General features: G+C 47.2%; 44 protein-coding genes (1 of these 44 running past the window's edge). 22 read left to right on the top strand and 22 right to left on the bottom strand.

All coding sequences use genetic code 11. The features are described from left to right. The 6 genes in view from DWW90_RS07180 to DWW90_RS07155 are tightly spaced (at most 11 nt apart) and all read left to right on the top strand, a layout consistent with a single transcriptional unit that may run on beyond the window. A protein-coding gene (locus DWW90_RS07180; RefSeq protein ID WP_122344487.1) for a glycosyltransferase family 4 protein crosses the window boundary here: on the top strand, positions 1-551 show its 3' portion. 505 nt of this gene lie to the left of the window's left edge; only the last 551 of its 1,056 coding nucleotides appear in the window; its start codon lies off the left edge, out of view; it ends in the stop codon at positions 549-551. A gap of 5 nt (positions 552-556) precedes the next feature. Beyond that, complete coding sequence (locus tag DWW90_RS07175) at positions 557-1,744, top strand: glycoside hydrolase family 88 protein (RefSeq protein ID WP_122344486.1); 1,188 nt, start codon at positions 557-559, stop codon at positions 1,742-1,744. Beyond that, positions 1,741-2,448, top strand: a complete 708-nt coding sequence (locus DWW90_RS07170) for a WecB/TagA/CpsF family glycosyltransferase (protein ID WP_115499052.1) — start codon at positions 1,741-1,743, stop codon at positions 2,446-2,448. Before DWW90_RS07175 ends, DWW90_RS07170 begins: the two co-directional genes overlap by 4 nt. 11 nt (positions 2,449-2,459) lie before the next feature. Then, on the top strand, positions 2,460-3,620 hold the full coding sequence (wecB, locus tag DWW90_RS07165; RefSeq protein WP_122344485.1) for a non-hydrolyzing UDP-N-acetylglucosamine 2-epimerase: 1,161 nt from the start codon (positions 2,460-2,462) through the stop codon (positions 3,618-3,620). Beyond that, positions 3,617-5,992: an SLBB domain-containing protein gene (locus DWW90_RS07160; protein WP_122344484.1), complete on the top strand. Its 2,376-nt coding sequence runs from the start codon at positions 3,617-3,619 to the stop codon at positions 5,990-5,992. The genes wecB and DWW90_RS07160 overlap by 4 nt, the downstream gene beginning before the upstream one ends. A 4-nt stretch (positions 5,993-5,996) precedes the next feature. Continuing rightward, a complete protein-coding gene (locus tag DWW90_RS07155; protein ID WP_122344483.1) occupies positions 5,997-7,082 on the top strand; it encodes a Wzz/FepE/Etk N-terminal domain-containing protein in 1,086 nt (361 codons plus the stop codon). 564 nt (positions 7,083-7,646) lie between these two features. Here DWW90_RS07155 and DWW90_RS07145 read toward each other — a convergent pair. Both DWW90_RS07145 and DWW90_RS07140 read right to left on the bottom strand, forming a co-directional pair. Next, positions 7,647-8,936 (bottom strand): ATP-binding protein, encoded by a 1,290-nt coding sequence (locus tag DWW90_RS07145; RefSeq protein WP_122332233.1) that lies wholly within the window; start codon positions 8,934-8,936, stop codon positions 7,647-7,649. A 131-nt stretch (positions 8,937-9,067) separates the two neighbouring features. After that, positions 9,068-11,914: a bifunctional fucokinase/fucose-1-phosphate guanylyltransferase gene (locus DWW90_RS07140; protein WP_122344481.1), complete on the bottom strand. Its 2,847-nt coding sequence runs from the start codon at positions 11,912-11,914 to the stop codon at positions 9,068-9,070. Positions 11,915-12,142: 228 nt separating this feature from the next. Between DWW90_RS07140 and DWW90_RS07135 the strand changes: the two genes are divergently transcribed. The 7 genes from DWW90_RS07135 (at position 12,143) to DWW90_RS07105 (ending at position 19,128) form a co-directional block, all read left to right on the top strand. Continuing rightward, positions 12,143-12,766: a master DNA invertase Mpi family serine-type recombinase gene (locus DWW90_RS07135; protein ID WP_115499059.1), complete on the top strand. Its 624-nt coding sequence runs from the start codon at positions 12,143-12,145 to the stop codon at positions 12,764-12,766. A 314-nt stretch (positions 12,767-13,080) separates the two neighbouring features. Further along, a complete protein-coding gene (gene ndk, locus DWW90_RS07130; protein ID WP_122332235.1) occupies positions 13,081-13,542 on the top strand; it encodes a nucleoside-diphosphate kinase in 462 nt (153 codons plus the stop codon). Positions 13,543-13,833: 291 nt separating this feature from the next. After that, entirely contained in the window at positions 13,834-14,340 is a 507-nt protein-coding gene (locus DWW90_RS07125) for a DUF4494 domain-containing protein (protein WP_122344480.1), read from the top strand. Further along, positions 14,337-15,005 carry a YggS family pyridoxal phosphate-dependent enzyme gene (locus tag DWW90_RS07120; RefSeq protein WP_122344479.1) on the top strand — a complete coding sequence of 223 codons (669 nt, stop codon included), beginning with the start codon at positions 14,337-14,339 and terminating at the stop codon, positions 15,003-15,005. The genes DWW90_RS07125 and DWW90_RS07120 overlap by 4 nt, the downstream gene beginning before the upstream one ends. Before the next feature lie 86 nt (positions 15,006-15,091). After that, positions 15,092-16,069 carry a dihydroorotate dehydrogenase-like protein gene (locus DWW90_RS07115; RefSeq protein ID WP_122344478.1) on the top strand — a complete coding sequence of 326 codons (978 nt, stop codon included), beginning with the start codon at positions 15,092-15,094 and terminating at the stop codon, positions 16,067-16,069. Between the two features lie 181 nt (positions 16,070-16,250). Next, on the top strand, positions 16,251-16,616 hold the full coding sequence (locus DWW90_RS07110) for a MarR family winged helix-turn-helix transcriptional regulator (RefSeq protein ID WP_115499064.1): 366 nt from the start codon (positions 16,251-16,253) through the stop codon (positions 16,614-16,616). A 67-nt stretch (positions 16,617-16,683) separates the two neighbouring features. Beyond that, a complete protein-coding gene (locus tag DWW90_RS07105) occupies positions 16,684-19,128 on the top strand; it encodes an FAD-dependent oxidoreductase (RefSeq protein WP_122344477.1) in 2,445 nt (814 codons plus the stop codon). On the opposite strand, the gene DWW90_RS07100 is transcribed toward DWW90_RS07105, so the two are convergent. The 11 genes from DWW90_RS07100 to DWW90_RS07050 form a co-directional block, all read right to left on the bottom strand. Further along, entirely contained in the window at positions 19,121-25,441 is a 6,321-nt protein-coding gene (locus DWW90_RS07100; protein WP_122344476.1) for a glycoside hydrolase family 2 TIM barrel-domain containing protein, read from the bottom strand. The genes DWW90_RS07105 and DWW90_RS07100 overlap by 8 nt on opposite strands. Positions 25,442-25,468: 27 nt before the next feature. Next, positions 25,469-26,269, bottom strand: a complete 801-nt coding sequence (locus DWW90_RS07095; RefSeq protein WP_122344475.1) for a polysaccharide deacetylase family protein — start codon at positions 26,267-26,269, stop codon at positions 25,469-25,471. 161 nt (positions 26,270-26,430) lie between these two features. Next, positions 26,431-27,924: a RagB/SusD family nutrient uptake outer membrane protein gene (locus DWW90_RS07090; protein WP_122344474.1), complete on the bottom strand. Its 1,494-nt coding sequence runs from the start codon at positions 27,922-27,924 to the stop codon at positions 26,431-26,433. 25 nt (positions 27,925-27,949) lie between these two features. Beyond that, complete coding sequence (locus DWW90_RS07085; protein WP_158582824.1) at positions 27,950-31,243, bottom strand: TonB-dependent receptor; 3,294 nt, start codon at positions 31,241-31,243, stop codon at positions 27,950-27,952. 163 nt (positions 31,244-31,406) lie between these two features. Beyond that, on the bottom strand, positions 31,407-32,402 hold the full coding sequence (locus DWW90_RS07080; RefSeq protein ID WP_122344472.1) for a FecR family protein: 996 nt from the start codon (positions 32,400-32,402) through the stop codon (positions 31,407-31,409). A gap of 73 nt (positions 32,403-32,475) precedes the next feature. Continuing rightward, a complete protein-coding gene (locus tag DWW90_RS07075; protein ID WP_233547667.1) occupies positions 32,476-32,997 on the bottom strand; it encodes an RNA polymerase sigma-70 factor in 522 nt (173 codons plus the stop codon). A gap of 194 nt (positions 32,998-33,191) precedes the next feature. Beyond that, a complete protein-coding gene (gene serS / locus DWW90_RS07070; RefSeq protein ID WP_122344471.1) occupies positions 33,192-34,466 on the bottom strand; it encodes a serine--tRNA ligase in 1,275 nt (424 codons plus the stop codon). A gap of 104 nt (positions 34,467-34,570) precedes the next feature. Then, a complete protein-coding gene (locus DWW90_RS07065) occupies positions 34,571-35,107 on the bottom strand; it encodes a C40 family peptidase (RefSeq protein WP_122344512.1) in 537 nt (178 codons plus the stop codon). A 43-nt stretch (positions 35,108-35,150) separates the two neighbouring features. Beyond that, complete coding sequence (locus DWW90_RS07060) at positions 35,151-36,272, bottom strand: YhcG family protein (protein ID WP_199662180.1); 1,122 nt, start codon at positions 36,270-36,272, stop codon at positions 35,151-35,153. Between the two features lie 64 nt (positions 36,273-36,336). Next, positions 36,337-37,521 carry a 6-bladed beta-propeller gene (locus DWW90_RS07055; RefSeq protein WP_122344469.1) on the bottom strand — a complete coding sequence of 395 codons (1,185 nt, stop codon included), beginning with the start codon at positions 37,519-37,521 and terminating at the stop codon, positions 36,337-36,339. Between the two features lie 468 nt (positions 37,522-37,989). After that, the gene (locus DWW90_RS07050) at positions 37,990-38,814 is read right to left on the bottom strand and encodes a hypothetical protein (RefSeq protein WP_122344468.1); all 825 of its coding nucleotides are present in this window, start codon (positions 38,812-38,814) and stop codon (positions 37,990-37,992) included. 218 nt (positions 38,815-39,032) lie between these two features. On the opposite strand from DWW90_RS07050, the gene DWW90_RS07045 reads away from it, so the two are divergent. Then, complete coding sequence (locus tag DWW90_RS07045; RefSeq protein ID WP_122344467.1) at positions 39,033-39,629, top strand: HU family DNA-binding protein; 597 nt, start codon at positions 39,033-39,035, stop codon at positions 39,627-39,629. Positions 39,630-39,712: 83 nt separating this feature from the next. On the opposite strand, the gene rpmA is transcribed toward DWW90_RS07045, so the two are convergent. The 3 genes from rpmA to DWW90_RS07030 form a co-directional block, all read right to left on the bottom strand. Next, a complete protein-coding gene (gene rpmA / locus DWW90_RS07040) occupies positions 39,713-39,979 on the bottom strand; it encodes a 50S ribosomal protein L27 (RefSeq protein ID WP_115499074.1) in 267 nt (88 codons plus the stop codon). 22 nt (positions 39,980-40,001) lie between these two features. Continuing rightward, positions 40,002-40,319 (bottom strand): 50S ribosomal protein L21, encoded by a 318-nt coding sequence (gene rplU, locus DWW90_RS07035; RefSeq protein WP_115499075.1) that lies wholly within the window; start codon positions 40,317-40,319, stop codon positions 40,002-40,004. A 131-nt stretch (positions 40,320-40,450) separates the two neighbouring features. Then, a complete protein-coding gene (locus DWW90_RS07030; protein ID WP_122344466.1) occupies positions 40,451-43,186 on the bottom strand; it encodes an alpha-L-rhamnosidase in 2,736 nt (911 codons plus the stop codon). A gap of 150 nt (positions 43,187-43,336) precedes the next feature. Here DWW90_RS07030 and prmA point away from each other — a divergent pair, with 150 nt between their 5' ends. From prmA to kdsA, 7 genes are all read left to right on the top strand, one after another. Beyond that, the gene (gene prmA / locus DWW90_RS07025; protein WP_122344511.1) at positions 43,337-44,188 is read left to right on the top strand and encodes a 50S ribosomal protein L11 methyltransferase; all 852 of its coding nucleotides are present in this window, start codon (positions 43,337-43,339) and stop codon (positions 44,186-44,188) included. Between the two features lie 90 nt (positions 44,189-44,278). Beyond that, on the top strand, positions 44,279-44,500 hold the full coding sequence (locus DWW90_RS07020; RefSeq protein WP_115499077.1) for a YtxH domain-containing protein: 222 nt from the start codon (positions 44,279-44,281) through the stop codon (positions 44,498-44,500). 6 nt (positions 44,501-44,506) lie between these two features. Further along, complete coding sequence (locus DWW90_RS07015; protein WP_115499078.1) at positions 44,507-44,917, top strand: phage holin family protein; 411 nt, start codon at positions 44,507-44,509, stop codon at positions 44,915-44,917. After that, positions 44,874-45,254 carry a hypothetical protein gene (locus tag DWW90_RS07010; RefSeq protein ID WP_115499079.1) on the top strand — a complete coding sequence of 127 codons (381 nt, stop codon included), beginning with the start codon at positions 44,874-44,876 and terminating at the stop codon, positions 45,252-45,254. Before DWW90_RS07015 ends, DWW90_RS07010 begins: the two co-directional genes overlap by 44 nt. A 200-nt stretch (positions 45,255-45,454) precedes the next feature. Beyond that, the gene (gene gap / locus DWW90_RS07005; protein ID WP_115499080.1) at positions 45,455-46,465 is read left to right on the top strand and encodes a type I glyceraldehyde-3-phosphate dehydrogenase; all 1,011 of its coding nucleotides are present in this window, start codon (positions 45,455-45,457) and stop codon (positions 46,463-46,465) included. 70 nt (positions 46,466-46,535) lie between these two features. Continuing rightward, positions 46,536-47,462, top strand: coding sequence for a tRNA (adenosine(37)-N6)-dimethylallyltransferase MiaA (gene miaA, locus DWW90_RS07000; protein ID WP_122344465.1), 927 nt, complete (start codon positions 46,536-46,538; stop codon positions 47,460-47,462). Between the two features lie 5 nt (positions 47,463-47,467). Further along, complete coding sequence (gene kdsA / locus DWW90_RS06995) at positions 47,468-48,268, top strand: 3-deoxy-8-phosphooctulonate synthase (protein WP_122344464.1); 801 nt, start codon at positions 47,468-47,470, stop codon at positions 48,266-48,268. Between the two features lie 93 nt (positions 48,269-48,361). Here the strand turns inward: kdsA and DWW90_RS06990 are convergent, their stop codons facing one another. After that, a complete protein-coding gene (locus DWW90_RS06990) occupies positions 48,362-49,063 on the bottom strand; it encodes a Crp/Fnr family transcriptional regulator (protein WP_115499112.1) in 702 nt (233 codons plus the stop codon). A gap of 163 nt (positions 49,064-49,226) precedes the next feature. Between DWW90_RS06990 and DWW90_RS06985 the strand changes: the two genes are divergently transcribed. After that, entirely contained in the window at positions 49,227-51,404 is a 2,178-nt protein-coding gene (locus tag DWW90_RS06985; RefSeq protein ID WP_233547666.1) for a DUF5686 family protein, read from the top strand. A gap of 3 nt (positions 51,405-51,407) precedes the next feature. Here DWW90_RS06985 and DWW90_RS06980 read toward each other — a convergent pair whose 3' ends face one another. Genes DWW90_RS06980 through DWW90_RS06960 form a run of 5 tightly spaced genes read right to left on the bottom strand, consistent with a single transcriptional unit; the run spans position 51,408 to position 57,385 of the window. After that, positions 51,408-52,247, bottom strand: a complete 840-nt coding sequence (locus DWW90_RS06980; RefSeq protein ID WP_122344462.1) for an N-acetylmuramoyl-L-alanine amidase-like domain-containing protein — start codon at positions 52,245-52,247, stop codon at positions 51,408-51,410. Positions 52,248-52,257: 10 nt separating this feature from the next. After that, entirely contained in the window at positions 52,258-54,285 is a 2,028-nt protein-coding gene (gene uvrB, locus DWW90_RS06975) for an excinuclease ABC subunit UvrB (protein WP_122344461.1), read from the bottom strand. A 6-nt stretch (positions 54,286-54,291) separates the two neighbouring features. Further along, a complete protein-coding gene (locus DWW90_RS06970) occupies positions 54,292-54,489 on the bottom strand; it encodes a PspC domain-containing protein (protein WP_115499086.1) in 198 nt (65 codons plus the stop codon). Positions 54,490-54,534: 45 nt separating this feature from the next. Then, on the bottom strand, positions 54,535-56,616 hold the full coding sequence (locus DWW90_RS06965) for an alpha-galactosidase (RefSeq protein ID WP_122344460.1): 2,082 nt from the start codon (positions 56,614-56,616) through the stop codon (positions 54,535-54,537). A 31-nt stretch (positions 56,617-56,647) separates the two neighbouring features. Continuing rightward, positions 56,648-57,385: a copper homeostasis protein CutC gene (locus DWW90_RS06960; RefSeq protein WP_115499088.1), complete on the bottom strand. Its 738-nt coding sequence runs from the start codon at positions 57,383-57,385 to the stop codon at positions 56,648-56,650. Positions 57,386-57,671 lie beyond the last annotated feature (286 nt).

Here is a 57,671-nt window from a genome sequence, read left to right as displayed (position 1 = left end):
AATCGAAATGGGAAAAGTATTCTCTGCATCTCGGTTTTCCATCTGCCCTAACCAAAAACAAAGGAGTTGAATACCTTTATCAACTAATACAGAAGGTACCAGAGCTACAAAAAAAACTAAAAAAAGATATTTATATCCATTATATTGATTATGGAGATGAAGATAACCATTGGAAAAAAGCATTCTATAAATATCCGATACAACTAATCAGGCATGTACCCTATCCCCAATACCTAATGTACAAATTTTACCAGGAACTCGATATTTGCCTGATGTTCTCTAAAAGAGAATCTTTAGGACTCGTTGTACTCGAAGCAATGGCATGTAATATTCCGGTCATCGCCAGAAATACAACTTCCATGCCGGAATTGGTTCGACCAGGTATAAGTGGTGAATTAATATCTTTCTCTCCTGATATTGATGAGATATTGAATAAAATAGAAATAATATCCAAGAATAAAGACATATACACTCCGGCAGAATTTGTTCGTGAGAATTATAGTAAAAGTTCTGTTGTCTACTTCTACAAACAGTTGCTAACTAATACATAAACAGTATGGATATAGAACAACTAAAGGCATTCAATAAGCTCCGTCTTTACTGTGAAGTCGAACAATTCAAAGGCTGGGACCCATACGACGGGTTAAACTCCAAGGTTTTCCAAAGCATACCTTTTCTGAATAGGTCAGCCATATGCCGATTGATTATGATACAAGGATTCAAACGCATGCCTTTTAACATGCGCAGCTTGTTTCTCGTCCCGAAAGAATATAATTCAAAAGGAATCGGACTTTTCCTACAAGGATATTGTAACCTATATTCTATGATAGAAAAGACTGGTAAGGAAGATTTATTCGGGAAAAAAGAGGTTGTCCTATCCTATATTGACCAACTGGCAGAACTCCTAATAACACTCCGTACTGAAGGATATAGTGGTTCATGCTGGGGATATAATTTTGATTGGCAGGCACGTCGTTTGTTTCTTTTTCCAAAGAATACTCCGACAGTTGTGGCAACAAGCTTTTGCACAACTGCACTTATAAGTGCTTACAGAATCACACAAAAAGAGCGCTATCTTACAACAGCATTATCGGCTGCCGACTTTGTTATACAGGATTTACACAGAACCCCTCAGAAAAGAGGATTTCTTTTTTCATACAGCCCGATACCCGGTAACGACACAGTGTATAACGCCTCACTTTTAGGAAGTAAAATCCTTAGTTACTGCTATCAATATACCGGCAAGGATTTATACAAAGAATTAGCAGGAGAATCTGTTCAGGCTTGCTGCGATGCACAAAATAGAGATGGTTCATGGTCATATGGAATACTGCCTGTACAAGCTTGGAAAGACAGTTTCCATACCGGCTATAATCTTGATTGCATACAGGAATACCAGACTTTAACGGGAGATATGACTTTTTCTACCCATATAGAAACCGGCTTTAAATATTACATGCATAATTTTTTTAAAAGAGACGGGACTCCCAAGTATTATAATGATAAAACATACCCCATTGACATCCACTGTCCAGGGCAATTGCTCGTCACTTTATTCAAACTGAGGAAGTATCCGGAATACAAAGAATTAGCCAACAGAGTTGTAAACTGGACTATTACGAATATGCAAGACTCCAAAGGATATTTTTACTATCAGCTTAAACAGACCTTCAGCTCCTACATTTCTTATATGCGTTGGAGCAATGCATTCATGTTTAATGCTCTATCTTATTATTCGAGATGAGAAATAAAACGATCTTGATAAACGGAATAAAAGTCCACCCCTTCCCCTCTGAAGCCAACCTTCTGGAATATGTGGGGGAACATAAGGGGATATTGGTGGCGATCAATGCAGAGAAGATACTGCATGCGACTCAGCAAGTACGGGATATTATTAACAGGAATATCGGGTATTGCGACGGTATAGGTGCGGTTATGGCAATGCGCCGGCATGGCGTACGGAACGCAATAAAAATTCCGGGATGCGAATTATGGCTAAAACTCACAGCCGCTTTATATAAACAAGACAAAACGTTCTATCTTGTCGGGAGCAAACAAGAGGTTATTGAAAAGACTGTTTCCCGGTTGCAACAGGATTTTCCCGGTATCCGGATTGCAAACTACCGGAATGGATATATACGAACGGAGGAAGAGAAGGCGGCACTCATCGCTGACATCAAAGCGAAAAAACCAGATGTAGTCTTCATTGCAATGGGATCGCCCAAACAAGAGTTGCTAATGGATGAGATGTTCAAAGCATATCCCGCCATTTATCAAGGATTAGGGGGTAGTTTCGATGTCTATACCGGGAACGTGAAACGGGCTCCCGATTGGTGGGTGAAACATAACCTTGAATTTGCATACCGCCTGTTGAAACAACCATCCCGTATTAAACGGCAAATTCATTTAATCAAATTCCTGATCCTCGTTAAAGCAGGAAAGATATAATCTATAACAATATGCACAAAATAATGCTCGTCTTCGGAACACGCCCCGAAGCAATCAAAATGGCTCCGTTAGTGAAGGAGTTCCGGAAGTATCCGGAAAAGTTCGAGACTGTCGTATGTGTGACCGGGCAACACAGGGAGATGTTAGACCAGGTATTGAGGCTTTTCAATATCGAGCCGGACTATGACCTGAACATCATGAAGCAAGGGCAGGACCTCTACGATGTGACCGCCCGTATCCTGACAGGTATGCGTAATATCCTGCAGGAGGTACAACCCGACCTCGTTCTGGTGCATGGCGATACGACAACCTCCACAGCATCAGCGCTTGCCGCCTTCTACCGGCAAATACCGGTAGGACATGTGGAGGCCGGGCTGCGCACGCATAACATCTACAGCCCCTGGCCGGAAGAAATAAACAGACAGATCACGGGAAGGATCGCCACCTGGCACTTCTCTCCTACTGCGTTGAGTCGAAACAATTTACTGCAGGAAGGGGTTAATGAAAAGCAGATTCGGATTACCGGCAACACCGTGATCGACGCCCTCTATCACGTCGTTTCAACTATCCGGGAAGACCCGTCATTGCAAAAACGGCTGATAAACGAACTGAAAGAGGCTGGCTATAAAACAATCGGAACAATCAAACAAAGCCGGCGTAAATCGGTTTTAATAACAGGCCATCGCCGGGAGAACTTCGGCAAAGGGTTCATCCGGATATGCCGGGCGATCAAGACACTGTCGGAACGATATCCGGATGTGGACTTTGTTTATCCCATGCATCTGAATCCCAATGTGCGCGAACCGATTCACGAAGTCTTCGGGAAAGTTCACCAGCCGAACCTGTTCTTTATCGAGCCTTTGGAATATCTGCCTTTCGTCTATCTGATGGAACGGTCGGCACTTGTCCTGACCGACAGCGGAGGCATACAGGAAGAAGCTCCGGGCCTGGGGAAACCGGTGCTCGTCATGCGCGACACGACGGAGCGGCCGGAAGCACTGGAGGCAGGAACGGTCAAACTGGTGGGAACAGACTGCGACCGGATCGTGGACGAAGTATCCCGTTTGTTGGATGACAACGCCTACTATAACCGTATGAGCCAGGCAATCAATCCCTATGGTGACGGGACAGCAAGCCAACGAATCGTTCAAACAATAGAAAAAGTAATATGAGAAAAAACGCCAAATATGTTATGGGTATCCTGCTTCTGCTGGTATCGGTCACGATAAGTGCGCAAATTCCGCAGGAACTGCTCGAAAAAGCCCGCGCCGCCGGCATGACCGAGGAGCAGATACAGAAAGAAGTAGCCAAACATGGAAAAGAACAGTCCGGCATCAACCAAATGATAAAGCCGGCAACGGAAAACACGATGAGCGACCGGGCGGCCTTGTCGCACCAGGTACTTCCTCCACTGGAAGACCAGCGCGACGACAACCAACCGAAGCAACCGCTCGAGGAGATCGTTTTCGGACGGGAGATATTCTCCGACAAAAACCTGACCTTCGAGCCGGAACTCAACATTCCGACACCCAAGAACTATGTCCTTTCGGCCGGCGATGAAGTGCTGATCAATGTTTGGGGAGATTCGGAACTAAACCTGAAACTCACCCTTTCGCCCGACGGAACGATCCTCATCCCCAACGTCGGTCCCGTACCTTTGAGCGGGCTGACCATCGAAGCGGCGGAGCAACGCATCCGGCAGGAACTAAGGAAGATCATGGCGACACTCGACGGCAGCGAACCTAACACGTTCGTTTCCGTCGGATTAGGACAGATACGCAGCATAAAGGTCAACATTGTAGGCGAGGCCGTCGCACCGGGCACATACACCCTATCGTCACTCGCCACCCTCTTCAACGCCCTCTATGCGGCAGGCGGGGTGAACGATATCGGCTCACTGCGCAATATAAAGGTGTACAGGAACAGCAAGGAGATCGCCAACCTCGACGTGTACGACTACCTGCTTAACGGCAAGTACGACACCAACATCCGCCTCGAAGACAATGACATGATCATCATCGGTCCTTACGAGCAACTTGTCAACGCAGGCGGCAAGGTGAAACGTGAACGGACGTACGAGCTTCGCGGAGGCGAGACGCTGGCCGATTTGCTTGGCATGGCAGGCGGTTTCACAGGAGACGCCTACACGCAGAACATCCGGGTAAAACGGAAAGCCGGCGACCGTTACAAGATCGCAACCGTCAACGAAGAACAGTTCCCGACGTTTGTCCTGCAGGACGGCGACTCGCTGATGGTCGACTCCGTCATCCCCTACTACGACAACCGGATTATCATATCGGGAGCCGTCTGGCGACCCGGCGAGTATGAGCTGAGTCCGGATGTCCACACCGTCAAACAGCTGATCCGGCAAGCTTCGGGGCTTAAGGGGGATGAGTTTGCCGGACGGGCCCAGATCACGCGTCTGAACCCGGATTTCACCAATTCGGTGATCGCCATCAACATCGTGGACATACTGAACGGCCAGGCTCCCGATGTCGAACTGCAAAAGGAAGACCAACTGTACATTCCCTCCCTGTTCGACCTCCGCGAGCCCTACACCATCAAAGTGAGCGGGGCCGTCAACCAGCCCGACACCGTATTGCCTTACCGCAAGAACCTGACCGTAGAGGATGCCATCATCCTGGCTGGCGGATTACGTGAAGCAGCCGCGACCGTCAACGTGGAAGTCGCCCGCCGGATCAAAAATCCGTCGGCCACACAGAGCAGCAACCAGATGGCCGAAACATACAACTTCACCCTCGGCGACGGGTTAGCCGTCATCTCCGGCGACACGCTTTTCACGCTCGAACCGTTCGATGAAGTATTCGTCCGCTTCTCTCCCGGATACCAGGAACAACAGGTGGTAAAAGTCGGAGGCGAGATCACCTTTGCCGGCAACTACGCCCTGAAGAAAAAGAACACCCGTCTCAGCGAACTGATCGCACAATCCGGCGGTGTCACCTCCGACGCCTACATACGGGGAGCCAGCTTGAAGCGCAAGCTCACCACCGACGAACTGCGCCAGATAGAAACCCTCCTGCAGCTAAGCAACAACAACCAGCAGGGACGCGACTCGATCTCTGTCTCGCTCGCCAACCTGAAAGAATACCCAGTGGGCATCGACCTGCAAAAAGCGCTGGCGCATCCGGGCAGTGCCGACGACCTCGTCCTGCGCGACGGTGACGAGCTATACATCCCGCAACAACAAAGCACGGTGAAGGTCAGAGGCGCCGTCACCTACCCCAACAGCGTGACCTACACGAAGGGAATGGACGTACGCGACTGTCTTTCCCAAGCGGGAGGTTACAACGACATCGCCCGCAAGTATCCCATCGTCATTTACATGAACGGGAAGGTAGCGACGACACAACGCAAGATGATCTTTTTCAAACGTTACCCGAAAGTGGAACCGGGCTGCGAGATTGTTGTACCCGCCAAGACACAGCGCGACCGCCGGACAAGCCTGGCGGAGATTATGAGTGTCGGCAGCTCCGTCACCTCGATGGCAGCCATGATTACGTCAATGATCAACCTTTTAAAGTAAACAGATGGACAACAACAATCATATCCTGTCGTCTTCCCAGCAAGAGATCGACCTCATCGCCCTTGCCGCTTATCTGTGGAAGAGGAAACGCTTGCTCCTGAAATGTTGCGGGATCGCGGTAGTTACGGGGCTGATCGTCGCCTTCAGCCTGCCCAAAGAATACACCACGACAGTGAAATTAGCCCCCGAAACGACCGACGCAACAAGCAAGATGGGCAATCTCGGCGGACTGGCAGCGATGGCGGGGATAGATCTTGGATCGGCTGCGGGGCAGGATGCTTTGTCGCCCAACCTCTATCCCGACATCGTACACAGCACCCCTTTCCTGTTGGAGCTTTTCCCCGAAAAGGTAACGGACAAGGAAAAGAAGCAAACGATGTCTTTGTACGATTATATGGCTGACCACCAACGTGCCGCATGGTGGTCAGCCGTCGTGAAAGCACCTTTAAAGGGACTGGCGGCCCTCCGCGCACTATTCTCTCACACGGAGGAAAACGACAGTGTCCTCAACGCTTTCCTCCTCACCCGGAAGCAGGAAGCTGTACTCCGTGACCTGCGCCAACGCACCACTGTTTTCGTCGAGAAGAAAACGATGGTCGTCACCCTCGCAGTCGAGATGCAGGACCCGCTTATCTCTGCCGAAGTGGCACGCAGCATCGCGGGCAAACTACAGACCTACATCACGCGCTACCGGACACAGAAAGCAAAGAAAGACCTGGAATTCACAGAAAAGGTGCTGAAAGAATCCCGTGCCGCCTACTACAAGGCACAACAGGCCTACGCCGCTTTCGAGGACGGCAACAAAAACATCATCTCCGCCAGCTACCGCACCGAACAGGAGCGGCTGCGCAACGAAATGACTCTCACCTTCAACGTCTACAACACGCTGGCACAAAAGCTGGAGCAAGACAAGCTGCGGGTACAGGAACAAACACCCGTCTACACCATCATCGAACCAGCCTCCGTCCCCCTCAAAGCATCTTCCCCGAAGAAACTGCTGATCCTGGTCGCCTTCACCTTCCTAACTTTCCTTGGCGGAAGCGGATATCTGATGATAAAGAAGATTCACTGGTCCGGCGAACAGGCATGAAATTCCAGGGACTTATTGTATAAAACGCATTTTTCAGGCCAAAAAAACATCCGAAACAAAACAAATGTTAATTCGCTTTTTTGACCTCAAAAAGGGACTTTTTCCTCTTTTTTGAGCGTTTTCAACAATTACGACCGTCCTCTTTGCCACTGGGACCGTGCTAATGTGTAGTGCACTCGGCACCTCGCGAAGATTAGCACGGTCGTAATGGCGATTTGGACGGTCGTAATTGGAAAAAGGACCGTTATAAGGGCAAAAAAGCACCTGAATTTCCTTGGGATATTTGGAACGCCGTCCGTTTTATTTTGCTACAGGCGATTCTCCAAGAGTTAAGCTTTATCACTTTGACGGTGTTTCCGGTTTTCGGTAATCAAATTGTACGCTTTCCGGAATGGGCTGCGCACCTCATCTCCTCTGTTGTCAGTTGAGCAGGCTAAAACCATGAAAAAAGTCACTTCAAAATCGATCAACTTTTCGAACGAAATAGAAAAACACCCCGGGAAGGGGGTTATTGTAAGTTTTAACATATTTAAAATCAACTGTCATCACATTTTTCCGACCGAACTAAAAATAGGTAGAAACTGCATAGAGTGGTACATTTGTCATCCAATCTTGTTCACGATAGTCCGACATAGAAAAGCGTAATCCGTGCAACTCTGGATGATCAGCAACAAAAATAGAAAGTGACTTTGAACGAAGATTCTCTTCGGCCTTCGCTTCTATCGGAACTATCTTACTGCCATGCTGAATTAAAAAGTCGATTTCTAACTTCGCATCATTACTATAATAGAATACAGAAGTGTTGTGAGTAGATACCAACTGGCTCATCACATAATTTTCCGTAAAAGCACCTTTGGATTCCTCCATACCGTTATCCGCCACCAATAAATTCTCCGGAGGTGTTTCACTCATTGCTCCTAACAACCCACAGTCCAATAGAAACAACTTAAAACTGGAAATGTCAACATAAAATTTCAAAGGCATTTTAGGCTGTAATATTCTTTCTGCTTTATATACTAATCCGGCATCCATCAACCATTGTATAGCCACCTCAAAATCCTTAGCCCTTCCTCCAGGTTTGGCCACACCATAAATAAACTTCTTGTTTTCCTTTACTAACTGAGAAGGCATAGAACGCCACACCATATTAATGCGGTTGGATTCCGAGATTGGTACATGCTTCGATATGTCTTTTTGATAAGTATAGAGAATATTGTTTTGAATCTCTCTCACTTTCATTGCATCATTGGTCCCAATGAACTCATTTACAGATTCAGGCATGCCGCCCACAAAATAATATTCACGTAAAGCCTTGATAAACTCACCCCTAAGAAGTTTTATGGTGATCCAATCTTTTGAACGAAGAATATCTACCATTTGGCTTTTCCCCTTTGCCAATAAGAACTCATCGAATGTCATAGGATAAATATGCAAAATATCTACCTTGCCGACAGGAAATGACTCCCCTCTGTGCATAGAGATACCCAACAATGATCCTGCTACAGCCACATGATACTGAGGCGCATTTTCACAAAAATACTTCAGAACCGACAACCCACGGGGCGACTCTTGAATCTCATCAAGAATAATCAATGTTTTGCCGGCTTCTATGCTTTGCTGCGTGATAGCTCCAATCGCAAGGATAATACGCTGCATATCATAATCCTGCACAAACAAATCTTTTGCCAACTCATTATCATCACAATTGATGTAAGCCACGTTGGCAAACTCCTGCTCACCAAACTTCTTGAGTATATAAGTCTTGCCAACCTGACGTGCACCCGCCAATATAAGAGGCTTCCTACGCTCCTTATTTTTCCATTCCTTGAGTTGTTCTATAATGTTTCTGTACATAGCAATCTATTATTTAATAGCACTTTCCATGCAAATATACAATATTCCGACCGAATATTACGCAAAAAGTCACATTTTTCCGACCGAATATTCTGTGTAAAACCACAAAATATCGACCGAACTTAAGATTCCTATGACCGGCTCACTTGCAACCCCTTATCCGAAAGACTCATTTCGACGAAGCGGGCGTTCCCGTTTTGCGGTTCTGCGGTGAGCAGGCGGCGTATCTGTAAGGCGGCTTCGGGGTCTTTGGCTACGATGTAGAGGTAACCTCCGCCACCGGCGCCGGGAAGTTTGCATCCTAAAGTGTAATCCTGTATGCGCGATATCAAGCGTTCCACAGCGGGAGGATTGGTTCCGGCATCGAGCGCCTTGTTCTGTTCCCAAGTCTTGCCGACCAGCTTGCCGTACGCTGTAAAGTCGCCCCGCAGGATTGCTTCGTACATATCGAGAGCGTGCGCTTTCATCCCGGAAAGCAAGCCAAGATGTGTGCCGCTGTTGAGAAACATTCCACGTACGATTTCGGCCAGGATATCCTTTGCCGTCCGCGTGATTCCCGTGTAATACAGCAAATGGCAAGCGCGGTATTCCGGTTCGGTAAAAAGATACTCGGGTAGCCAACGCACCGATGGATTCTGATGGAAACCTTCACCTGTCTGCAACAGCTTCAACCCGTGCAGCACGCCCCCATACTGGTCTTGCCAGCCACCACCTGTCGTGAGCAACTGCTCGAGAATCAACGTACGGTTGCCGATCTCGTTCTTATCCCATGCCAGACCGCAGAAATCCGACAACGCACCCAACACCGTAGCCGCCAGGATCGAGCTTGTGCCCAATCCGGAACCGGCAGGGATCGCGGCGAGCAACGTCACTTCCAGCCCACAGCCGAATGCTTTCAACTGCTCTTCCAGGGAGTGGAAACGTCCGGCGGAAAATTCGGGGATGAAACCAGCCAGCGCCAATGCTGCTTTCGGGATGGAGAAGGGCGAACCTACTTTCTTAAAATCACGCAGTTCGTCCCAGGTGGAAATACACTCCCTCGCACCCATATCGATGGAACGGAGGATAATATGAGGTTCATTTGCCGGTTTCACATAAACTTGCAAAGGCGGTTGTCCGTTCAGCTCGATTGCGACGTTTACCACGTTTCCGCCGGCATACATGCAGTAAGGCGGCGTATCCGTCCATCCTCCCGCAAGATCAATGCGCACAGGGCTACGTCCCCAGACAATCTGGTCACGATAAACGTTAAGGTGCGGCGATTGCTTCTCATCGGCTATCGTGCCGGTCAGTCCCTCGCGCAGCAATGAAAAGGCCATCTGTTGCTCCTCATCGCAACGGCTGTCACCCGAAAGCCGCATGACACGGGCACGGAACATATGGTCGTGTATGCGCTTCATCAAGGGAGCATCTTCCGGTAATGCTTCAGGCAGTGCAAGGCCTCCGGCAACAAACTCGGAAGCGGCATCAGCCAAATCCAGCTGATAGAAAATACTTTTATCGTGGTTGGCTGCAAGCATGGGCCAGTTCTTTTGCCTGAATGCTTCGCGCTGTGCAAAAAGACGGCGGAGATCAGCCTCATCGGACAACCGGTTGGCCGACATCCTAACGGCTTCTTCCCAAATCTTCCGCCCTTCTTTCAACTCCGGTTCCGACACCATCCAGCGCATCACAAGACCCAAGTCGTCCACGTTACGGCAAACGGGAAACAGCGGCGCGTTCTGTATATCACCACATGCCGGCAAGCTGACTCCCCGTTCCGAAGCCCACTCCCCGACCGAGCGCCCCATAAAGAGCGTCTCCCCATCGGCCATATCTCCCTTGAAAGGATCGTTGAAGCCATACGGACGTGCCGCCCAGCCTTCACTATCCACCGGAACCACATCGATACAGACACCGGAGGGAACCCGGAACGTCCAGTCATTCTCAGGAACACCCGTGATGACATGGCGGTCGGAAAGTGTCCAGCCCTTACCGATGAAACTGTTTTCGATCCATAGCTCGGAATTATCGGCCGTTAGTGGCCGGCATACTTCGGCGTTCTGGACGAACATGGCGGGATGGGGTTTCACCTTACGCTGCATGATGGCGCGCTGGTCGCGCACGAGATTCTGCACCGCCAGCGTAGACGAGATCAGTTCGCGGCTCGTGCCATAATGATAAAATTCTCCGCCCGGCAGAGGCAGGATAGCGACGGAAAGTGCGTTCAGCTCTTCGTCCTCTATCCGCGGATGCGCACCGAGGGCAAGCCCGAACTCGGAATACAGGTCATATTCCTTCATCTGCTTCCCGTCCGGCGTATAGGAATGTTTCATCAACAGTTCCACCGCTCGGTCGCTGAGCAGCCATACGCCGATGTCCATCAGGAAGAGGTGTGTGCCGGCCAGATGTCCCAACTCATCGAGAGAAGGTTTCTGAAGCATAAAATCGAGCTGGTCGGGAGCTTTGCGATCCGATACGAATACACCGTGACGGGTAGCCAGGGCCGGATCGACCCATAGGCCATAACAAACGACATCCGCTTCGGGTATCGCCTGCAGCGGCTCGCTGTTACGCAGGTAGACATCGCCGCTGGCAACCAGTGTGTGCAGCGAATCCGGAGCCTTCCGCATGATCTCCTCGTACAACGGAAGCTGCAATGAAAGGAGCGTTTGCGATAATTTCTGCCCTCTTGCCCACCGGAATACGGGGACAGGCGTCAGTATCTTGCCCGACGGCGCATATCCCGGCAAACGGCGGCTCTGCCCCCCGGCATGCAGCAATATGCGTTTCTCCTTTGCCAGCCATTCCTGCACAGGAACAGCCGTTCCGCCATCCTCAGCGATGCGGCAGGCTTCCAACAGCCAAGTCGTACCTCCGCCCGAGCCGAGCCGGGCACCGACAGGATCGGATGTACAAAACCAGTCGGAAATACCTGTATGTGTTATCTCATGGAAACTGCCTACCAGATTAGGCGGCAGCGACAATAATTTCTTCATATTCTATAATTCTTTCCGGCAAATGTACTCCTTTCCACCTTTTCTACGTAAATTTTAATTTAATTTTTGGATTACGGGCGTCTTTCGTTTAAATTATTATATTCACCTTTGTACAAGGGATGCTCTCTTATAATCATACGACAATAAAAAAAGTTGGTAAATACTAATCCCACCCTTTCATTCCTTATTCTGATGTATCTTTAGTTATTCATTTAATATTCAGATAGTATGATATACGGTTATGTAAGAGTCAGTACAGATAAGCAGAGTACTGAAAATCAGCGTTTCGAGATTGAAAACTATTCAAAAGCGAAAGGTTTCCGTATCGATCGTTGGGTAGACGAAACAATCAGTGGGACAACAAGTGTATCTGATCGCCAACTCGGCAGATTATTAAAACAAGTTCGTAAAGGGGACACACTTGTAACGACAGAATTATCAAGGTTAGGACGTAATTTGATGCAGGTTATGAGTTTCCTTCATCAATGTATGGAACGGGATATCATCGTTCTTACCGTCAAAGAGCGCTATGAATTAGGCAATAACATCAATAGCAAAATTCTTGCTTTTGCATTTAGCCTGAGCGCGGAGATCGAACGTAATCTGATTTCGCAACGGACCCGTGAGGCGCTTGCACGTAAAAAAGTGGAGGGCACGAAACTCGGACGCCCCAAAGGGAAAAAACCAGTACAGGTGAAGCTGTCCGGGAAGGAAAATGTCATCCGGAAAATGATCAACGAAAAATGTTCGATGAACGAAATCGCTGAGAAATTCGGAGTCAATCGTCAAACACTCCGGGACTTCCTTCGGGATACATTCCCTGATTGGAGGAAATATAGATATATTAAGTAATCGGACCTTGATAGCTTTATTTGTCTGAATGTTAATCAATGTAACCTTAATGAACTGTTTTTGAGATAATCTATTGTCAGTCAATACGGTTGTTCCCAGCGGGGAAAAGGGTCCGCATACTAAATAATACAATCTCTCTGCGCACAAACGGCATCGTGTGCAGAAGATTTGTTATGTCCAAAAAAAATAACATTCGTATTCTTTTCCACCCTCTATACCAATATTCTTTATAGAAAATTATACTATAAATTAACCTATTATAAATAAATGTCTTATCTTTGACAATCACGACAAATCTTTAAACACAAATCAGAATGGAAAAGACACTTGTTATCCTGAAGCCATGTACCATTCAGCGAGGACTGATTGGGGAAATTATCTCCCGCTTCGAGAGAAAAGGCTTATGCCTGGCCGGTATGAAAATGACCTGGCTGACAGACGAGATCCTCAGTGAACACTATGCGCACCTGAAAGAAAAACCATTCTTCCAGCGCATCAAAGACGCCATGTCGGTATGTCCCGTAATCGTATGCTGTTGGGAAGGGGTAGACGCCATCCACGTCGTGCGCCAACTCGCGGGAGCCACCAACGGCAGGAATGCCCAGCCGGGAACGATACGCGGAGACTACAGCATGAGTGTCCAGGAAAACATCGTGCATGCCTCCGATTCGCCTGAAACGGCAGCTATCGAACTGAAACGTTTCTTCAACGACGATGAGATTTTCAATTACGAGATGAACAACCTCCTGGCCCTCTATGCCAACGACGAGTTCTGAAAAATAAAAGAGCCGGCATGCACCGGATAAATCCGAAACACACCGGCTCTGATATTTTAGAACCTTTACCCTATCCTTCACGAACCGGGCAAAACAACCTAATTACTAATCTAAAAATCTAATACCATGAAAAAACACACTACATATATATAACCAAAGCATACATCGAAAGGTTCACAAGGATTCCAATAATTGACAAAGAAACCGGTTCCGGTTGTTTAATTCCCGAATTGCCGCTATATTTGTACTGTATTTGTAATATAAGTATGGACATTATTAAACATATAAAATATGCACAACTGGTTTGAATGTAAAGTCTCCTTCGAAAAAGTGCTGGAGAATGGAATGCAAAAGAAAGTGACGGAACCTTATCTGGTTGACGCCCTGTCGTTCACGGAAGCGGAAGCCCGCATCATCGAAGAAATCCGTCCCTTCATATCCGGGGAATTTACAGTGACAGACATCAAACGCGCCCGCCTGTCGGAATTGTTTTTCAACGAAAACGGCGACCGTTTCTATAAAATCAAAGTCTACTTCATCACGCTCGACGAAAAGAGCGGAGCCGAAAAGAAAACCGCTGCACAAATGCTGGCGCAAGCCTCCAACCTGAAAGACGCCATTGCCGTATTGGAAGACGGCATGAAAGGCACATTGGCCGATTATACCATCGCATCCGTTACGGAAACCCAGCTGATGGACGTCTTCCCCTTTGACGCCAACAACGTCCCCGCAGAGAAGAAATCCGGAGAAGAACTGATAGCCGAACAGAAAAAACAGGCGGAAGCAAGAGAGGCATGAGCATCACCGAAAATATAACAAGACTGAGAGCATCGCTGCCGGCAGGTGTCACGCTGGTGGCGGTCTCCAAGTTTCATCCCGTCGAGGCCCTGCAGGAAGCCTACGATGCCGGACAACGTGTATTTGGTGAAAGCCGGGCCCAGGAACTGACAGCGAAACAAAAAGTATTGCCCGGTGACATAGAATGGCATTTTATCGGCCCGCTCCAAAGCAATAAGGTGAAAGACATCGCGCCGTTCATCCACACCATTCACAGCATCGACTCGCTGAAGTTGCTACAGGAGGTGAACAAACAGGCAGCCAAACACGAACGGACCGTCAACGTCCTGTTAGAGATACACGTTGCACAGGAGGAAGCCAAACACGGATTCAGTCCAGACGAATGCCGCGAATTATTGCGCGGACTGGCACCCGACGCCCTTCCGCATATCCGTATCTCCGGACTTATGGGAATGGCTACCAACACCGACGACACGACGCTGATACAACAGGAGTTCCATACGCTTCACACCCTTTTTACAGAGCTAAGAGACTCTGTTTTTAAAGGGAACAGCCATTTTCGTGAACTGTCCATGGGAATGAGCCACGACTACCCTATCGCCATCCGCGAAGGCAGCACAATGATACGTGTCGGCACAAGTATTTTCGGGGAAAGGGAGTATTGAGCTTTTAACCATTTTAAATAGCATGAATGAATATTCGACAAAATAAATATTTACTTTTGTAATCGTTGAACATAATTGAATCTGACATGATTGACATTAAAACCCAATATGCGGGCCTTACGCTCCGTAATCCACTGATCGTTGGAAGTTCTGGATTAACAAACAACCCTGAACGGAATAAAGAATTTGAAAAAGCAGGTGCAGGTGCCATCGTATTGAAATCACTCTTCGAAGAGCAGATTGAAATGCAGAGCGACGTACTGATGCAGGATTCGGATTATCCCGAAGCAGCCGATTACATACACGGTTATGTAAAAGCCAATCAGATTAACAGCTATCTGGAACTGATCCAGAAAACGAAAGAGCTATGTACCATCCCCGTCATTGCAAGTATCAACTGCTACAAATCGGACGCATGGATCGAGTTTGCACGCCAGATCCAGCTGGCAGGAGCCGATGCTCTCGAACTTAATGTGTTCTTCCTGGAGACGGATCTGACCTACAGCAATGAAAACATGCGCGACCTGTATGTCAGCATCATCCGTAAAGTCAAGGAAACCATTTCCATTCCGGTGATGATTAAAATAAGCAAAATGGTCGGAAATATTCCGGCACTTACCCATACGCTGACGATAAACGGTGCAGACGGTATCGTCCTCTTTAACCGTTTCTACCAACCGGACATCGATATCAACAATATGCAAATCGTATCCGGTAACGTATTCAGCAACCATTCCGACCTGAGCGATACGTTGCGCTGGACAGCCATTGTCTCCGGCAAGATACCCGGAATCAGCATCGCCTCCTCTACCGGAGTACACGACTGGGAAGATGTCGTCAAATGCCTGCTGGCAGGCGCATCTGCCGTACAAATGTGCAGCGCAATCTACACGCATGGGGCAGAAATCATCTCACAGATTCTTACCTGCATAGAAGAATGGATGCACCAGGCACACTACCAGTCGCTCGACCAGTTCAAAGGCAAGCTGAACTATGCCAACATCCCGAACCCGGCCATGTACGAGCGGTCTCAGTTTATGAAATACTTCTCTAACAGAGACTAAACGTATTCTTAACTTATCACACAAAAAAGAGAATGGAGCATATCTATTCTCTTTTTTGTTTTCCGACGGTTCCGGACGGTTTCAAAAAGAAACATTTATATCCGGATAAATATTTTCCACTAAACAATATTCATATTAAAAATAATATATATCTTTGCACACATCAACAATAAACAAAGACATGGAATCAATTTGTGCGATTAAAGATATATACAAAACATTATATCAATTCGAGAAAGCATTTGCCGAAGTACACGATATTACAATTAACGAGGCCATGCTGCTCTGCTGCCTGAAAGACGGCGAGACGAAATCGGCCGGGATGATCAGCGAATACATCGGCCTGTCGAACTCACGCGTCTCGAAAGTGATAACAGCAGTTGAGAACAAAGGCTATATCCGCCGCAATATCAATAAGAACGACAAACGGCAGATGTTCTTCTCCCTCACCCCTGACGGGAAAGAAAAAATACGGCAAATGATGAACGCGGAGTTACGCTTCGACGGACTGTTCGGGAAACTGAAAGCCTGTATGGAAAAAGGTTGAATCCTTTTTTTACCCAAATATTTTCTATTAGCAAATATGTATAATAAACATAAACAATCATAACAACATGAAGTACTTAATTATCGGAGGTGTAGCCGGAGGTGCTACCGTAGCAGCACGCCTGCGCAGAATGGACGAAAAGGCCAATATCATCCTGTTTGAACGAGGTAAATATGTATCGTATGCAAACTGTGGACTACCTTATTACATAGGTGGCACGATCAACAGCCGTGAGAAACTATTCGTGCAGACGGTAAAAGGCTTTACAAACCGTTTCCGCATCGACATCCGCACCGAACAGGAAGTGACTGCCATCCGTCCGGACAAAAAAGAGGTCGAAGTGAAGAACCTATCCACCGGCGAAACCTATACGGAAAGTTACGACAAGCTGGTTCTCTCGCCGGGTGCCGAACCGCTCCGCCCGGGCATCGAAGGAATCGGAAGCAAAAAGATATTCACCCTCCGCAACGTGCCTGACACAGACACGATCAAGGCATACGTCAATGAAGAAAAGCCCAAACGCGCCGTTGTAGTGGGCGGCGGATTCATAGGCTTAGAGATGGCAGAGAACCTGCATGAACAGGGAATCCACGTTGATGTAGTGGAAATGGCAAACCAGGTGATGGCTCCGTTAGACTTCTCGATGGCAGCAATCGTACACCAGCAACTGACAGACAAAGGAGTCGGCCTGCATCTTGAGGATGGCGTCAGCCGATTCGAGGAAAAGGATGGCGGTGTGACCGTACACCTGCGTAGCGGTAAACAAATTGCGACCGACATGGTATTGCTTAGCATCGGCGTACGCCCGGAAACCAGACTGGCAAAAGAGGCCGGCCTGTCTCTCGGATCGTTGGGAGGCATTGCCGTCAATGAATATATGCAGACTTCCGCCCCGGACATCTATGCCCTTGGCGATGCCGTAGAGGTACGCCACCTCGTGACCGGCAAGCCGGCTCTCATCCCATTGGCTGGACCGGCCAACAAACAAGGCCGGATCGTAGCCGATAATATCGTATATGGAAACAAAGAAATGTATCCGGGAACGATGGGCACATCTATCGCCAAAGTGTTCGACCTGACGGTTGCCACTGCCGGCGCCAATGCCAAGTTGCTGAAACGGGAGAAGATCGCTTATCTGTCTTCCTACACACATAGCGCGTCGCATGCGGGCTACTATCCCGGCGCCATTCCGCTGTCTGTCAAGATACTATTTGCTCCGGAAAGCGGGAAGTTGTTAGGGGCGCAAGTAGTCGGCTTCGCAGGAGTGGACAAACGGATCGAGATGCTGGCACAGGTGATCCAACGCGGTGGAACGGTCTACGACCTTATTGAATTGGAACACGCCTATGCTCCCCCCTACTCGTCTGCCAAAGACCCGGTGAATATGGCAGGGTTCGTTGCCGAGAATATACTGAAGGGAAAATCCCGGATCATCCACTGGCGCGAAATAGACGGACTATCCGCCGACACGATACGGCTCGATGTCCGTACACGCGAGGAATACAAATTAGGCACGATCCCCGGTTTTATCAATATCCCGGTAGACGAACTGCGCGAACATCTTGCCGAACTGCCAAAAGAGAAACCGATCGTCGTGACCTGTGCCGTCGGGTTGCGTGGTTACCTGGCCTATCGCATTCTGACGCAGAACGGGTTTACAAATGTGCGCAACCTGTCCGGAGGTTACAAGACATGGAGCATAGCGACCGCCCCTGTTAAAGAGATAGACGATTGCCCGGCTAACTCGTCGCAGGCTGCAAACTGCGGATGTTCGGCATCCCAAGCCACCACCCTGAAAGTAGACGCCTGCGGACTGATGTGCCCGGGGCCCGTGATGCAACTAAAGAAGAACTATGCGACACTCGGCGCAGGCGAACAGCTCCTGATTACAGCCACCGACCAGGCTTTTGGCAAAGATGTAGCCTCCTGGTGCAAAATGACCGGTGCCGAACTGGTATCGTTAGAAAATAAAAACGGAGTGGTTGCCGCCACAATCCGCAAACAGGAGAAGCAGGAGGTTTGCAACCTTCCGGACAAGGCGGCCGACAACAAGACGCTGATCGTCTTTAGTGACGACCTCGACAAAGCATTGGCCTCCTTCGTCATTGCCAACGGAGCGGCATCGACAGGGCGGAAAGTGACAATGTTCTTCACCTTCTGGGGACTGGACATCATCAAGAAACACCGGAAACCAGCCGTCTCAAAAGATCTTTTCGGCAAAATGTTCGGCTGGATGCTCCCGGCCCACAGCGGAAAGCTCAAACTGTCGAAAATGAATATGGGCGGCGCCGGAAGCCGGCTGATGCGCCTCATCATGAAAAAGAAGCGGATCGACAGCTTGGAAAGCCTCATACAACAAGCTGTAGACAATGGCATCGAAATGATTGCCTGCACCATGAGCATGGACGTTATGGGCATACAGAAAGAGGAACTGCTGGACAACGTCACGCTGGGCGGTGTAGCTTCCTACCTCGAACGGGCGGAGGAAGCGAATGTGAACCTGTTCATCTGACAAACATCGGTTCATATCTGACCGAAGCAACGTTGATTTCCATCTCCACAGCGGGCATTCTTTCTGCTGAAACTTTCAGTCGCATTGTTCCGCTCTTCGTGCCAGGTTGCAAAATAACCTGGCACTTTCCTTGATACGTAGTGCATGCCGGATTGCGGAAACTCTCCATATCATCCGGCGCAGCATTACCGGAGGCAAGCAAAGTGCCCTCTCCTTCCACTGAGAACCGAAGGCGGACAGGACAATCAGGTACTACGCGTCCCTCCTCATCCACGACGCGAACCTGCACGAAAGCCAGGTCATTCGGATCGGCTGTTACCGTTGTCTTCTCCGGAACCAGCACGATATGATGCGGCCGGCCGGTTGTTCGCAACGATTTACGTACGACCTCCCGCCCCTCTTTTATACCGACAGCAAGAAGTTCGCCCGCAGAGAAGGGGACATCAAAGGCTGCAACTAACTTACCGGTTACGGCCTTCGTCTCCAACAACTTCCCATTCAGATACAACCGCACGGAGTCACAGCGCGAGTAAGCACGGACATTCAGCGTTTCCCCTTCATGCCCCCGCCAGTTCCAATGAGGCTGTTCGTCCGGCCAGCCCCATTTGCTGATCACTTCGCGCTCACCTGCGGGGACAGGAGCATGGACAAGCAGTTCCAGATCACTCCTTCCCCACACCACATCACGGAAGAAAGACTGCGGTTTCTTATCTCCGTTTATATCCAGGTCACCACAGTTGGACAGATACCAGGGCCACGAACGGGTGGGCGTCGAATAGGGCCTGTCGTCACGGGTGTAACTAAAATTACCGATTCCGACCTCTCCTATATAATCCATTCCGGTCCAGACAAAATCTCCCAACACAAAAGGATAAAGATTTGCCGCCTGCCAGTTTTCAAGCGTCTCGATAGGGAAACTTTCGGTGCCGACCATTATCCGGAAAGGATGCGCCCTATTGTCCGAAAGGTAACGCCCTTTTTCGTAATTGTAGCCACCCAAATCCAGCAGGGCATACGCCGGGGCGGATTCTTCCCATACACGCCCTTTCTGTTCCCAGAAAGCGCAAATCGCCTGCGTGACGGGGCGGGTCGTATCGAGGGACTTCACAACCGAAACCAATTCGGCGGCAATCCTGAGCCCGGAGCTATCGGCACGCTCGTATATCTCGTTACCGATACTCCAGATAATGACACTGGGATGATTGCGGTCACGTTTCACGAACGACGCCAGGTCCCGTGCCGCATGTTCCCGGAAAAAGAGATGATAATCCTGGTCGCGCTTGGGATGTTCCCACATATCGAAAGCCTCGTCAATCACCAGCATCCCCAAACGGTCGCAGGCATCGAGAAACTGTTTGGAAGGCGGGTTATGGCTGGTGCGGATGGCATTGAAGCCGTTTTCTTTCAGCAGACGCACCTTGCGCATTTCCGCACCGTCATAAGCGGCTGCCCCTAACAGGCCGTTATCATGATGCAGACAAGCCCCTTTCAACTTAACAGGGATGCCGTTCAACAAGAGACCTTTGTCCACAGAGAAATCCAACGAACGGATGCCAAAAGCAGTCCGGTAGAAATCAGTCGTTTCACTTGAAGAGAGAATCCGAATGCGGGCTTCATACAAGGCAGGAGAGTCGACCGACCATAGTTCCGGCCGCTCCACTTCAACTGTAAGCCTGAAAGTCTCCGACCCGTTTGCACCGATCTTGCCGGGATATTCTTTCGTCTCGACGGCAGTCCCGTCGGGTTGCACAAGCGTAAGCTGCACAACCACATCCGCCTCTGCATCCGTCAGGTTCCGGACAGGAAAAGTGATGTCCACTTTTGCCCGTGCAGGCGTGATTTCGGGTGTCTGTACCTGTACCTCATCATCCGGAATAAAGAGCTTACCGGAGACAGCCAACCTGACATGCCGATAGATGCCCGATCCGGGATACCACCGGCTGTTATCGCCGGGATTAAAGGCGCGGACTACAATTAAATTCTCTTTTCCGGCAGGATTCAGGAATGGAGTCAGATCGTATCCGAAAGGCATATATCCATTCGGATGGAAACCGAGGTGATGCCCGTTGATCCAGACATCCGAACGTTCCATCACACCATCGAAACGGATGCCGACCTGTTGCCGGGAAGTCCATTCGTCCAATATGAAACGCTTGCGATACCAACCTGTCCCGCCCGGAATATTACCGGTGGAGATCGAATCCTTGATCCCTTTTACAAACGGGCCAACGTGTCGGTCGTCCTTCGGATAGCGGCGTTCGATGCTGAAATCGTGCGGAAGCGTGAGTGTGCGCCAACCGGAGTCGTCGAAGGAGATACCGGAGGCATCCACCACGGAATCTTCGCAGAACTTCCAGTCTTCGTCAAACAGGCGGTCACCGTAGAGCGTCACGGCATAAGCGGGATCGGTAGACGGAGCCTGCAGCTCAGGGTATTTAACTCCGTAATATCCCGTAACGGCGGCAAGCAGGAAATAGTAATTATCTGCCAGATAGTTATATCCGGTAGGAGCCCCTCCTTTTGTCCGCCAGTCTACACTTTGCAGATAGCCGGTGAATACGCCGGAATGGGTATATTCGCGCTCGTAAGTAGCCATCATGGTGAAAAGAATCTCGTCGGCATCACGGCGCATTCCGACGTTATATAATGCCTGAATGAAATGATAAGCCGCCTGACCGCAAAGGCCGCCATTTTCGTAGCGTCCCCAGCGAGTCATTTCCTCCCAAGTTCCCAAGTCCTCTTTGGCTACGGGAACAAGCGGGCCGGGTATGCCGTAGACATAATCATATCCCTCCTCCTTCAACTTCTTCAACATCTTTTGCAGGATTTGGCGGGCACGCTTTTCGGGCACCAAGCCTTCGTTGATTGCCATCGAACTGATAAAGGTAAACTGGTAATCGTGCACTCTCCCGTCACGGCTGATCCATCCGGCATACATTCCGGTTTCCGGATTATAGAATGTGGAATCAAAGGCCGAACGGAACTTATCGAGCTGAGTACCGACCGCCTTCGCTTCATCCGGCAGACCAAGCAGGTTTAGCACTTTCTGCATTCCGGTCAAAGCACGATAGGCGTGCAGGTTGACATAAGCGTCTTTATGCCCGAATGCAAAATCGTCCCACCAATTCAGGCTTTCGCGGTTCGGAGTCATATAATTCCCGTGGAAAGGAGATTCAAAAATACCATCTCCATCCGTATCAGTAGCCAAGACACCGCGTACGAGCCGGGAAATCTCATCCTGATAACGCCGGATAAAAGCCCAATCGTTCGTCGCTAACAGGTAGTCATAGAGGGAGATCAGCGTCACTTCGGTACTTTCCCACCCGTAACCTCCGCCAAGGCGGTTGTTTTCGCCGATCCGTTCGCGCAAGGCCACTTCGATGGAAGTACGCAAGGCGTCGCAAACCGAATACGTCCCGGACAAAGCGGGCGTGAAGGGGATCATATCCGCCTTAAACGCCAAAGCCAGATGACCGACGCCTTCCAAAAGGATGTTATCGCCCATCGACTGATGGATAGGATTGACCGTAAATGTGTTCTGCCAGCAACGCTTCAAGCCGTCGAAGCGGGCGTCCGAGAAGTCGCAGCCCGGAAGCTGCGGATAGTTTTCTTCGAGCACCGTAAAGGTTAATCCGGCCTCCTTCAACGGTTTCTCCGAATGGAAAGACAGGATGACCGAACCTGTGTGGACGGACTTCCGCCAGGCATGCCCTCCACGATTGAAAGGGCCGAGGTTGAGCCCGGTATTGTCGTAGTCTGGCACGAAATGTTCCTGCAGATAAATGTCGGGATCGTCAGCTTCAACCTTCACCAACCCGCAGTCGGGGAAATGCAAAACGGCAGGAAGACGGAAAGAGGCTTTTATGATTTCCGGTGTATAGATAGAAACAGGAGTATCATATTGAGAAGAGGGTTCCCGCGTTGTTTTCTCCGCCCATACGGAAACCGGAGAAATATCGGGAGCAGTATGCACACGGAAAAACTCGCCTTCGATAGCATCCGACACACTCCGGACAGACAGGCTGAAACGCCTGTCACCCGAAGGTTCGACAACACAATCCAGCCGGTTCTTCCCCCCAAGAGGCACATCTTCATAAACCGTTTTCCAACCGTCGCAAACCGCAGGCGCCTGTTTATCGAAAGAACTTTCACCCTCTCCTATCAGGCATCCGCCTTTTCCGGGACGCAACAGCGACTTGTCCTGATAACGCCTGTTCCTTCCGCCCGATTCGACATTGAAATAAGACATCATCGGAAAATCTTTTGCCCAGGAAAGGGCATAATACGGGGAAACATAGGTGATAAAATCTCCGGAAGTGTCCACCTTTACATGAGAAGCGTCCTCCTCCGGCCGATCAACAAGGATAAAGACGGGGCGCTCACTGACATCGACTTCCACCTTGCCGGCTTTGACGGAAAGCGTTCGTTTCTCACCAAATTCTTTCTTATCCTCCAAAGAAACCTGTACAGCCTCTTTGGCAGAAGGATAATCAAGGCGAAGCCGGTAGCGGTCTTTGCGTGTCCCGTCGCTGGTCGGACACCAGAGAGCATATGCCAGCTTTCCGGTGTTCCGGTCTTTATAGCGATACACACAAATATCCTTATTACCCGATGCACATTCGGCATCGAACACCATACCGGCAAGGGCTGTTTTCATTGTTTTGACGTAATACCAGGATGGTTTGTATTCGCCATCCACCGTAAAGAACCCGCAACTTCCGTACACCCCCAGGGTATAGCCTTTTATGTCGTTGACCAAAAACATCATCATGCGGTCCAGCCCGGCAGCCGAACCGGCAAGGTAAGCTCTGACAAGCCACTGCCCCTGTATCTCGTTCATGGTGATTCCGTCCGGATAAAGCTTATGGCCTTTGGCTGCGGACTGGTAAGTGTTCGGATCGGTGTCCCAACCAAATTCGGTGAGCCAGATCTCTTTGTCCGGCAGGTTGGCATTCCGCCACTTCACTAACTTTTCCAGTTTTTCCTTCAACCCGTCTTCCTCCGGACTGATCCCGTAGGCTGTTTCTTTCGGATGCTGCTTGCCACGTGTGTTACAATAATGATGCACATTAATGACATCGGCAGGAAAAGAACCGTTGCGGTAGTAATCCGACCACAGCTTCATGGCCTGGATATAACTAAGAGACAAACCGACCAAGCCGCCGAATACATACTTCATATCCGGATCGGCCTGCTTTACCCCGAAGCCCTCGCCCATTGTTCCTAAATGGCCGTCGTAGGAGGCACTGCAAAAGGCGGAAAACACATAAGGATTGAAATGCTCCCCGGGATCGCCCCATTCACGGTTTCCTTCGTTCCAGTTCTCAAAATACCGGATCAAGCCGAGTCCGCTTTTCTTCGGGGCGGCTTCTGTGGTACGCAACAAGCGGTCGGGTATCTTCCGGGAACCATAGCGTGCGACATATTGAAAAGAATAATCGGCCATGACACGGTATGTCTCGGGATTAGCGGGATCACCTCCGAAATCTGGGATGCGCTCGGCCTGGTTTTTCGCATCCACATGGCGGTGTATGCAGGGGACGCAATCGACACCCATGTCTTTCAGTTTCCTGTAATAATCATCACTGTTGCCATCCCGCAAAGTCGCCCATGAAATAGGGGTTTGGAGATCCGTCACGCCATTCCAACCCCAAGGCCGGTATTCGCGGACACAACCTACCGCTTCGTGTGCCTTATCCGGGGTATTGATATAGGAATTCATACCGATGAAAAGATCCATCGGACAAGGTTCGGGACGCTTTCCGGCAGGCTTGGCCACAGGTTCGAGATCACCGAGCGGCTCGCCCTCTATCAGAATCTCATTGATGGCCAGGTCGCAATTCTCCGGGTATTGCCCGTCGAGATTACACATGACGGTTGCATTCTTCTGCAACCGGATATAGCGAGTTTGCATCGGACAAGCGATCTTCACCCACTTCCCGCCATTGCGGAGGGGTTGCCTGACCGAGTCGCACCATTCGAAAGGACGCCCGCCCGAAACTTTCAGATAGCCGCCTTCCACACGATAAGACTTCGGAGCGTCGAACACATAAACGGCGTCGATGCGGTACATCCGTTTCAAATCGATCACCAACCCGGCCGGCCAGCAATTCACATTGCCGGAAGTGATCCACCTGGTAATCGGTTTTTTACTCATATCCTGCTCATCGAACCATGACATATAGTCGCCCGAGCCGGATTCATCCGTCACCATATCTTCCGTTATCTTTATAATAGAGGCCTGTGCCCTGAGACCGGAACGGACAGCAGGGAACAATAAAGAGACAATTATCAGGAATATTCGTATATACATTGGTTTTTTCAAATATAAAATTGATTTCTATTTCTTTGCCTGTTCTGCTACATAATCGAGCACATCAGAGAATGTTCCGACCCAGATTTCATCGGAATGGGCAGCCAGGAAGTCCACTAACTTCTGGTGTTCAGCCGCATCGACCGTCAGATAATCGCCGCCAACGCCATGAAAGACGATGATGCCGAGTCCGTGTTTGTCGAGTGCATCCTGTACATATTTGATCAGGTCGTCAGCCTTGCATCCGGTCAAGGCGGGAAGAGTCGGGATCAATGCAAAATTCAGCGTCTTCGCATCTTCCACCACATGCCGCCCAGCAGCTCCACGGCAATACTTGACCAGTCCGGAGTCCAGCAAAGGCCGGGAATAATCCTCTCCCCCGGCTACACTTTGTCCGCAAGGATAGGCATAGGCATGTTCCTTTTTCCCGTCAATGGCATAAAGAAAACTGTTCATCATCCCGATCTCCGTCAGTATGTCTTTCACCGAATAGCATTCGAGGGAGCGGCAGAGTGAGGAAGATGATGTTTCAACAGTTCCGGCCAGGCAGGGGTGAAAAAGGCTGTGGTTGCCCAATTCGTGTCCGCGCCGGGCAGCTTCGCGCCATTCGGGGATGTCGCTGTCTTTCACGACCTGGCCATAGAGAAAGAAGGTTCCCCGGAAACCTTTCGCTTCCAGTTGGGGCATCACGATATCGCGCTGGGATTTCAGCCCGTCGTCGTAGGTCAATACTATGGCAGCTTTTTTACCGTCCGGCCAGGAAATCTGTGCCTGTGCACCGCAAACGGACAGGCAAACGAGTAAGAGAATTAAAACTGTTTTATTCATAATTGTAATATTTACAGGAATTTCTCCCTAAATGTAATAGGTTTATCCGAATGAGTTATCCGGAAAGCATCTTTTAACGTAAAAAAGCTGCCGGAACTTCAAAAAACTCGTTGCAAAGCTGCAACTGATTTTTAGGAATCCCGACAGCCTCTTTCTTTTTATCAATCACCCAGAGCTGGGTTCAACAAGACTTCCGTATAAGGAATTGGAGCAAAATACTTGCTCTTGTCGATCGAACCTTGCGGTTTCAGGTCGTCGGCATCTTTATATTGATTCATCTCCTCGACTTTCTCCGTGCGGACAAGATCGAACCAACGGCAGTATTCGCCACAGAATTCCCATCCCTTCTCGTCAATCACGGCATTCCGGAAAGCTGTCTGGTTCAGGCCAGCCGGCAAATCTTCCAGCCCGGCACGACGGCGAATCTTATTCACACAATCGTAAGCCATCGCATTCGGAGACCCGTCAGCCATCGTCTGTGCCTCGGCATAAATCAGCAGGATTTCAGCGAAACGCAGGTAGTTCAGGTCGCGGCCACCCATATGGTCACTACCGCTGTAGTTCGGTTCGTTCGGAACCATCCCGTCGCGATATTTAGCTAAGAACGGATGCTTGAAAGTACTTTCCTGCCAAGGCGTTTGCGCACCATCCGTACGGCTTGTGAAGAGTGTCAGGTAAGTTGCATCCTTACGCGGTCCTTCCGGGAAACGGTTAAAGAAACCAATCTCGCAAAACACCTGGTCCCATCCATTTTCCTCGCTCGGCTGTGTATTCAGGCCCGTGAACGTATTCATATTCTGATTTCCGCAATCATTAAAATTACAGAAGATAATAGCCCACAGGATTTCAGGGTTTCCGTCCGAATCCCATTTCCATAAATCAGCGAAATTCTCCAATAAATAGAAAAGACCGCTGTCGATCACATCCTTCGCTTCCTTAGCAGCCAAGGCATATTTATCCGTTTCGTTCAGCGGATAACCTGCCATCATCAGATAGACCTGTGCCAATACACCTTTGGCCGACATCTTACACGGACGTCCGACACTGGCCGGCAATTCGTCCGGGAGATTATCGATCGCATACTGCAAATCCTCTATAATCTGCGTATAGACCTCTTTGATCGGAGACTTAGGCAAATTATAATTCATTGTGTTATCCAATTGCAATGGTATTTCACCAAAAACACGAACCATCCAGAAATAAGACCAGGCACGCAAGAACCGCGCTTCCGACTTAGCCTTCGTCTTTGCAGATTCAGCAATGGTCATATTATCGACATTATTCAACAGATTATTGGCTGCGAAAACAACCCTGAAAGGAGCTGTCCACGAAGCAGCTTTCAAACCGTCATTCGTAGACGAAGGATTGAAGGTGTCGAACTGTACATAATCCGGTTTACCAGCTTGCGAAGTCAAATCGTCCGCCCCCATCAGAGGAACCCAAATATTCGTATGCCCCAATCCACCCCAACGGTTGGAAGCCAACTGTGCATAAACTCCCGTCAGTGCAGCATCCAAATCTTCTTCCGTAGAGAAATAGGAATCGGCAACCAACGTACCCGCCGGATTCTCATCCAAACTCTGGCAACCGCCAAACAACCCCAAGAAGCAAGCGCCTCCGAGAATAGATGAAACTATATATTTTAATGTATTCATATCTCAATAATTTAAAGTTGATTTATTAAAATGCAAACTTGACACCGACCATAAACGAACGGACAGCCGGATAACCGGAAGCGTCATACCCGAAAGCAGTATCACTGTTTCCGCTCATATTGGATTCCGGGTTATATCCGGAATATTTCGTAATCGTAAACAGATTCTGCGCACTTACATACAACTTAGCCTCCTGTACGAATGTATTTCTTTTCAACTGATTGAAAGTATAACCCAAAGTCAGGTTACTTAAACGTAAATAACTACCGTTCTCAAGCCAGCGATCCGATTGCGTTTCATTCCTGTTTGAGTTGCTGAATTCCGGATAATTCGAATTTTCATTTGTCGGGCTCCAGCGATCCAATACGGCTACGTCGGTAGGAACATAGGCTGTATTCATAGTTGCACGCGTAAAATTCCAGATATCATTTCCCTGTACTCCATTGAAAAGGACATTCAAATCCCAGTTCTTATAGGAAACAGTCGTATTCCAGGAATAGGTAAACTTCGGCAGTGCATGGCCGATCACCGACATGTCTTCCCCATTGATCGTGTTATCGCCGTTCAAATCGGCATATTTGCTATCACCCGGAACAGCTCCGTATTTAGCTGCTTCCGCCGCTTCGTTGCTTTTCCAAGTTCCCAGATATTGCAATCCATACATCTGTCCGATCGGTTCACCTACGTGCAAGACCGAATATCCGGTATAAACACGAGAACCATAGCTCGAATTTACGAATATCTCTTCTTCTTCACCCATATTCAACACCTTATTGCGATTCAAACTAAGAGTAGCGCTTGTCTCGACAAACCAATCCTTACTATCGGCCAGAACGCCTGTCAGCATAAATTCCCATCCTTTATTCCGCATGGAACCGACATTCTTCAAAACCGAACCTCCGTACAGATAATCCGGAACAGAGACATTAAACAACAAGTCGACAGTCTTTTTGTAATAATAATCCACCGCACCGCTCAACCGTCCATTCAATACGGCAAAGTCCAGACCGACATTCGTCTGTTGCGTCGTCTCCCATTTCAAGTCCTGATTGGCAGGCGTAGACGGAGCAACACCAATCGAAGTCGATGTATTATCAAAATGATAATTCATCCCTTGGCCATTTCCGCTCGACATTTTCTGCAACGTTGCATACGGGTTGATAGCCTGGCTCCCGACATGCCCGTAACTTCCGCGTAACTTCAAATTCCGGAAAATATTCAAATCCTTGATGAACGGCTCGTCCGAAAGTCTCCAAGCCACTGCACCGGAAGGAAAATATCCGTATTTATTCCCTTTAGTAAATTTGGAAGAACCGTCTATACGCATGGAAGCCGTAAACAAATAACGATCCATCAAAGTATAGTTGACACGTCCCAGATAAGACTGTAACGACCATTCCGTATAACCACTGGAAGCTGTCTGGTTAGAACCCAGCCCTAAATTGTTCACTCCTAAAGCTATTGTCGAAAAGCCGGTCACATATGCACCTAATTGACGATTGATATATTTCTGTTGTTCATAGACCAACGTTGCATCCAATTTATGAATGCCATTAAACGTTTTACTGTATGCCAACTGGTTCGTATTCTGGTAAGAGACAACCATTCCGTCATAAGCTTGTGCAATAGCAGTTGTCACGGATGCATTTTTGTTATTCAAATCCAATGACGTGCTTTTGGTAGATATCAAGTTGGCACCACCGCTTACGGAAAGTTTCAATCCGTCGATAATCGTCCAGTTCAATTGCAGATTTGCCAATACCTTAAAGCCATATCCGTCTTCATCTCCGTTATGCAGCAGCCAAACGGGATTGGTTCCGACATTCCCATAAAGCCCTCCTGGAGTTTCATATTTACCATTATCATCAAAGATCCGTTCATCTGGCGGATACAGCAGAGCAGCGCTCACCGGATGGCCATTGTAAGTAGCCGTGTTCAGATTCTTAGACTCGTAATAATTGCCATTCAGGTTAAACACAACATCAAAGTTATCCCTCACCTTGGAAGTAATATTGCCGGTAAAACCATATTTCTTATGGAAAGAATTCTCTACAACACCTTCCTGGTTCACATAAGAGGCAGAAAGATAGTATTTGATTTTACTCTGTCCGCCGCTAATCGCCAACTGATGGTTTTGAGAAACAGCCGAACGCAACACTTCATCCTGCCAGTTGATTCCTTTCCCCGTAGCAGCTAATTCCGCCTCAGAATAATAAGGATTGTTGCCAAGTGCCATCAACCGTTCGTTAAAGACTCTCCTATATTGGGTTGCATCCAGCACATCCAACTTACGGAAAGGCTGATCGAAGCTGACAAAACCATTATATTCGACCTTCATTTCGCCTTCTTTAGCCGACTTTGTTGTAATCAAAACAACCCCGTTCGAACCCTGTGATCCGTACATGGAAGTGGCCGAAGCATCTTTCAATATCGTAATTGATTCGATATCGTTCGGATTAAGCATCGAATAGTCAGCCCCCAGGAAACCGTCCACAACATAAAGCGGATCGTTGCTGCCGTTTACAGAGTTCGTACCACGAATACGAATCCTCATATTGGAACCTGGCGCACCGTTAGTCTGCGTGATCTGGACACCCGGCGCTTTACCGCGCAATGCCTCTTCTATCCGAAGTACAGGCTGGCGGGAAACATCGTCGAGAGAAACAGAAGATACGGCACCGGTAAGGTCCGCTTTCTTCGTCACACCGTAGCCTACAATCACGACATCAGACAGGGCGACGGCATCTTCTTTCAACACGACATTGATTGCCGTATTGCCTTTCAATGCTATTTCCTGCGATTCCATTCCAATATATGAAATCTGCAAGATCGCATTAGCCGGTACATTTGACAAGTTAAAACGTCCTTCCGCATCCGTAATAGTACCGTTTACCGTACCTTTAACCGAAACATTAGCTCCGATAACAGGCTCGCTGTTTTCATCGACCACACGGCCACGCACATTTTGTACCGGCCCTGCTTGCCGAACCTGTTTAGGCATCAGGACGATTTGACGATTATTGATTTCGAATTGCAGATTGGTTGGCTTCAGCATACGGTCTATGGCCATTTCAATATCCTGGCTGTTCACCCGAAGGCTGACTTCCTGTTTCAGATCAGTTTTATCCACATCATAAAAGAAGGTATAACCACTGACCGATTCTATTTTTTTGATTGCTTCCGATAAAGGGATTTTAGAAAAAGACACTGTTATTTTCTCGTTTGCATTATCGGCGTGCACATAGGATGAGACTAACAGCAGAAAAATAAAGGACAGAAAAGATATCCTTTTTTTCGATAACATCTTTATATTATTCATATCTTTGCGTGAATTTAAAGTTAACATTAATGAGTTCAGTATCAGACGACCAAATCAGAGATGAACTCACGTTGTTTTCTTGTTGGAGAATTAACTCCGCGTAAGGCATGAATTTCGTTCCGTGCCTTATTTGTGTCATTCAATTCGTATTACTTCATAGGCATTATCTTTTTAATGGTTTGACTTCCGATATAATTACATGTTTATCCTCCTCGAAAGAGTATTGTATCGGATTAATCCGCGACATAATCTGCAGAATTGTTTCAAGCGGTTCATCCGTTATGGTAAAAGTATAACTCGTTTGAGCAATGGCAGGATCCAGGTCAATACTTATACTATACCAACGTTCCAGATACTTACAGATATAATCCAGCGGCTTGGCTTCAAACGAGCAGGACTTGTTTGCCCAGCATGACTCAAAATGTACATCTGCCGAATTCACCCGGATCCTATCTGCTTTTCTATCAATCATAGCCAGTTCTCCCGGCTTCATATACGTTTCTTCTTTCCCCTTCTGCAAGGAAATCCTTCCTTCCAGTAAAGCAACCCTCAAGTCCGGACTATCAGGATATGCCTTTACATTGAAGCGGGTCCCGTAGACATTTACGCTGAAATCTTCCGTCCGGACTGTAAACTGATGCTCCCGGTCTTTCTTAACATCAAACAGAGCTTCCCCTTCCAGCCAGACCTCACGCTTTCCCGTAAAAGAAGTTTTATAGGAAAGTGTGGAACCGATATTCAACCACACAGAACTGCCATCCGGCAAGACCATCTGCGATTTTCCATTCAAAGCCGAATAGGTCTGCGAGGCAACTTCCGGCCTTCCCGTTATCCGGCCGGCAAAAAAAGAAATTGATACAGACAGGACAAGTAATAAAGAGGCGGCAACCATTGCAATCCGGTATTTCAAAACCGGAATCGTATAGACTTTCCGTTTCACCTGCATACGGGCTTCCATCCGTTTCCAGTAGTATGACACGTCCGGATCATATTCCCCGGCTTCGGCCTGTACCTCCCTCCAAAGTGACTCCAGCTCCATGAACAAAGATTCATTCCCGTCCGAATTTCTCCATTCATTCAAGGCAGCTTCCTCTTTCTTATCTGTTTCCTGCTTCAGATGAGAAATAATTAAATCCCAGGGAATTATTTTGTCCGTCATACACTTTTCCTTTTATGTATGACACATCAAAGAGAGAGAACCCTACTCTAAAATCAAAAAAAATTAAATCTTTTTACCAGAAATAAGTATAAGAGTCTCCCAAATACGCCTTTATCAGCTTTAACGCCTTCGTGATTTGCGCCTCCACATTTTTAACGGAGACATCTAATCTCTCGGCAATCTCTTTATTGGAAAGATGTTCGGTACGGCTTTTCAGGAATATTTCGCGACATCTGTCGGGAAGGGAACAAACGGCTTCGGCAATCAGACGTTCCAACTCTTTCAACTCCAGGGAGTCGTCTATCTCAAAACGTTCGAGTAACGACCAGTCGGATACGGCTACAAAACGATCGTTATCTCTCAAATAATTCATAGCCCTGTTGCGGGCCGCTTGGAAAAGATAAGATTTCAAAGTTAATTTGATGTCCAGATTCTCCCGTTTCTCCCAAACAGAAGTAAAAACATCGAGTGCCAACTCTTCTGCGACTCCATTATCTTTTACATAGATACGGACAAAACGGCAAAGAGGGACAAAATACGTTTTGAACAGATACTCAAAGGCTTGCTGATCCCCTGCCCTGATTAATCTGACCATAAACATGTCATCTTGTATTTTTCCGGCATTACTCTCGACCATATTCCAATTCAAAGTTCAAGACGCAAACTTATATAAATCCGATTAGATATCAATAAGAATTAACCAAAAGAAAAACGGGATAAAAGTATTTTTTACTTTTATCCCGTTTTCATTGGTGCGACTCATCCGTTCGCACTTTATATAAAGCCTTTTTACTTAATCATATCAAAACCCGTGTACGGAACCAATGCTTTCGGAATCCGGATTCCTTCCGGTGTCTGGTTGTTTTCCAGCAAGGCGGCAACAATACGCGGCAGAGCTAATGCGCTACCATTCAACGTATGGCAAAGCTGTGTCTTTTTGTTTTCGTCACGATAACGACATTTCAGACGGTTTGCCTGGTAATTATCGAAGTTCGATACGGAGCTGACTTCCAGCCAACGTTTCTGTGCTTCCGAATAGACTTCGAAATCGAAACAGAGGGCAGCCGTAAAGCTCATATCGCCACCACAAAGACGCAGGATACGATACGGAAGTTCCAACTTCTGGAGCAAACCTTCCACATGGTCCAGCATTTCCTGGTGGGACTGTTTGGAATGTTCCGGTTTGTCGATACGGACAAGTTCCACTTTAGAGAACTCGTGCAGGCGGTTCAACCCGCGCACGTCTTTACCATAAGAACCGGCTTCGCGGCGGAAACATTGCGTATAGGCGCAATTCCTGATCGGCAACTGTTTCTCATCGAGGATCACATCGCGGTAGATATTGGTTACCGGAACTTCGGCTGTCGGGATCAGGTAGAGATCGTCCACTTCGCAATGATACATCTGACCTTCTTTATCAGGCAACTGGCCTGTGCCATAACCGGAAGCGGCGTTTACCACTGTCGGCGGCATGATTTCCATATAACCTGATTTACGGGCTTCATCGAGGAAGAAGTTGATCAGCGCACGTTGCAACTGGGCACCCTGTCCTTTATAGACCGGAAAACCGGCGCCTGTGATCTTCACACCCAAGTCGAAGTCGATCAGGTCATATTTCTTCGCCAATTCCCAGTGGGGCAGTGCGTCTTTCGGCAGCTCCGTTTCCATTCCGCCCATCTTTTCCACCTTATTATCATCGGCGCCAACACCTTCGGGCACTTCATCATAGGGGACATTCGGGATCGTATAGAGCAGGTTCTGCATATCTTCAGCCGCCTGATCCATTTCTGCCTGGATCGCTTTGTTGGCTTCCTTGATCTCGGCAACACGTTGCTTGGCAGTCTCGGCCTCCTCCTTTTTACCTTCTTTCATCAGCATACCGATGGTTTTCGAAGCGGAGTTCACCTCTGCCAGGTTCTTATCTAATTGATTTTGTGCACTACGTCTTTTATCATTCAGCTCGATCACTTTTGCAATGCATTCCTTCGCACCTTTAAAGTGTTTCTTTTCCAGACCTTGAATCACACGGTCTGTTTCTTCCGTAATTACTTTAAGCGTCAACATACTCTAATGATGTTTTTTTAATTGAGCTGCAAATATACATAGAGTTCTTAAATTAAGAATTAAGAATTAAGAATTAAAAGTCAAAATTGACGACAAGTGTACATTTATCTCACCCGTCCGCCTGTAAGCCACGCCCGGATATAATAAGGTTCACTCAGGCTGCTCACGACAACGCCGTTCGATGTGCTGGTATGGATAAACTTTCCGTTTTTCAGATAGATCCCGACATGGTTGGGCACATTCTTCTTTCCTTTCCCTGTCCGGAAAAACACCAGATCGCCTTCTTTCAAATTGGCCCGGCTGACTTTCTTGCAGTTATGTTTCAGCATATCGGCCGACGAACGTGCCAACTGCTTCCCATACACCTCGCGATACACAATCGTGACAAAGCCGGAACAGTCCACCCCTTTCTTCGTCATTCCGCCCAGCCGGTGAGGAACGCCCAGCCATTTCGCCCCTTCATTATAAAGGAAAATATTATCATCCGGAGTCAAACGGACGCCATACAACCGTGAAAGCTCCTTCGGCCCCTTAAAATCCGCCGGCAACGCAACCCGCTGCTTCCTACTGCCGCAAGAAGTAAGCGCCAGGATAAAAAGAAGCATTCCGAGAGAGGATGTGATAAAGTGTCTACGTGTCATGATTGTTAAATATATCTTTTCATAAGCCTTATTATCCATAGAGCTACAATAGCTTTTTAAGATCTTCAATATCTGGCAACGCCTTACGCAACTTTTCTGGCATATCGGCAGATGCCCGATACGTAGCGACCCCCATCGGCTTGTCGTAATCTTGAATAACGTATTCCACATATTCCTTATCAGCACTTTTACAAAGTACAATACCAATAGTAGGATTCTCGTGCGGTTTACGCATTTGGTCATCAACAAGGCGTAAGTAGGTACACAACTGACCTAAATAAGCCGGTTTAAATGTCCCTTTCTTCAACTCCACCACAACTAATGCATTGAGTTCGCGATTAAAGAAAATCAAGTCAGGAAAATGGTCTATACCAAACACTTCCAAATGATACTGATTACCGACAAAAGCAAAATCACGCCCAAAAGTCATAATGAACTTTTTCACATTATGCACGATTTCCATTTCTACCACTCGCTCGTCTATCTCGCCCCTGTCACGCTCCCCTAATTCCTCCACATTAATAAAATCAAGTAGATATTCATCTTTAAACATATTTATTGTTCGCAATGCTAACGTACTATCAGGAATGCATTGTGAAAAATTGTTCGGCATCTGACCTTGACGATGAAATACATCACTTCGAATAGCTTTTTTAAGACCATCTACAGAAAGACGTTCAGTGGCACAAAGCCGAATGTAAAACAAACGTTCCTCCAAAGGCTTCACATATTTCAGAATCTCCGTATGATGAGTAAATGCTACATTAAAAAAAGCATGTAAATCTGCTTCTCCCAAATTTGGAAATTGCGATTTCCAAATTATATTATTCTCTTCTTTTGATGAATTGGAAATTACGATTTCCGAATTATCATTATCAGTATTCCACTCTTCATAAAAAGTACGCATATATCGCAAACTACGAGGAGAAAACCCCCGTAAACCCGGCAATTCTCTTTGTAAACGTTCACTTATACGATCTATAGCACCAACACCCCAACGTCCTTGCCGAGTGTTCAAGGATATAAAACGGCCAACGCCATAATATAAAGCCAATTGCTCGCGGGTGATGTGCTTTACCGCACGCTCTTGAGCTTGTAGAATAGCAGTTTTAATAATATCCGAAGCCTGGTTGTATATAACAACTAAATCCTTGTTTTCTTCCATGATTGTACAAATATAGCATTTTCCAATTTATAACGAATAATCAATAAAAACACTACTATTCCTGTTATTTGAATTTAAGAATCCTCACCACCGGATTGTCATCTTCAACAAGTGCCTTTGCTACTTTATTCCCATTTCCTACCAGTCTTTTCTTTTGATAAGCCTCTATCATAGACGACGCCTGAATCATTTCGGCTGCCATATTTTTGGCGATAGACGGGGTCGATCCAGGACCCCATTCATCTAAACTACCCCAAGGCTTCACTCCTAATTCAGCGTCTAAAATAGACAGTTTACTTATTTCACCGGTTTTAAAATCATACATAAATGTCGGCATTGGTCCTCCTCCTTTCGAATTAAAATCCAAAAGAAACGTTCCGAACTGTATAAATTTATCAGTTGTGAAAAAGGGCGTCCATATATTCCGAGGTTCAGAAGCATGAACCGACGGTTTACGGGTTAGGATGGGAGTCAATCCTTTATTGGGAGATAGTAGAAACAGTGTATCAGATGATATATCCATAATCACCAAGTCCTGGCCGTAATGCATGTTATGGAGATAAGAAAATTGATAAGGCCTATACATATTACCATCTTTCTGTATTATAGCGTTTGAATATCTTTTAGAAAAATGAATATCCAATACAGAAATCAGACTGCCGTCTTTCTTTGAAACAAGGCGATAAGGATCTTTTGTAGTCTCTTTTTCACGGCCCGGCACTATAGTTACATCGTCGTAAATCAGCAACGATTCATCATCAAAATTAAAAATCTTCATGCCATGCCCGAAACCATTTATTTTCAAAGTCCGCCTGTATTCTCCTTTCAACGAATACACAAAAATATATTGAGAGCATACATATATCTCTTCTTTCTTTTCATCCAAAAGCGTACCATTCTTAATCCAGGTATATTCCATGCCACTCGAACCTTTATGGTTAAAATGAGAATAAAGTTTCCCTGTCTTACGATCGAAAACAAATATATCACCTCGTTGAAATTCATGCACGAGAATATATTTGTCGGTAACAGCAGAAAGCGACGCCATTCCGCTCAACAAAATATCATCGGTCGTCTCCAACGGAACATATTCAATATCTGCGATTTCCTGAAGGCGCATCTTTGTCTGAGGATAATCTTTTGAGAAATCAAATACTGGCAAGTCTCCTGTTTTTGACTGGGAACTTACAACCTGGCTCCCCATTAAAAAGAGGGATGTTGCCAATAAAAGGAGTTTTTTTGTTTTCATAATGTTAGAACGTTTAAATATATATCACTCAATATCAGCTAACAGATATCGTAATCTACCTATTCACGATCCAATATCCGCCTTTGGCACTTCCCATACGAACAAGGAATCTTCCCCTCGTTTACACCGACATTTGCACCGACATTTACACCGACATCTTTTATAAAAGCATCTAATTTGCAGCTTATACAAAGATAGAAAACTACTTGGTAGTTTCTATACATAATTCTAAAAAACATTATATACTTTTTCACTCAATAAAAAGCTCACTCACTCCAAAACTTCCACTATTCGAATAGAAAAAGTGCTTTTTGTTTTTTATCTTTAAATTTATATAAATAATATCTTTATAATATTATATACTTTATTGGCAGGAAACAACATGCCTCGTGCAGGAAACAACATACCGCTTTGTTGAAATCAACAGCCCCTATGTCTAATACAACAAGGCTTTCCCATTTGCAGACATTATCGCTTCCTGGGGCCGGAATAAGCCAACGAAAATCCATTCAAACAGTCCGTAAAGATGCCATAATCGCTACTAAACTTGTCTTTCGATAAGAAATAGTTGAGCAGATTCTTCGGCTTATAAGAATCACCTTCCAACACACAATCGTAATAAGCCGTAAAAGACTGACGAATCGCTTCCGTACCATAGCGATAGTTCAATTCCAATAATGAATTTTTCTGCTGCGTCGTCAAGGCAAGGGTAGTCATAAGTAATGTCCGTTTCGGTTTTTCATCCGTTATTTCTCCATTGTTATACATTTTGCGACGCTCATTCATCGTATCTTGTAAGATCACCCGAATTTCCTCCACGATCTCACTGTCCTTTTTCTTTTTCCGTTCTTCCTGGCGGGTAGCCGGAGTGCTGGCTTTATAGGCCATGTCGGAATGATAGAGCATATAAGCCTGCATATCCGCAAACAATCCGGATTCGCCACGCACGATTTTTCCCAATGTTTCCGGCTGGGCAAGCGTCGTGAAATTCACATAAAAATAGCGGATCTGCCCGTCTGTTTCAGGAATTTTGTCGATATAAGTCGTCAGCCATCCCATCTCTTCATACATTTTGACAATCTTCTCGAAGCGGGTACGCTTGATGCGCATCTCCCGTTCGATCCGCTGCTGCGAATAGTAGAAAGTCTTATAATGGAAGGATATAGACTTGACAACCAGGGCGTCGAACAAGACCACTTCGTCAGGAGCCAACAAATAATCATGTAAACGCAAAATATTCGTAGCTAAAGGATGTACCGGCTTTGGCATATCTTTTGTAGTATCAACACTCATAACTTCAATTTTGATCCATAATGTGCGGCAAGGTACGCATTATATCCGAACAAACAAGATAATTCAACATTCCTCTTGACATTCGACCTCAAATTTCGTATATTTGTATTATAGGGAAGCGTTTTCCGAGGGCGTCCGAAATATAATTGACGCCCTCAAAAATATTTCCGACGTCCTCGTTTATATTTTCGACAACACCAAAAACAATATACATAATAATGGGTAGAATCAAATTCAGCATTTACAAGACGCCAACCAGCGGCGACCACAAACAAAAACCTTATGCGCGCGCCATCCTGCACGGCACAAAAAGGATGGAAGAAATTTGTTACATACTTAGCGACAGTTGCTCCATCACTTCTTCCGACATCAAAGGTGTCCTGGAAGCGCTGGGACAATACATCGGGCGGGAACTGGCCGACGGCTACAGTGTCGAGCTGGAAGGCTTGGGCTATTTCTCCCCTTCCCTGCGATGCACGCAAGAGGTGGATAATAAAGGCAAAGAGCGATGTACGATTCGTGTGCATGGCGTAAATTTCCGCTGCGCCAAGCAACTGAAAGAACGAGTGAAACAAAACCAACTGCAGGTGATAAAGCGACAGAACGTTCCAAGCACAGACCGGAACGGAAGAAAAAAGAAAATGCTGGAATATCTCCAAAATCATCCGTCTATCAATGTCTCGGATTATGCGGCGTTAAACAGTTGTACCTACTATGCTGCGCAAAACGACATCAAGCAATTCCTCACCAACGGAATCATCCAAAGCGTGGGCTATCGGACGCATAAAATATACATATTGGCTGATGCGGGATGATTTGCCGGGTGGCAAAAGCCGAACACAAAAAAAGGATACCCGCCAAGCGAATATCCTTTTTTCTTATTCTATAATACCGGTACTTATGCTTCTGCAACGATTTCTTTTACAGAAACAAAAGAACGGTTTTCTTTACCTCTGCGGAAAGTTACTACGCCATCAACCAATGCGTACAACGTGTGGTCCTTACCGATACCAACGTTTTCACCCGGATGATGAACAGTTCCTCTCTGACGAACCAAAATGTTACCAGCTTTAGCAACTTCGCCACCGAAAAGCTTAACACCTAATCTCTTACTTTGTGATTCACGGCCGTTCTTAGAACTACCCACACCTTTCTTATGTGCCATTTCTTCTTTTCTCCTTTAAACGTTAAGCAACAATTTCTTTTACATTCACTTCAGTGAACTGCTGACGGTGACCGTTCAATTTACGATAACCTTTTCTTCTCTTCTTGTGGAAGATCAGCACTTTATCACCTTTTACCAGCGGAGACAGTACTTCGCATACTACCTTTGCGCCTTCTACAGTAGGAACACCTACTTTAACTTCTCCATTGTTGTCAACCAACAACACTTTGTCAAATTCCACAACAGCACCGCTTTCTGCGTTCTGAATGTGATGAACGAACAACTTCTTGCCTTCTTCAGCTTTGAACTGCTGTCCGTTGATTTCTACGATTACGTACATCTGTCTTTTTTCTATTTAAACAGGTTATGTCCCGGGGGTGGATACACATCTAAGCATCACTTGTTTACCCTCTGCGGAATTCAGTGTGCAAAATTACTGTTTCTTAATTTATCATCCAAATCTTTTTGAAACTATTTTCCAAAATGATAGCTTCCGGAACCGATCTCGATCTCTGTATATCCTTCCGTCGCCGAAACTCGCCGTACGCCCGGCAGATTACCGACCGTCACAACGTATTCTTTCGGTATGCGGACAATCGCCGTCGTGTTGCCCGGCAATGTGATATCCCAGCTAAAGTCGCCGTTCTTCTTTGTCCAAGCGCTCTTGATCTCGCCGTAAACAGACCGATAGGAAGCGGAGACTTCGTCCAGGCCGTCGGGAAACACAGGTTCCATCACCAACTTTTTAAACCCGACGGCATCAGGAGCGCATTTGATACCGGCCAGGTCTTCGTAATACCAGATCAGCAGGTCGCCGAGCAGCATCACATGGTTGGCCGAGTTCATCGCAGGATCAGCCGTGTCACCGTTCCAAAGTTCCCAGATCGTCGTTGCGCCATTCCTGATCATGTAGCCCCAACTCGGATATGTTTCGTTTGTCAGGATTTTATAAGCCATATCCACACGTCCGTATTCGGTCAGTCCGCGCATCAGATGCTGGATTCCCAACACTCCGGTGCTGACATGGCCGCCGAAGTCGCCTTCTGTCTTATCCACTATATTTTTGAACACTTTGCCTTCGTATCCTTCCGGCACGAGTCCGAGACGCAAGGACAGGATATTGGCTGTCACCGTGTTATTTCCATATTGCGCCGTCTCTTGATCAAAGAACTTAGCATTATAGGCTTCTTTCATCTTAGCGGCAAGCGATTCGAATCCGGGGATATCGGCTTCCTGTCCGCAGATACGGGCAAAACCGATCATCTTATTCAGCAAATCATAATAAACAGTCGTGCTGAGAATCGCCCCGTCTGTCTTACGGGAAGGATCTTGCGAGTGAATCAGTTCCTGCGATTCGGGAGGCATACACCAGTCGCCATACTGGTCTTTCGTCATAATATAATCCTGCATGGTCGTTGCTTCCATATGTGCCATCCAACGTTTCATGGCCGGATAATGCGTGCGGATCGCACTGTCGTCACCATATTGGCGATACAGCATATCGGCGACATAGAAGAAGGCGGACGGCCAGGTCACATCGTCTGCATAAATCGTCCAATAGTTCGGAGAAACATCCGAGATGCTGCCTTCCGGACTCATGGAGTCTTCGATATCCTGCAACCATTTATTATACAATCGGGAGTTATCGAAGATAAACGCTTCGCCATAAGCGCCCGTCGCACGGTCACCCAGCCAGCCGAGGCGTTCGTCACGCTGCGGACAATCGGTCGGCATGCCCCGGTAATTACTGCGGATTCCCCAATAAGAGTTCTGATGTATCTGGTTCACCAACGGATTGGAAGTCTCAAAACATCCGGTCGTCGCCATCCGGTCATAAATCACATGGCCGGTAAAAGCAGACAATTCAGGTTTATAATCAAGCCCGGAGATTTCCACAAAACGGAAACCATGATAGACAAAACGGGGTTGCCAACTGAAATCGCCGTCTTTGGCTGGCGTATAAATATCTGTCACCAACGCTTTACGCAGGTTTGCCAAGTAGAGCGAACCGTCTTTCTGCAACAGTTCGGCAAACGTCATGGAGACGGGTTGATCTTTTTTCCCTTTCAGGTTTATGGACAACCAGCCGACCATATTTTGTCCCATATCCAGGATATATTTGCCGTCGGGACGTTCAAAGATGGCAACCGGTTTCAAGGTTTCCTGTACCCGGATATTCGGATTCTGCTGTGCAGTCAGCTTTCCGGCCGGAGCTTCCATTACGTCGGGAGTTTTCCAGGCGCCATCGTCATAACCATTCGTGTTCCAGCCTGCCATTTCTAAGCGGGCGTCATATTCTTCGCCATCAAACTCGTTATTGGCAACGATCGGTCCTTTTGAAGTGATTTTCCAGGAAGCATCGCTGACAACTGTTGCCTGCGACCCGTCGGCATATTCAATCTGAAGCTGTGCCAACAAACGGGGCAGACCAAACGTTTTCATACCCGGATTACGCATGGAGAAGAAGCGGCCGTTACCCAATATCACGCCCAGCGTATTCTTATCGGCAGCCAGTAAATCCGTCACATCATATACATTATAATATACACGCTTATAATATAAGGAAGGCATCGGGGCAAAAACATCTTCGCTCACCTTCTTTCCGTTCAGATAAGCCTCGTGCGAGCCGAGACCGGAGATATACAGGACAGCCCGCTTCACCGCCTTGTCTGCCGTAAACTCTTTACGCAGGTAACGGGCGGCAAGACGGGTTTTATTGTTTCCACCGGCCACTCCTATTTCTTCGCCCGGATTGGAAAGGGCATCCTCACCGATCCAAGTCGCTTTCCATTCCGAGTCATCGAGCAGGGCCATCGACCAGCTTCCGACATCGCTCCAGGGACTGTCGCCTTGATTAGTCGCTAACTTTACACGCCAGAAATAAGGCTTTCCCGATTTGAGCGCTTTCCCTGCATACGGAACCAGCACCGATTGATCCGAACGGACTACGCCCGAATCCCACAAAAGGCCTTCTCCTGATTCTAACTGTTCGGGAGATGCGGCCACCTGTATCTGATAAGAGACTTGTGCCAAATCCGGCCTATCGGAAACGATTTGCCAGGAGAAGCGAGGTTGCATCACATTAATTCCTAACGGATTTTCTTTCATCTCCAACCGGAGATTCTCTACTTTTACTGTCGAATCGGACGTACATCCCGCCCAACCGAAAATCAAAGCGATCAAAAGCAATAGTGTTGTCTTTTTCATATCGTTGCGATTTAATCTGTTAATAGCATGACTTTTGCAGTCAAAGGAAAAGCTTTCAGGTCTTATTCCATTCCTAAAAATGATTTTATATCTTATGTTTTTGATAATAATTACTATATTTGTCAGTATAAACAGGTTAAACAAAAAGATATGAATTATTACGAACTCACTTTCACCTACGACTCTCCTATCGAGACTTCCATCATTAACGACGTACTGGCCGCCGAACTGGGAGAAATCGGCTTTGAAAGTTTTACCGAAAACGAAAGCGGACTGCTTGGGTATATTTCCGATCAATTATATAATGTAAAGAGCTTGCAGGAGAAACTTGCCGCTTTCCCGCTGGAAAATGTCGAGATCCATTACACCGAATCTTTGGTGGAAAGCAAGGACTGGAACGAAGAGTGGGAAAAGAATTACTTCAAACCGATCCGCATCGGCAAAGACTGCATTATCCGCGCCTCTTTCCACGAACACGAACCGGGCTATACCTATAACATTATCATCGACCCGAAAATGGCTTTCGGAACCGGCAACCACGAAACGACTTATCTGATGATCAGCGAAATGCTCAAACTGGACCTGGCCGGGAAAGAACTGCTCGACATGGGATGCGGAACAGCCGTATTGGCCATCCTTGCCCGCATGAAAGGAGCCGGACGTGTTGTCGCCATCGATATTGACGAATGGGCCTATAACAATGCGCTCGAAAACATCCGCCTCAACAATACAGACGACATACAGGTCGCGCTCGGCGGCGCCGAACAAATCGCAAGTGCCGGACAATTCGATATCGTATTCGCCAATATCAACCGGAATATCCTGCTGAATGACATCCGCCACTACAACGACTGCATGAAACCGGGAGCGCTACTCTTCATGAGTGGTTTCTATACACAGGACATTCCCGCCATCGAGGAAGAATGCAAGCGCAACGGACTCACCTTGTTGTCGCACACAGAGAAGAATAATTGGGTTGCGGTGAAAGTTCAAAAACCATAACATTAATTAACCCTAAAAGTTAAGGCCGAAGTAAACTATCATTCAAGTATATTCGTTATCTTAGTAGCAACATTATAAAAAGAAAGAGTTATGAAAAATGTAGATTCTAAATTATTACTGGGATTAGTAGTTGGTGCAGCCGTTGGCGCTGCAGTTGGTTATCTGGCAGCAACAGATAAAAGAGAACAACTATTAGAAGAATTGAATGGTGTAGTTGGAAAAGTAAAAGAAGGCTTCAATTCTGCTCTTGCTAAATACAAAGAGGGTAAAGCCGAAGTTGCAAAAACTACAGAAGAAATCGTAGCAGAATAAGTTTGTATGGAGAAAGACTCAGGAGAAATCTTCCGGGAGCTGAAAGATGACCTTTCGGCTTACGTGGAGTTGAAGCTCGAACTCCTAAAATTAAACACATACGAGAGGACGGGGAAAGTGATTGCCGTCCTTTCGTATGGTGTTATTTTGTTGTTTCTGGCTTTCTTTGCAATTCTGTTCATCTTCCTGGCTTTAGGTTTCTTCCTCGGTGACCTGTTCGGATCGGTCGGCTCGGGGTTTGGCGTGGTCGCCATCCTCTATCTGATACTGATCGGAATTATTATAATGAACAAAGACAGAATCAGCAACAAGGTATTGAACGTTGTGATCTCTGCATTGACAACAAATGACGATAAAACAAACGCGACAGACAATGAACAAGCAGCAACAGACCCCGCTGGAGAAACTGATTTCTGACCGCCGCCGCATCCAACAGGCATGCGTGCTACAGGAACAGAAATTGAATACCGATTTCTCATACATACAAGAGAATGCCGGTAGCCTGCTACTCTCGGGTGTCTCCGCTCTTTTATTCCCAAACACAAAAGCTAAATCCAAAGGAACAGAAAACAGCCAGTCCGTGCAACCGGCTTCGGAAGTGCCCTCCCTGTCGTTGGGATTTTCCGATTATCTTTCTGTTGCACAGAGTTTACTACCCGTCGCTTGGGACGTTGCACGCCCATTACTGACCGCTTGGGGGATACAAAAGGTCCAGACATGGATAATAAGGAAACTTTTTAAGAAAAAGAAATAAGCCTCAACAATTAATTTATGTTAGAGGGCATATTTTTCTCGTTCTATTTCCCAAACAATAAAAAAAATGACTAAATTTGCAGTCGTTAAAAACAAGGAATGAGATACAACAAACTTTTCAAGCTCGTGTGCTACTCCTTGTAGACGCTAATTCGGATATAAAATTATTATTTTTAATAAACCCATAAAAGTTTTATTACAATGATTAAAGTAGGTATTAACGGTTTCGGCCGTATCGGACGTTTCGTTTTCCGTGCTGCTCAGAAGAGAAGCGATATTCAGATCGTAGGTATTAACGACCTTTGCCCGGTTGATTACTTGGCATATATGCTGAAATATGACACTATGCACGGTCAGTTCGACGGAACTATTGAAGCTGACGTTGAAAACAGCAAACTGATTGTAAACGGTAAAGCTATCCGTGTAACTGCAGAAAGAAATCCTGCTGATTTGAAATGGGATGCAATCGGTGCAGAATATGTTGTTGAATCAACAGGTCTGTTCCTGACAAAAGAAAAAGCTCAGGCTCATATCGAAGCTGGCGCTAAATATGTTGTAATGTCTGCTCCTTCTAAGGACGACACTCCAATGTTCGTTTGCGGTGTAAACGAAAAAACTTATGTTAAGGGTACTCAGTTCGTTTCTAACGCTTCTTGTACTACTAACTGTTTGGCTCCTATCGCTAAGGTTCTGAACGACAAGTTCGGTATCACAGACGGTTTGATGACAACTGTTCACTCAACTACTGCTACTCAGAAGACTGTTGACGGTCCGTCTATGAAGGACTGGAGAGGTGGTCGTGCTGCTTCTGGCAACATCATCCCTTCTTCTACAGGTGCTGCTAAGGCTGTAGGTAAAGTTATCCCGGCTTTGAACGGCAAATTGACTGGTATGTCAATGCGTGTTCCGACTCTGGACGTTTCTGTTGTTGACTTGACAGTTAACTTGGCTAAGCCGGCAACTTACGCAGAAATCTGCGCAGCTATGAAGGAAGCTTCTGAAGGCGAACTGAAAGGTATCCTGGGTTACACTGAAGATGCAGTTGTTTCTTCTGACTTCCTGGGCGACGCTCGTACTTCTATCTTCGATGCTAAAGCTGGTATCGCTTTGACAGATACATTCGTAAAGGTTGTTTCTTGGTATGATAACGAAATCGGTTATTCTAACAAGGTTCTTGACCTGGTAGCTCACATGGCATCTGTAAACGGATAATCATAAGATTATATAGTTTAAAAGCCGCATCCTTCTGGTTGCGGCTTTTTTTGTCTACCTTTGTACCACTATGGATGCCTATCAACTTATCACTGTTTTAGGGCCGACAGCCTCCGGCAAGACAACATTTGCCGCTGCACTCGCCGCCCGGCTGGACACGGAGATTATCAGCGCCGACTCCAGACAGATTTACCGTTCGATGGATATCGGGACAGGGAAAGACCTGGCCGATTATACGGTAGACGGAAAAGCAATTCCTTACCACCTGATCGACATCTGCGATCCGGGATACAAATATAACGTATTCGAATATCAGCACGATTTCTTCCGGGCTTACGAATCGATCCGGGAGAAAGGGAAACTGCCTGTTCTCTGCGGAGGTACGGGAATGTATATAGAAGCCGTATTGAAAGGTTATAAGCTGCTGGATGTTCCCCAGAACCCGGAACTGCGTGAGTCATTAAAAGACAAATCACTCCCGGAACTGGAACAAATACTTGCCAGCTATAAGACTTTACACAACAAGACAGACGTAGATACGGCCCAACGCGCCATCCGCGCAATCGAGATTGAAGAATATTACAAGAACGAAGCTCCGGATGCAAACGAATACGACCCGATCAACAGCCTGATCATCGGTATCGACATTGACCGCGAGTTACGGCGCGAAAAGATTTCCCGCCGCTTGCGCACCCGCCTGGATGAAGGGATGGTAGATGAAGTACGCGGCATCATTGATTCGGGCGTAAAGCCGGAAGACCTGATTTATTACGGACTGGAATATAAATACCTAACATTATATATAATAGGCGAACTGTCTTATGAGGAAATGGTTTCACAATTGGAAATCGCCATCCACCAATTCGCCAAACGGCAAATGACATGGTTCCGCGGAATGGAACGCCGGGGAAGCACCATTCATTGGATAGACGCGACATTACCGACAGAGGAAAAGATCGAGAAGACATTGGAGTTATTGAGACAAAACAACATATAACGATTATGATAACAATAAACGATTTAAAAAACAACGATAACTTCTTCCTGATGGCAGGCCCTTGCGTGATAGAGGGAGAAGAGATGGCACTGCGCATTGCCGAAAAAGTGGTCGGCATCACGAATAAACTGAACATCCCGTATGTATTCAAAGGATCATACCGGAAAGCCAACCGTTCACGCCTGGATTCCTTTACTGGCATAGGAGACGAGAAAGCGCTCAAGATACTGCGCAAAGTCAGTGAGACATTCGATATCCCGACAGTCACAGATATCCATGAAACGACAGAAGCCGCAATGGCGGCCGAATATGTCGAAGTCCTGCAAATCCCGGCTTTCCTTTGCCGCCAGACAGACTTATTGGTTGCCGCAGCCAAAACAGGTAAGATCGTCAACATCAAAAAAGGACAATTCCTTTCACCGGAAGCCATGAAGTTTGCCGTACAAAAGGTAGCCGACGCCGGAAATAACAATATTATGATTACGGAAAGAGGCACAACATTCGGTTATACCGACTTGGTCGTGGATTATCGGGGAATTCCTCAAATGCAGCAGTTCGGTTATCCGGTTATCATGGATGTCACCCATTCCCTGCAGCAGCCGAACCAGACTTCCGGCGTAACAGGCGGACTTCCTGCTTTGATCGAAACAATAGCCAAAGCAGCCATTGCTGTCGGAACCGACGGATTATTCATCGAAACCCATCCGGAACCATCCAAGGCCAAATCAGACGGGGCTAACATGCTGCAACTTGATTTACTGGAAGGATTACTGACACGGCTGGTCCGTATCAGGGAAGCTTTATAATTAAAAATTGAGAGTTGAAAATTGAAAATTATTACAGAGACCTCTCAGTCTTTTAATTTTCAATTTTCAACTCTCAATCTTCAATTTATTCCATTATCCCATCTTACTTATCTTTCTGAGCTTATCTTCGTCTATCAGCTTGATCTTTCGACCATCGATTGCGATAATACGCTCAGCGACAAATGTAGACAATGTACGGATAGCATTGGATGTTGTCATGTTAGAGAGATTTGCCAAATCTTCACGAGACAGGTAAATACTCAACGTTGCCCCATCTTCTTCCAAGCCGTAACTATCTTTCAGGAACAACAACGATTCTGCCAGACGACCCCGGATATGTTTCTGGGTAAGGTTGACTGTACGTTCGTCAGCGATTCCTAAATCGAGAGAAAGTTGGCGGATAAAAAACATTGCAAGATTCGCATTTCCCATTAAAAGGTCAGTAACAATCGTCATCGGAATCAGGCATACTGTCGAAGCCTCAAAAGCAGAAGCATTCGTCAGATAGTTTTCCTGAGCAAAATTTGCCCGGTAACCAAAGTACTGCACAGGCTTAATCATCCGGATGATCTGGCTTCGACCGCCTACACCTTCTTTAAAGATTTTCACCTTGCCTTTTAATAAGCACATCATATCCCTCGGTTCGTCGCCCTCGCAATATATCAACTCGTTACGTTTGAAATGCTGGATCGTCGAATTATTACGGAGCACATCCCGTTCCTTTTCGGTCAGGACTCTCCATACTTCTGCCAAACTGGCCGATAGATCGACCTCTTCTTTTTGTTGTTTAACCACGACTGCTATATAACATACTTGTGAAGCACAAATGTAATACTTTTCTTTTAAAAGCATAATATGTTTAATCTGATAATTTACTAAATTCATAAACATTTTACACTCTTTAGCCTGGAAATTCGATTTTATTAATTACGTTTGTAAAGAAAGGGACGATAATTTGTTGAAAAAGTATATTAATATAATCATTCTGCTTTTTATCGCAGCGAATGCCTTAGCTAACCCTGACGGTAGTTATGGAAATCTTTTATTGCTGGGAAGAACACCTAAAACAGTCTCATCTCAGCAAGGAGATTCTATTATGAGAATGGTAATCGAAAATGCCGATAAATATAAGACTGCCGTTAACCGGTATGAAGCCGAAATCTATATCAAAGGCAAAACGGAAATCCTCAAACGAAACGTTTTAATGCGCTTTGCCCATCATCTTTTTCCGGTAGACAGAAGGAATAAGGACATGATTTTCGAGATGGTGAGTCAATCCAAATTCAACGCACCCAATAATTACCAACACAATTTCGAGGCGCTATACGGAAACAGCATCCCGAATGGGGCTAAGCAACAGGAAGTCCTGACATTCCTGAACCTGAATGTCTACTCACCAACCATCTATAATGAGGGAATCATTATGCCAGTCGCCAACGAAGCATTCAAGTTCTACAACTTCAACCTGGAGAGTATTGAAATTGTCGATAATCTGAAAATATACAAGATACGCTTCATGCCCAAACTATGGAGCCAGAAACTCATATGCGGGGATCTTTATATCACAGATAAGAACTGGCGTATCGACAAGATCGACGTGAACGGACGCTTCTCCTTTGCCGAGTTCAACCTCGTCATGACATTCGGGCGTGATTACCGCCATTTCATCCTGCCGCAAAAAGCCGACCTCTTTCTCCGGTATCACGTATTAGGGAATGCCATCGCCAGCTCCTATCACACCTCTTTCAAGTACAATGCAGTCGAATGGGTGGAAGAAGATTACGAAAGTAAAAAATACAAACCGCTCGACTTGACAGGATATTACCGGCTATCATCCGACACGATCCCGATCATAAGCGACAGCTGCTACTGGAACAAAAAACGGGACATACCGCTGACCAAAGAAGAAGCGATAAAATACGAAAAGAAAAACATTGCAGTCCTACAAAAAAGCGATACCGGCAATATCCAGAGGTATCTGAAAATAACGGAAAAGCTAACCAATACGATCAATCTGGATTACAAGACCACTCGTCTGAAGTATTCCGGCATACTGAATCCTTTTCAGTTAGGCTATTCAGGACGAAACGGCATTACCTACAGGCAACAGGTCCGCTTCAGCAAGACATTCAAACGGGACCGCCAGCTACGTTTCCGTCCGGAGATCGGTTTCGTCTTCAAACGAAAAGAATTGTTTTTCAAGTTTGGAGGAGACTGGGAATATCTTCCGGAAAAGCGAGGCGCCCTAAGTCTCAGCCTTGGAAACACCAACCAAGGATACTCATCCAAGATCATGGAGGAAATCAACGAGCAGTTGAAAGACTCCGCCTTCAACTTCGACAATCTGGATCTGGAATACTTTAAGCACTACTACATCGAGCTCAAAAATCAGATCGAGTTGTTCAACGGTTTTCAACTAACGACCGGTATCTCATACCACCGCCGTGTTCCAACCCGGAAAAGCGCGATCGATCCGGGAGACGGCGTAACGGAAATTATCAATGAAAACTATCACGACTTCATACCAACGATCGGTTTCTCCTATACACCCAGGCAGTATTACTGGATGGACGGTTATCGTAAAGAGTATCTCTACTCCTACTATCCTACTATTTCCCTGGAATTCGGGCAATCCATACCCGGCGTATGGAAGAGTAGCGGAAATTACGGACGCATAGAGGCCGATATCCACCAAAGCATTTACCTGGGGCTATCCCGCCGGTTTAACTATCACATTAGCGGAGGTATGTACACAAACCAGAAATCAACCTATTTTGCCGATTACCGGTATTTCACCCGGCATAACTTCCCCGAGTCGTGGGGAGGAGATGATTTCGGGGGTGTCTTCCATCAGCTGAGAAGTGTATGGTTCAACGCCTCCGACAAATACGTGCAAGGCCATCTCATGTATGAAAGCCCGTTTATGCTCATCCAGCTGTTCAAACCGGAAGCAACCAAACATATCATTTCGGAACGTTTCTACCTCAGCCAGTTGTGGATGCCGATCAAGCCCAGCTATACGGAAATAGGATACGGTTTCGGTAATCACATCTTCAACGTCGCCGCCTTTGTCGGATTCGATAAATTGAAATATGACGGCATCGGATTCAAGTTTGCATTCGAACTCTTCCAGTAACCGTCAGAATTGCGGGCGGACAATCATTATGCCGCTGTTACGCTTGATGCTCTGCACATATTCCAGCAACGGCTCCTCATTCACAATCACCTGTTTCTTAGAAGTCGAGGCATGGATAAAGGTCAGCTTCTCCCCTTCCCGGCAGATAATGCCGACATGAGAAATATCCAATCCCCTTATAGTCGTCACAAAACAAACAATATCGCCGTTCCGGATCTTTCCGGCATGTGCATTGATCTCGTCCTGCGGGATGTAATAGTACGGCCGGGCACTGACTTCCCGCTCTTTCGCCGCCATTATTGCCACACGATCAGGGTGCCCATTCAACTGTTTGTAACTGCCCGGATGCATAGACATAAAAAAGAGGTCCAACATAAGCGGTTCTCCTCCTATCTCTTTCGTGACATCTTTCAAGTAGCCTCTCCGTTCGTTCTCATAAATCCAGTCGGAAGTATAATGGAGGCGGTCCGTATAATCCAGTGCAGCCTTATCCGGTTTCCGGTAACGCATCCCTTTCAGAGCGGACATATAAAGATCGAATGACGGATGTTGCTCCTTCAAAGAACGAACTAAAGCAGCCGTATTCTCGACCAGCGTCATGCAATCCAGTTCGCGCAGATTAACAACCAAGTCTTCCGGTTCCTTTTCCAATGTACCGGCCACATAAGGAGTTCCCAAGAAGAAACGGGCCGTTTCCACCATCAGTTCACCCGTCGGCAAAGCCTTCTTCGATTCCATCGCCCGGCAATACCGGTCATAGACCGCCTTGTCTTCGACAGACTGCGCATTTCCGGCAGAGAAAGAGAGAAGCAACAGTAACAATATCAGATACTTCAGTTTCATAACGCTCTTTTTATTCCTTTTTTGTTCCCAACAGATCCTCTAACTTCACCAATTCGTCACGGAACTGGGCTGCTTCGATAAATTCCAGCTTCTTAGCCGCTTCCATCATCTGCTTCTTCGTCCGTTCGATAGCCTTTTCAAGCTGCGCGCGGTTCATATACTGAACCACCGGATCTGCGACCAGGCTCGGTTCCGGCTCCACATAAGCATACGGTTCACCCGTAACAGGTTGCTGTTTTTCCGCCATCAGAGAAACGCTGTTCCGGATCACCTGACGAGGCGTGATGCCATGTTTCTCATTGTAGGCAAGCTGCTTTTCACGGCGGCGTGCCGTTTCGTCCATTGTCAGACGCATACTGTCGGTTATCTTGTCAGCGTAGAAGATTACCTTTCCGTTCACGTTTCGGGCCGCACGTCCGGCAGTCTGTGTCAGGGAGCGGTGCGAGCGGAGGAAGCCTTCTTTGTCGGCATCCAGAATGGCGACCAGCGAAACTTCCGGCAGGTCGAGCCCTTCACGAAGCAGATTGACACCGATCAGCACATCAAACAGCCCTTTCCTGAGGTCATCCATGATCTGGATACGCTCCAGCGTGTCGACATCACTGTGGATATAGTTGCAACGGACTCCCATCCGCATCAAATAGGTGGTCAACTCTTCCGCCATGCGTTTTGTCAGTGTCGTAACCAGGACACGTTCGTCCACAGCAGAACGTTTCGTTATCTCTTCCATCAGATCGTCAATCTGGTTCAGCGTCGGACGCACTTCGATCACCGGATCAAGCAGTCCGGTCGGACGGATCACCTGGTCGACCACGATACCTTCGCTCTTCTCTAACTCATAATCGGCAGGCGTCGCACTGACATAAATAGCCAGCGGGGTCAACGATTCGAACTCGTCGAACGTAAGCGGCCGGTTATCCATCGCTGCCGGCAATCGGAAGCCATATTCCACCAGGTTCTTCTTACGAGAATAATCGCCCCCGTACATCGCCCGTATTTGCGGGATCGTCACATGGCTCTCGTCCACGACCAGCATAAAATCTTTCGGAAAATAATCCAAGAGGCAGAAAGGACGTTCACCCGCCTGGCGGCCGTCGAAATAACGGGAATAGTTCTCGATACCGGAACAATGTCCCAGTTCGCGTATCATCTCCAGGTCGAAAGTAACCCGTTCATACAAACGCTTTGCCTCGTAAGGTTTGCCGATCTCTTGCAGGAATTTCACCTGTGTACCTAAGTCCACATCGATCTGCCCGATAGCCATGTTGATACGTTCCTGCGTAGTGACAAAAAGGTTCGTCGGATAGATATTCAGTTCGTCCTGCTCGTCAATCTCCTGTCCGGTCTGTGGGTCGAACGAAGAGATGCGGTCTATCTCATCGTCCCAAAACTCAATGCGGTAAGCAGCCCCGTCAAAGGTTTCAATCGCCGGAAAGATATCGACCGTGTCCCCGTTTACCCGAAAGCAACCCCGGTTAAATTCCAGTTTATTATTGACATAGAGGGCATCCACGAAACGGCGCAACAGCTTGTCGCGGTCGATACGCATTCCCTTTTCCAGATGCGTCACCTTCTCTGCAAAAGCAGTCGGGTCCGCCATACCATAGAGACAGGAAACAGAAGAGACGACAATGACATCTTTCCGCCCGGAGAGCAGCGAAGCAGTAGCCCGCAGACGCAACTTGTCGATCTCGTCATTGATCTGCAAATCCTTTTCGATGTAAGTATCCGTACTCGGCAAGTAGGCTTCCGGTTGATAATAATCGTAATAAGAAACAAAATACTCGACGGCATTATTCGGAAAGAACGCCTTAAACTCGCTGTACAACTGTGCTGCAAGCGTTTTGTTATGACTCAAGATCAGGGTCGGTTTCTTCACCTCCTTGATCACATTGGCAATTGTAAACGTCTTTCCGGACCCCGTTACCCCTAACAAGGTCTGGAAAGGCACACCACTCTTTATACCGTCGGACAGAGCCGCAATCGCTTCCGGCTGGTCGCCCGTCGGACTGAATGGAGAAGATAATTCAAAATTCATTCTTTATTAATAAGGTTGTTTAGGTATAACCATCCAGAGGATCAGATAGGCGATCACCCCGGAAAACACCGTAAAGATACTCAATAATATGTATCCGATACGCACTAATGTCGGGTCCCAGCCGAAATAATCCGCGATCCCGCCACAAACACCTGCAATCATCCCCTTATTGGAACGATAAAGTCTTTTTTTAGATTCTTCCATCGTCTTCTTTATTTTAGTTTTATAATATTCTACCGGCAAATATACTTATAAAACCCGATAACTATACAACGCATAGCTATTCGGTTGCGGAAGGGAGAAACGAATCCGTCCGTTTCCGCTGGTGATGGAGCGAAAGGCTTTTCCGGCACCGATGACGGGTTTGAACTCGACTTCGTCGCCCGGTTCGAAGAAAGTATCCATGTCGAAGGATTCAGCGTCATTGTATTCGCGGAACACAAGGAAATATCCTTTCTTCTCCTTTATCGACTGGAAGCCGCACCAAGACTTGCCCGAAGGCTCATTTCCGACCGGGAAAACGGAGCCGGTATGGAAGTCGTGTTGAATTGCCTTATACTTCTTGATTACCTCGCCTGTCGGGAAAGCCTCATCCGGCAAATTCGAAGCTTCGAACCAAGCCAGCGGTTGGGCCGCCATCGTTATGGCAAACAGATAATCGAAGGAATAAGTTGCCGGGGCAAACCTGTCGCCCTTATATTTATCGCCGTTACGCCATTTGTTCAGGAACTCGATCTGTAAGGACTGAGGGGCGACATAACGCGAAAGCATCCATAAATTACGCAAGGACCAGTACGGATAATAGTTACCCCAATCCGTGTACCGGTTTTCCAGGAAGATATTTCCATATTCATTAAAGAAGAAATAACCGCCCCGCCGTCCGGCTGTTGCATCCAGGTTCAGCACGGCTTTCCATCCGGTCGCCTCCATCACCCGGTCGTACAGGCTGCGCAGGCGACTTTCGGACAATTTATTATCAAAGAATGTACCGTCGATCTTAAAGGTCCGGATGCCATATTTCTCATACAAGGCGATCAATGCATCGGCATCTTTCTGCCAGTCGGCATAATCATGCTGGATGCTGGGGTTGAACCAGAGGCAGACCTCGATACCTAACTCTTTCCCCCGCTCTACAATCGGCGCCAGGCCATTCGGGAAACGGCCGGGATCGGGCGTCCAGTAATCCGGATTATCCCAGATATTCTTAAAACTGCCCCCATAGGCGGAATTAGCACTGCGCCCCGCCTGCCATCCGTCGTCTATCTGGAAATGCGTAATGCCCAAGCGGGAAGCCAATTCCAGTTCCTTCAGACAGAAAGCCTCGTTCACACGCGTGTCCTGCCCTCTGTCTCCCCAAGTATTCAGCATCACCATCTCATCGCGGTCTTGCAGGAACGGACGGATGCGCATCTGGTAATTCCGAAGGGCCATCCGTTTCTGTTTCTCGCCGGAACGGTAGGTACCGGTCACATAGCTATAGGCCTTTGTCCATTCATCTACCTTCACATCCGCACTGTCAATACCGAGCCCGACCATACGGAAAGTTCCTTCACTAACCATGAAATCTCCTCCCGGATAATAGAGCTGCACGTTGGAAGTAGGCGCCTCCTTCAACATGAAAAAGCCGGCTTCCTTCTCCGTATTCTCCGCAAACAACAGGTTACCCCTGTAGAGACAATCCCTGTAGGAAAGTGCACGCACCGGACGAACTAACGTATTGAAACGGTCGGTGACATCAAAAAACTCCACAGCCTCCAACTGCCAATGCTTGCCTTCCAGCACAAGCTGTTCCATCACCGGGACATTGCCTCCTTGCGAATTCTGCGTCAGCTTCTCTATATTCTGCAAGTCAGCCGGATTATCCAAAGTCTTTACCCATTTCTGCGACGCCTTCCCTTTCAGATACAGTTCACAAGCGATAGCCGGACAGTCCGGGTACACTTTAAAGACCTTTCTCACCTGCAGATCTCCGATTGCATACTCCACAAAGACACGCAGATGCCGGGTGAACTGCAAAGATGCAGGTATTTCCTCGGCACGGATAGTCGCGCCATCACCCTCCTTCTTCTCCCCGGGAAGAGCAAGATCAGGCTGGCTGTTCCGCGTCTGCCATTCCAAGCCATTCTTCTTATCTTTTAACTTACAGGTAATCAGATTACCGTTATTCCAGAGCCAGCATCTCTTGATCAGGCTGTTTTCGAGCGTCAGCGTATCTTGCTTCAACTCCACTTTACAATCTCCCGCGACCTGTTTATAAGGCTGCACGACGGCAAAGGCAGGAACGGTCAGAAATAATGAGAACAGGGATATCCCCCACAACTGTTTTTTCATGTTTATATTTAAGTATTAAGAATGATATGCTTTATAGATAAGCCGCCACCTTCCGCCGGTCTGTTTCCACCGTCTCGAATTCAGAGGAGACAATGCTGCTGCCCATCGGGACATTTTCGTTCCGGTATTCCATCCGGCTATACACAATACTGCGGGCGGAAGTATGAAATTCCTTTGCTCCGGTCTCTTCCTCGATCCGGGCAATGTTATTCTCGCGCACGCCGCAGCCGGGCATGATGATAATACGGCCTGCCGCCCGTTTGACCAGTTCGGCAATGAGCGGGATACCCTTCACAGCATCAGACTGCTGGCCGGATGTCAGGATGCGGTCGCAGCCCAATCCGATCAGCTGCTCTAAGGCTTCATACGGATCACGACACACGTCGAAGGCACGGTGGCAAGTGACGGACAGTGGCTTGGCTGCCTCGATCAGCCGGCGCATCAAGGGAACGTCTATATCTCCCTCTTTCGTCAGGCAACCAAAGACAACGCCATGCACTTTCAGTTGTTTGCACATCTCGATATCCAATAACATCGCTTGCACCTCAGCCGGTGTATAGAGGAAATCTCCCCCGCGCGGACGGATAATCACATTTATATCGATAGACGAAGTCAGTGCCTGCGCCGTCCGGATCTCTCCGTAACTGGGTGTCGTCCCCCCTTCCGGGATGCCGGCACAAAGTTCCACACGCTTGGCTCCGCCGGCTTCCGCTTCCACACAGCTCTGGGCAGAGTTTGCACAAATTTCGATAATACGAGTCGGTTTCATAAAAATCTTGTCTTTGTTTGTTTCTACTTACACAAAGATAAAACTATTATATGAAACTATCCTTATTTCTACTTCAAGAGATTCACAACAAGAACATCCATTCATATCGTTTTTTACAATAACCCCTTATTTTTCTATTTCACCTCAAAAAATGAACGATTTCAATTTGACTTTTCGCTACCGAAACAGCCCTTTTCGTGACAAACGAGCCGGTGGCCTGCGCAGCCCGTTCAAAAAGGATGACATTTGTCAAACCGGAACAGAGACTTCCCGACATTCCGATAAA

Origin of the sequence: Parabacteroides sp. AF17-28, from assembly GCF_003479205.1 — a bacterium.
Lineage (GTDB): Bacteria > Bacteroidota > Bacteroidia > Bacteroidales > Tannerellaceae > Parabacteroides > Parabacteroides acidifaciens.
Note: the sequence above shows the minus strand (reverse complement) of the source record. Positions and strands in the feature narration are given on the sequence as shown.

Bases quoted from the DNA above. Each gene is read 5' to 3' on its own strand.
- DWW90_RS07175 (WP_122344486.1), top strand. From the start codon at position 557: ATGGATATAGAACAACTAAAGGCATTCAATAAGCTCCGTCTTTACTGT.
- DWW90_RS07170 (WP_115499052.1), top strand. From the start codon at position 1,741: ATGAGAAATAAAACGATCTTGATAAACGGAATAAAAGTCCACCCCTTC.
- wecB (WP_122344485.1), top strand. From the start codon at position 2,460: ATGCACAAAATAATGCTCGTCTTCGGAACACGCCCCGAAGCAATCAAA.
- DWW90_RS07160 (WP_122344484.1), top strand. From the start codon at position 3,617: ATGAGAAAAAACGCCAAATATGTTATGGGTATCCTGCTTCTGCTGGTA.
- DWW90_RS07155 (WP_122344483.1), top strand. From the start codon at position 5,997: ATGGACAACAACAATCATATCCTGTCGTCTTCCCAGCAAGAGATCGAC.
- DWW90_RS07145 (WP_122332233.1), bottom strand. From the start codon at position 8,936: ATGTACAGAAACATTATAGAACAACTCAAGGAATGGAAAAATAAGGAG.
- DWW90_RS07140 (WP_122344481.1), bottom strand. From the start codon at position 11,914: ATGAAGAAATTATTGTCGCTGCCGCCTAATCTGGTAGGCAGTTTCCAT.
- DWW90_RS07135 (WP_115499059.1), top strand. From the start codon at position 12,143: ATGATATACGGTTATGTAAGAGTCAGTACAGATAAGCAGAGTACTGAA.
- ndk (WP_122332235.1), top strand. From the start codon at position 13,081: ATGGAAAAGACACTTGTTATCCTGAAGCCATGTACCATTCAGCGAGGA.
- DWW90_RS07125 (WP_122344480.1), top strand. From the start codon at position 13,834: ATGCACAACTGGTTTGAATGTAAAGTCTCCTTCGAAAAAGTGCTGGAG.
- DWW90_RS07120 (WP_122344479.1), top strand. From the start codon at position 14,337: ATGAGCATCACCGAAAATATAACAAGACTGAGAGCATCGCTGCCGGCA.
- DWW90_RS07115 (WP_122344478.1), top strand. From the start codon at position 15,092: ATGATTGACATTAAAACCCAATATGCGGGCCTTACGCTCCGTAATCCA.
- DWW90_RS07110 (WP_115499064.1), top strand. From the start codon at position 16,251: ATGGAATCAATTTGTGCGATTAAAGATATATACAAAACATTATATCAA.
- DWW90_RS07105 (WP_122344477.1), top strand. From the start codon at position 16,684: ATGAAGTACTTAATTATCGGAGGTGTAGCCGGAGGTGCTACCGTAGCA.
- DWW90_RS07100 (WP_122344476.1), bottom strand. From the start codon at position 25,441: ATGTATATACGAATATTCCTGATAATTGTCTCTTTATTGTTCCCTGCT.
- DWW90_RS07095 (WP_122344475.1), bottom strand. From the start codon at position 26,269: ATGAATAAAACAGTTTTAATTCTCTTACTCGTTTGCCTGTCCGTTTGC.
- DWW90_RS07090 (WP_122344474.1), bottom strand. From the start codon at position 27,924: ATGAATACATTAAAATATATAGTTTCATCTATTCTCGGAGGCGCTTGC.
- DWW90_RS07085 (WP_158582824.1), bottom strand. From the start codon at position 31,243: ATGAATAATATAAAGATGTTATCGAAAAAAAGGATATCTTTTCTGTCC.
- DWW90_RS07080 (WP_122344472.1), bottom strand. From the start codon at position 32,402: ATGACGGACAAAATAATTCCCTGGGATTTAATTATTTCTCATCTGAAG.
- DWW90_RS07075 (WP_233547667.1), bottom strand. From the start codon at position 32,997: ATGGTCAGATTAATCAGGGCAGGGGATCAGCAAGCCTTTGAGTATCTG.
- serS (WP_122344471.1), bottom strand. From the start codon at position 34,466: ATGTTGACGCTTAAAGTAATTACGGAAGAAACAGACCGTGTGATTCAA.
- DWW90_RS07065 (WP_122344512.1), bottom strand. From the start codon at position 35,107: ATGACACGTAGACACTTTATCACATCCTCTCTCGGAATGCTTCTTTTT.
- DWW90_RS07060 (WP_199662180.1), bottom strand. From the start codon at position 36,272: ATGGAAGAAAACAAGGATTTAGTTGTTATATACAACCAGGCTTCGGAT.
- DWW90_RS07055 (WP_122344469.1), bottom strand. From the start codon at position 37,521: ATGAAAACAAAAAAACTCCTTTTATTGGCAACATCCCTCTTTTTAATG.
- DWW90_RS07050 (WP_122344468.1), bottom strand. From the start codon at position 38,814: ATGAGTGTTGATACTACAAAAGATATGCCAAAGCCGGTACATCCTTTA.
- DWW90_RS07045 (WP_122344467.1), top strand. From the start codon at position 39,033: ATGGGTAGAATCAAATTCAGCATTTACAAGACGCCAACCAGCGGCGAC.
- rpmA (WP_115499074.1), bottom strand. From the start codon at position 39,979: ATGGCACATAAGAAAGGTGTGGGTAGTTCTAAGAACGGCCGTGAATCA.
- rplU (WP_115499075.1), bottom strand. From the start codon at position 40,319: ATGTACGTAATCGTAGAAATCAACGGACAGCAGTTCAAAGCTGAAGAA.
- DWW90_RS07030 (WP_122344466.1), bottom strand. From the start codon at position 43,186: ATGAAAAAGACAACACTATTGCTTTTGATCGCTTTGATTTTCGGTTGG.
- prmA (WP_122344511.1), top strand. From the start codon at position 43,337: ATGAATTATTACGAACTCACTTTCACCTACGACTCTCCTATCGAGACT.
- DWW90_RS07020 (WP_115499077.1), top strand. From the start codon at position 44,279: ATGAAAAATGTAGATTCTAAATTATTACTGGGATTAGTAGTTGGTGCA.
- DWW90_RS07015 (WP_115499078.1), top strand. From the start codon at position 44,507: ATGGAGAAAGACTCAGGAGAAATCTTCCGGGAGCTGAAAGATGACCTT.
- DWW90_RS07010 (WP_115499079.1), top strand. From the start codon at position 44,874: ATGAACAAGCAGCAACAGACCCCGCTGGAGAAACTGATTTCTGACCGC.
- gap (WP_115499080.1), top strand. From the start codon at position 45,455: ATGATTAAAGTAGGTATTAACGGTTTCGGCCGTATCGGACGTTTCGTT.
- miaA (WP_122344465.1), top strand. From the start codon at position 46,536: ATGGATGCCTATCAACTTATCACTGTTTTAGGGCCGACAGCCTCCGGC.
- kdsA (WP_122344464.1), top strand. From the start codon at position 47,468: ATGATAACAATAAACGATTTAAAAAACAACGATAACTTCTTCCTGATG.
- DWW90_RS06980 (WP_122344462.1), bottom strand. From the start codon at position 52,247: ATGAAACTGAAGTATCTGATATTGTTACTGTTGCTTCTCTCTTTCTCT.
- uvrB (WP_122344461.1), bottom strand. From the start codon at position 54,285: ATGAATTTTGAATTATCTTCTCCATTCAGTCCGACGGGCGACCAGCCG.
- DWW90_RS06970 (WP_115499086.1), bottom strand. From the start codon at position 54,489: ATGGAAGAATCTAAAAAAAGACTTTATCGTTCCAATAAGGGGATGATT.
- DWW90_RS06965 (WP_122344460.1), bottom strand. From the start codon at position 56,616: ATGAAAAAACAGTTGTGGGGGATATCCCTGTTCTCATTATTTCTGACC.
- DWW90_RS06960 (WP_115499088.1), bottom strand. From the start codon at position 57,385: ATGAAACCGACTCGTATTATCGAAATTTGTGCAAACTCTGCCCAGAGC.